At 32.8% G+C, this 56,179-nt stretch carries 44 protein-coding genes, 1 other RNA gene and 9 pseudogenes; 14 read left to right on the forward strand and 40 right to left on the reverse strand.

Going from position 1 to position 56,179, the window contains the following annotated elements:
- The first annotated feature begins 98 nt into the window (after positions 1–98).
- Both JCM6256_RS03745 and xerS read left to right on the forward strand, forming a co-directional pair.
- Positions 99–488 (forward strand): VOC family protein, encoded by a 390-nt coding sequence (locus JCM6256_RS03745; protein WP_025080467.1) that lies wholly within the window; start codon positions 99–101, stop codon positions 486–488.
- Between the two features lie 343 nt (positions 489–831).
- Positions 832–1,907 (forward strand): annotated as a pseudogene (gene xerS, locus JCM6256_RS09625) (tyrosine recombinase XerS).
- 40 nt (positions 1,908–1,947) lie between these two features.
- Here xerS and JCM6256_RS03755 read toward each other — a convergent pair.
- Positions 1,948–2,826 (reverse strand): DegV family protein, encoded by an 879-nt coding sequence (locus JCM6256_RS03755; protein WP_025080468.1) that lies wholly within the window; start codon positions 2,824–2,826, stop codon positions 1,948–1,950.
- 71 nt (positions 2,827–2,897) lie between these two features.
- Positions 2,898–3,314, reverse strand: coding sequence for a MarR family winged helix-turn-helix transcriptional regulator (locus JCM6256_RS03760; protein ID WP_025080469.1), 417 nt, complete (start codon positions 3,312–3,314; stop codon positions 2,898–2,900).
- Positions 3,315–3,501: 187 nt separating this feature from the next.
- On the opposite strand from JCM6256_RS03760, the gene JCM6256_RS03765 reads away from it, so the two are divergent.
- Positions 3,502–5,193, forward strand: a complete 1,692-nt coding sequence (locus tag JCM6256_RS03765) for an Rqc2 family fibronectin-binding protein (protein WP_025080470.1) — start codon at positions 3,502–3,504, stop codon at positions 5,191–5,193.
- 68 nt (positions 5,194–5,261) lie between these two features.
- Here JCM6256_RS03765 and carB read toward each other — a convergent pair.
- From carB to JCM6256_RS03790, 5 genes and pseudogenes are all read right to left on the reverse strand, one after another.
- A pseudogene (gene carB / locus JCM6256_RS09630) lies at positions 5,262–8,446 on the reverse strand (carbamoyl-phosphate synthase large subunit).
- 6 nt (positions 8,447–8,452) lie between these two features.
- Entirely contained in the window at positions 8,453–9,508 is a 1,056-nt protein-coding gene (locus JCM6256_RS03775) for a carbamoyl phosphate synthase small subunit (RefSeq protein WP_025080471.1), read from the reverse strand.
- Between the two features lie 4 nt (positions 9,509–9,512).
- Positions 9,513–10,421 (reverse strand): RluA family pseudouridine synthase, encoded by a 909-nt coding sequence (locus JCM6256_RS03780; RefSeq protein ID WP_025080472.1) that lies wholly within the window; start codon positions 10,419–10,421, stop codon positions 9,513–9,515.
- Positions 10,411–10,878, reverse strand: coding sequence for a signal peptidase II (lspA, locus tag JCM6256_RS03785; protein WP_025080473.1), 468 nt, complete (start codon positions 10,876–10,878; stop codon positions 10,411–10,413). Before lspA ends, JCM6256_RS03780 begins: the two co-directional genes overlap by 11 nt.
- Positions 10,879–10,882: 4 nt before the next feature.
- Entirely contained in the window at positions 10,883–12,559 is a 1,677-nt protein-coding gene (locus JCM6256_RS03790) for a formate--tetrahydrofolate ligase (protein ID WP_025080474.1), read from the reverse strand.
- A gap of 202 nt (positions 12,560–12,761) precedes the next feature.
- Between JCM6256_RS03790 and JCM6256_RS03795 the strand changes: the two genes are divergently transcribed.
- Complete coding sequence (locus JCM6256_RS03795) at positions 12,762–13,685, forward strand: DegV family protein (protein WP_025080475.1); 924 nt, start codon at positions 12,762–12,764, stop codon at positions 13,683–13,685.
- A 116-nt stretch (positions 13,686–13,801) separates the two neighbouring features.
- Here the strand turns inward: JCM6256_RS03795 and JCM6256_RS03800 are convergent, their stop codons facing one another.
- The 6 genes from JCM6256_RS03800 to JCM6256_RS03820 form a co-directional block, all read right to left on the reverse strand.
- Positions 13,802–14,155 carry a hypothetical protein gene (locus tag JCM6256_RS03800; RefSeq protein ID WP_025080476.1) on the reverse strand — a complete coding sequence of 118 codons (354 nt, stop codon included), beginning with the start codon at positions 14,153–14,155 and terminating at the stop codon, positions 13,802–13,804.
- 26 nt (positions 14,156–14,181) lie between these two features.
- Complete coding sequence (locus JCM6256_RS03805) at positions 14,182–15,414, reverse strand: metallophosphoesterase family protein (RefSeq protein ID WP_025080477.1); 1,233 nt, start codon at positions 15,412–15,414, stop codon at positions 14,182–14,184.
- Positions 15,411–16,535: a THUMP domain-containing class I SAM-dependent RNA methyltransferase gene (locus tag JCM6256_RS03810; RefSeq protein ID WP_025080478.1), complete on the reverse strand. Its 1,125-nt coding sequence runs from the start codon at positions 16,533–16,535 to the stop codon at positions 15,411–15,413. Before JCM6256_RS03810 ends, JCM6256_RS03805 begins: the two co-directional genes overlap by 4 nt.
- Positions 16,536–16,608: 73 nt before the next feature.
- Positions 16,609–16,973, reverse strand: an RNA gene (gene rnpB / locus JCM6256_RS10480) — RNase P RNA component class B.
- A 43-nt stretch (positions 16,974–17,016) separates the two neighbouring features.
- The gene (locus tag JCM6256_RS03815; protein WP_025080479.1) at positions 17,017–17,439 is read right to left on the reverse strand and encodes a cell division regulator GpsB; all 423 of its coding nucleotides are present in this window, start codon (positions 17,437–17,439) and stop codon (positions 17,017–17,019) included.
- 86 nt (positions 17,440–17,525) lie between these two features.
- On the reverse strand, positions 17,526–18,095 hold the full coding sequence (locus JCM6256_RS03820) for an SLOG family protein (RefSeq protein WP_025080480.1): 570 nt from the start codon (positions 18,093–18,095) through the stop codon (positions 17,526–17,528).
- 68 nt (positions 18,096–18,163) lie between these two features.
- On the opposite strand from JCM6256_RS03820, the gene recU reads away from it, so the two are divergent.
- Together recU and JCM6256_RS09635 are read left to right on the forward strand one after the other, a co-directional pair.
- The gene (gene recU, locus JCM6256_RS03825; protein WP_025080481.1) at positions 18,164–18,796 is read left to right on the forward strand and encodes a Holliday junction resolvase RecU; all 633 of its coding nucleotides are present in this window, start codon (positions 18,164–18,166) and stop codon (positions 18,794–18,796) included.
- The gene (locus JCM6256_RS09635; protein WP_155833150.1) at positions 18,786–21,140 is read left to right on the forward strand and encodes a PBP1A family penicillin-binding protein; all 2,355 of its coding nucleotides are present in this window, start codon (positions 18,786–18,788) and stop codon (positions 21,138–21,140) included. The genes recU and JCM6256_RS09635 overlap by 11 nt, the downstream gene beginning before the upstream one ends.
- 56 nt (positions 21,141–21,196) lie before the next feature.
- Here the strand turns inward: JCM6256_RS09635 and nth are convergent, their stop codons facing one another.
- From nth to JCM6256_RS03865, 7 genes and pseudogenes are all read right to left on the reverse strand, one after another.
- On the reverse strand, positions 21,197–21,832 hold the full coding sequence (nth, locus tag JCM6256_RS03835; RefSeq protein ID WP_025080482.1) for an endonuclease III: 636 nt from the start codon (positions 21,830–21,832) through the stop codon (positions 21,197–21,199).
- Positions 21,832–22,478, reverse strand: a pseudogene (locus JCM6256_RS09640) (DnaD domain protein). Before JCM6256_RS09640 ends, nth begins: the two are co-directional and overlap by 1 nt.
- A 68-nt stretch (positions 22,479–22,546) precedes the next feature.
- Entirely contained in the window at positions 22,547–23,845 is a 1,299-nt protein-coding gene (gene asnS / locus JCM6256_RS03845; protein ID WP_025080483.1) for an asparagine--tRNA ligase, read from the reverse strand.
- Between the two features lie 53 nt (positions 23,846–23,898).
- On the reverse strand, positions 23,899–24,396 hold the full coding sequence (locus JCM6256_RS03850; RefSeq protein WP_025080484.1) for a hypothetical protein: 498 nt from the start codon (positions 24,394–24,396) through the stop codon (positions 23,899–23,901).
- Positions 24,383–27,174: pseudogene (locus tag JCM6256_RS09645) on the reverse strand (helicase C-terminal domain-containing protein). The gene JCM6256_RS03850 and the pseudogene JCM6256_RS09645 overlap by 14 nt, the downstream one beginning before the upstream one ends.
- Positions 27,175–27,208: 34 nt before the next feature.
- Complete coding sequence (gene addA / locus JCM6256_RS03860) at positions 27,209–30,829, reverse strand: helicase-exonuclease AddAB subunit AddA (RefSeq protein ID WP_025080485.1); 3,621 nt, start codon at positions 30,827–30,829, stop codon at positions 27,209–27,211.
- Positions 30,829–34,308 carry a PD-(D/E)XK nuclease family protein gene (locus JCM6256_RS03865; RefSeq protein WP_025080486.1) on the reverse strand — a complete coding sequence of 1,160 codons (3,480 nt, stop codon included), beginning with the start codon at positions 34,306–34,308 and terminating at the stop codon, positions 30,829–30,831. Before JCM6256_RS03865 ends, addA begins: the two co-directional genes overlap by 1 nt.
- Positions 34,309–34,390: 82 nt before the next feature.
- Here JCM6256_RS03865 and mvk point away from each other — a divergent pair, with 82 nt between their 5' ends.
- The 4 genes and pseudogenes from mvk (at position 34,391) to fni (ending at position 38,430) form a co-directional block, all read left to right on the forward strand.
- Positions 34,391–35,299 carry a mevalonate kinase gene (gene mvk / locus JCM6256_RS03870; protein ID WP_025080487.1) on the forward strand — a complete coding sequence of 303 codons (909 nt, stop codon included), beginning with the start codon at positions 34,391–34,393 and terminating at the stop codon, positions 35,297–35,299.
- Between the two features lie 12 nt (positions 35,300–35,311).
- The gene (mvaD, locus tag JCM6256_RS03875) at positions 35,312–36,271 is read left to right on the forward strand and encodes a diphosphomevalonate decarboxylase (RefSeq protein WP_025080488.1); all 960 of its coding nucleotides are present in this window, start codon (positions 35,312–35,314) and stop codon (positions 36,269–36,271) included.
- A 48-nt stretch (positions 36,272–36,319) separates the two neighbouring features.
- The gene (locus JCM6256_RS03880) at positions 36,320–37,402 is read left to right on the forward strand and encodes a phosphomevalonate kinase (RefSeq protein WP_025080489.1); all 1,083 of its coding nucleotides are present in this window, start codon (positions 36,320–36,322) and stop codon (positions 37,400–37,402) included.
- Positions 37,403–37,412: 10 nt separating this feature from the next.
- Positions 37,413–38,430: pseudogene (fni, locus tag JCM6256_RS09650) on the forward strand (type 2 isopentenyl-diphosphate Delta-isomerase).
- A gap of 77 nt (positions 38,431–38,507) precedes the next feature.
- On the opposite strand, the gene JCM6256_RS03890 reads toward fni, so the two are convergent.
- The 4 genes from JCM6256_RS03890 to JCM6256_RS03905 are packed head-to-tail and all read right to left on the reverse strand — an operon-like array spanning position 38,508 to position 42,422.
- The gene (locus JCM6256_RS03890; protein WP_025080490.1) at positions 38,508–39,299 is read right to left on the reverse strand and encodes a Cof-type HAD-IIB family hydrolase; all 792 of its coding nucleotides are present in this window, start codon (positions 39,297–39,299) and stop codon (positions 38,508–38,510) included.
- A gap of 9 nt (positions 39,300–39,308) precedes the next feature.
- A complete protein-coding gene (locus JCM6256_RS03895; protein ID WP_025080491.1) occupies positions 39,309–40,706 on the reverse strand; it encodes an RsmB/NOP family class I SAM-dependent RNA methyltransferase in 1,398 nt (465 codons plus the stop codon).
- Positions 40,699–41,676 (reverse strand): hypothetical protein, encoded by a 978-nt coding sequence (locus JCM6256_RS03900; RefSeq protein WP_025080492.1) that lies wholly within the window; start codon positions 41,674–41,676, stop codon positions 40,699–40,701. Before JCM6256_RS03900 ends, JCM6256_RS03895 begins: the two co-directional genes overlap by 8 nt.
- Complete coding sequence (locus JCM6256_RS03905) at positions 41,673–42,422, reverse strand: hypothetical protein (protein ID WP_025080493.1); 750 nt, start codon at positions 42,420–42,422, stop codon at positions 41,673–41,675. The genes JCM6256_RS03900 and JCM6256_RS03905 overlap by 4 nt, the downstream gene beginning before the upstream one ends.
- An 87-nt stretch (positions 42,423–42,509) precedes the next feature.
- Here JCM6256_RS03905 and lepB point away from each other — a divergent pair, with 87 nt between their 5' ends.
- Together lepB and JCM6256_RS03915 are read left to right on the forward strand one after the other, a co-directional pair.
- A complete protein-coding gene (lepB, locus tag JCM6256_RS03910; RefSeq protein ID WP_025080494.1) occupies positions 42,510–43,079 on the forward strand; it encodes a signal peptidase I in 570 nt (189 codons plus the stop codon).
- A 60-nt stretch (positions 43,080–43,139) separates the two neighbouring features.
- A complete protein-coding gene (locus JCM6256_RS03915) occupies positions 43,140–43,328 on the forward strand; it encodes an LBP_cg2779 family protein (RefSeq protein ID WP_025080495.1) in 189 nt (62 codons plus the stop codon).
- A 93-nt stretch (positions 43,329–43,421) separates the two neighbouring features.
- Here JCM6256_RS03915 and JCM6256_RS10840 read toward each other — a convergent pair.
- The 16 genes and pseudogenes from JCM6256_RS10840 to JCM6256_RS03990 all read right to left on the reverse strand — a co-directional run.
- A pseudogene (locus tag JCM6256_RS10840) lies at positions 43,422–43,791 on the reverse strand (transposase); the annotation flags it as partial.
- Positions 43,792–43,824: 33 nt separating this feature from the next.
- A pseudogene (locus tag JCM6256_RS10845) lies at positions 43,825–44,022 on the reverse strand (transposase); the annotation flags it as partial.
- A 152-nt stretch (positions 44,023–44,174) separates the two neighbouring features.
- Positions 44,175–44,504, reverse strand: a complete 330-nt coding sequence (locus JCM6256_RS03930; RefSeq protein ID WP_025080497.1) for a YxeA family protein — start codon at positions 44,502–44,504, stop codon at positions 44,175–44,177.
- Positions 44,505–44,516: 12 nt separating this feature from the next.
- The gene (locus JCM6256_RS03935; RefSeq protein ID WP_025080498.1) at positions 44,517–45,176 is read right to left on the reverse strand and encodes an ATP-binding cassette domain-containing protein; all 660 of its coding nucleotides are present in this window, start codon (positions 45,174–45,176) and stop codon (positions 44,517–44,519) included.
- A 12-nt stretch (positions 45,177–45,188) separates the two neighbouring features.
- A complete protein-coding gene (locus JCM6256_RS03940; protein WP_025080499.1) occupies positions 45,189–47,171 on the reverse strand; it encodes a bacteriocin-associated integral membrane family protein in 1,983 nt (660 codons plus the stop codon).
- A 51-nt stretch (positions 47,172–47,222) separates the two neighbouring features.
- Complete coding sequence (locus tag JCM6256_RS03945; protein ID WP_025080500.1) at positions 47,223–47,513, reverse strand: lactococcin 972 family bacteriocin; 291 nt, start codon at positions 47,511–47,513, stop codon at positions 47,223–47,225.
- Between the two features lie 146 nt (positions 47,514–47,659).
- The gene (locus JCM6256_RS09655) at positions 47,660–48,481 is read right to left on the reverse strand and encodes a helix-turn-helix domain-containing protein (RefSeq protein ID WP_025080501.1); all 822 of its coding nucleotides are present in this window, start codon (positions 48,479–48,481) and stop codon (positions 47,660–47,662) included.
- Between the two features lie 150 nt (positions 48,482–48,631).
- Positions 48,632–48,787 (reverse strand): annotated as a pseudogene (locus JCM6256_RS10555) (tRNA (adenosine(37)-N6)-threonylcarbamoyltransferase complex transferase subunit TsaD); the annotation flags it as partial.
- A gap of 107 nt (positions 48,788–48,894) precedes the next feature.
- Positions 48,895–49,074, reverse strand: a complete 180-nt coding sequence (locus JCM6256_RS10490; RefSeq protein ID WP_081778537.1) for a YaaL family protein — start codon at positions 49,072–49,074, stop codon at positions 48,895–48,897.
- Positions 49,075–49,099: 25 nt separating this feature from the next.
- On the reverse strand, positions 49,100–49,768 hold the full coding sequence (locus JCM6256_RS03960) for a hypothetical protein (protein WP_155833151.1): 669 nt from the start codon (positions 49,766–49,768) through the stop codon (positions 49,100–49,102).
- Between the two features lie 165 nt (positions 49,769–49,933).
- Positions 49,934–50,779: a hypothetical protein gene (locus JCM6256_RS03965; RefSeq protein WP_025080503.1), complete on the reverse strand. Its 846-nt coding sequence runs from the start codon at positions 50,777–50,779 to the stop codon at positions 49,934–49,936.
- 26 nt (positions 50,780–50,805) lie between these two features.
- The gene (locus tag JCM6256_RS03970; protein ID WP_025080504.1) at positions 50,806–51,513 is read right to left on the reverse strand and encodes an ABC transporter ATP-binding protein; all 708 of its coding nucleotides are present in this window, start codon (positions 51,511–51,513) and stop codon (positions 50,806–50,808) included.
- Positions 51,506–51,880: a GntR family transcriptional regulator gene (locus tag JCM6256_RS03975; RefSeq protein ID WP_025080505.1), complete on the reverse strand. Its 375-nt coding sequence runs from the start codon at positions 51,878–51,880 to the stop codon at positions 51,506–51,508. The genes JCM6256_RS03970 and JCM6256_RS03975 overlap by 8 nt, the downstream gene beginning before the upstream one ends.
- Positions 51,881–52,182: 302 nt before the next feature.
- Positions 52,183–53,430 carry a peptidase T gene (pepT, locus tag JCM6256_RS03980; RefSeq protein WP_025080506.1) on the reverse strand — a complete coding sequence of 416 codons (1,248 nt, stop codon included), beginning with the start codon at positions 53,428–53,430 and terminating at the stop codon, positions 52,183–52,185.
- An 18-nt stretch (positions 53,431–53,448) separates the two neighbouring features.
- Positions 53,449–54,246, reverse strand: coding sequence for a Nif3-like dinuclear metal center hexameric protein (locus JCM6256_RS03985; RefSeq protein ID WP_025080507.1), 798 nt, complete (start codon positions 54,244–54,246; stop codon positions 53,449–53,451).
- Positions 54,239–54,922: a tRNA (adenine(22)-N(1))-methyltransferase gene (locus JCM6256_RS03990; protein WP_025080508.1), complete on the reverse strand. Its 684-nt coding sequence runs from the start codon at positions 54,920–54,922 to the stop codon at positions 54,239–54,241. Before JCM6256_RS03990 ends, JCM6256_RS03985 begins: the two co-directional genes overlap by 8 nt.
- A 114-nt stretch (positions 54,923–55,036) precedes the next feature.
- Between JCM6256_RS03990 and JCM6256_RS10495 the strand changes: the two are divergent.
- Positions 55,037–55,477 (forward strand): annotated as a pseudogene (locus JCM6256_RS10495) (8-oxo-dGTP diphosphatase).
- Complete coding sequence (locus tag JCM6256_RS04000; RefSeq protein WP_025080510.1) at positions 55,477–56,148, forward strand: M23 family metallopeptidase; 672 nt, start codon at positions 55,477–55,479, stop codon at positions 56,146–56,148. The pseudogene JCM6256_RS10495 and the gene JCM6256_RS04000 overlap by 1 nt, the downstream one beginning before the upstream one ends.
- The last annotated feature ends 31 nt before the right edge of the window (positions 56,149–56,179 follow it).

Below are 56,179 nucleotides of genomic sequence, written 5' to 3' on the forward strand. Positions count from 1 at the left end.
AGTTAAAAGATAATGGGAGATAGTCACATGATTTCCATTATACGGCTTCGTATAATATATATTATGTAAAGCTAAAATCAAAAAATAGAGGTAGCAAATTGAATATAGTTAATTTAGATCATTTTGTACTTATAGTTAAGGATTTAAAACAATCTGTGGATTTTTATCATAACGTTATTGGATTACCAATTATTAGCGATCAAACTAATGATAATTTTGCTTCATTAAAGTGTGGCAACTCGCTTTTACGTTTTAGAAAATTGTCTAACGATGTTGGCGCGATTGTGGCCAATAATTTATCAACTGGTAATTTTGATTTTTGTTTGGAATCTTCAGATTCAGTTGCTAATATTATTAATAATTTTAAACAACATAATATTTCAATTGAATTAGGACCAGTTACCAAACATGGTGCTAAAGGAAAAATGACATCAGTTTATGTTAGAGATCCAGATGGTAATTTAGTTGAAATTTCATCATATAATTAATGCTGAGATTAAGCTTCTAGAGTCTTTAAAATTTAGTAGATCAATAATTTACCATAAATCTAGATTTGAATTTCATATTTTATCCAAGTCATAAATATAAAAATATTAAGCTAAACAAAATAAGTGAATTTAATAGTATTGGTTAAACTCATGATTTATGTTTAGCTTTTTAGTTTGTATTCAAATTCAAATATTTAATAAATTGCTAAAAAGCTTATGCTATAATATTTTTATACATCGTTATCATTAAAACTATAATTTTAATGATAGGTAGATAGACTTTCCTATTGAAATAAATTATTGTATAGCTTATATTAAAATTAATTTTTAGAAAGATTTTATTATGGAGACACAAAAATATTTAGATTTAATTCAAATTGAACTAGAAAAAATGCCAGATTTTGTTAAACAATATAATCTTGGTACAACGCATTCACTTACTACATCCTATCAATATTTAACTGAAATTCGCAGATTCTTTGATTGGCTTAGACATGAAGGATTATCTCCAGCAATTGATAATAAACATATTTCTACAGATACTCTTGAAAATTTACGTCGTAATGACATCATGCTTTATATTGATTATTTGCAACATACTAAGAATCAACAAGGACGTTTAAATTCACCAACTACCGTTAATCGTTCAATCAATGCTTTAAGATCTTTGTATAAATTTTTAACAATAACTGCTGATAATAATAATGGTCAACCCTACTTTGATAGAAATGTTATGTTGAAAATTGAATCTCTTAATAGTACTAAAACTCTAAATTATCGTGCTCATATTTTAGAGTCCCATATGTATACTGGTCAACTTAAGTATGATTTTTTAGAATTTATTGATCATAAGTACATTGATCATTGTAATAAACAAGCCCTTCCCTCCTTTAAAAAGAACAGGGAGCGCGATATGGCGATTGTTGCACTGATTTTAGGTACAGGAATTCGAGTTTCCGAATGTGCAGGCGTAAATCTAAACGATTTAAATTTAAAAGATGCCATACTTGATGTTACTCGTAAAGGCGGTCAAAGGATAGTGTTCCAATTGCTGAATGGACATTAGATTATATTATTCAATATAAAAAAATACGGAAACAACGATATTATGCAGATAATCATGAGCAAGCGTTCTTTTTAACACGATGGCATGATCAAACACGTAGAATGACTACTAATGCAATTGAAAAAATGGTAAATAAATATTCTGCTGCATTTGGTCACCCGCTTACTCCCCATAAATTAAGACATACTTTAGCATCAGAATTATATGATGTTACGAAAGATCAAGTTCTTGTTGCACAACAATTAGGACAAAAAGGAACATCGGCTACTGATTTGTATACTCATGTTGATCAAAAAAAGCAACGTGCGGCCCTTAATGAAATATCTGATATTGATAATAAAAATTACAGGTAAAAAATACGTATAAAAAAGCCGGTCTTTTAACCGGCTTTTATTATTTAGTTAAATCTATTTTATCAATGTCAACCATCCAAGCAATGGCAACTGATTTTTCACCTAAGTGAGTAGCAATTACTGGACTAAATTCTGCTATATCTACAGGCATACCAGGGAAATTATTATTAATAAATTCCTTAATACCTTCTGCTTGCTTTAAGTCATTTGAGTGAAATACAAATAGTCTTAGTTTATCCTTATATGATAAATCGCTTGTCCGATCAAGAGCTAAGCTTTCAATCTTAGTGACTGCTCTCTTCATTGAACGGATTTTATCAAAGGCTACAATCTTTCCATCTTTAAATGTTAAAAGTGGCTTAATATGAAGCATTGTCCCAATGAACGCACTTGCATTACTTAATCTTCCACCTCGACTAAGGTTTTTAAGATCATCTACAACAAAAATTTCATCAATAGTTTGACGAATTTCATCTAATTTTTCTATAATTCTTTCAGGTGTAAGACCATTTTTAATCATTTTGGCTGCAGCTAAAACTAAATATCCCTGAAGACGAACCGTCATTTTAGAATCATATGGATATAAGTTATATTCTGGATTATTTCTTGCAATATTTTGTAATGTTGCGTTATATCCGGAAATACCGCCAGACAATGTAATATCAATGATAGCTTCATAACCTTCTGCGTGAAGTTTATTATAAAGTTCTATCATTTTTCCCATACTTGGTTGAGAAGTCTTAGGAAAAGCTGCTCCCTGCTTTTGAGTTTCGAATAATTCTTTAGAAGTAATATTAACGCCTTCTAAATATTCTTTATCACCAATAATTACAGGAATAGGCATTACGATTACATTGTTGTCTTTAACTTCTTGTTCAGTTAAGACGCTAGTACTATCTGTTACTAATGCAATCTTCATATATAAACCCCTTCATTTATGAATTTGTATAGGCAAATTATAGCATAAAAAATAACTTTGTTCGAATTACATTAATTGCTAGTTTGAGCATAATTAGATTGATTGGCCAGAAGATTTAGATTGGTTACAAAGATATTAATTTCATCTTCGGCTATATTAGAAAATAACTTTTGCTGAATACTGTTTAATGTTTTTTTCAAATCATTCACTTTACTTAATCCTGATGTATTTAGTGCAACAGTTTTGCTAGAATCCGTAGATGATTTAGTTACTTCAATAAGCAATCTAGTCTTCTTTTGTTGTAGTTGACGGCTTAAAGTAGAAAGTGAAATATTTAAACCTTTTGCAAGCTTTCCCATTGTTAAGGGTTGGTTGTGGCTTTTATCAAAGAACAGTAGAATTCTAGTTTGTGAGATGTTAAGTCCACACTTATGATTTATTTCCTTTTTAATGTACTCTGCAATAGTACTGAAAGATAAAATATTCATATAATTAACCTTTTTTCTTTTGAGCTAGAGCATACGGTAATTATATCACTAAAGTATGACACTTACTAAGTAGTATAAGAACCATAAAAGTTAGATAATGATTTAATAGTATATAGAAAAGTATTAATCATTTAAGAATATACCAATTTATTGGTATAATATTAAGCGTGTTTTGAGGTGATAAAAGATGGCATTTGATGGTTTATTTATCCATAGCCTATTAAAAGATCTGTCCCCTACTCTTATTGGAGGACGTTTATCAAAAATATACCAACCATTTGAACAAGATTTGGTTTTGGTATTCAGAAAAGACAGAAAAAATTATCCATTGCTGATTTCTGCTAATGCGCAATACCCAAGGATGTATTTAACAGATCAATCTATTTCTAATCCAGATAAAGCTCCAACTTTTGTAATGGTACTTCGTAAATATCTAGAAGGATCAGTTTTACAATCAATTGAGCAAGTAGGATTAGATAGAATCATTAACTTTCATTTCAGTAATCGTAACGAATTAGGAGATCAAGTTAAATTAGTTCTTTCCGTAGAGTTAATGGGCAGACATAGTAATGTTATACTCTACAATCAACAAGATAATCATATTATTGATTTGCTTAAACGAATTAATCCTGATGAAAACAGAGCAAGAATTCTTTTACCTAAAGCAAAATATGAATTACCACCATTAAAGCCAGGACTTAATGGCTTAACGATGACTGAGGATGAATTTAATGAAGAAAAAGCCCAAAATTCTGACGCGGCATCATTAGTTAAGAAAATGAGTGGTTTAGATCGTGATGATCGCCAAGAATTAATTGGTTATTTAGAAGATGAATATTCTTATGATACTTTTTCAACTTTCTTTAAACAATTTGAAAATCCTAAAGGTTTTGTATTAAAGACTCCAAGAAATAAGCGAAAGATTTTCCCATATCTTCCCTACCATCTTGAATTGGAAAAAGAAAGTTCAGATCCTGATCTTAATCATGCACTTGATGAGTTTTATCAATATCAGGCTACGCGTGATTGGGTAAAACAACGAGCTGGTCGGGTTGAACGGGTAGTTAAGAATGAACAAAAGAAGCTTTCAAAGAAAATTGTTAAATTGAAGAAACAATTAGATTTGGCAGAAAATTCTGAAGGCTATCGTATTCGTGGAGAAATTTTAAACGCACATTTAAATGAAGTAAAACCAGGAATGAGTAAGATTTCGCTTCCTAATTATTATGAAAACAATGCTCCAATTGAAATTAAGTTAGATCCAGCTCTTTCTCCTGCTCGTAATGCACAAAAATATTTTACTCGTTATAAAAAATTGCGAGATTCAATAAAACACGTCAATGAGCAAATTAAAATTGCTGAAGAAAATTTAGCCTATTTTGACTCAATTCAAACAGCAATCGATAATGCAGATCCACAAGATATTGATCAAATTAACGATGAACTTGAAAATCAGGGCTATATTCGTAAACCTAAGAAAAATGTTCGTCGCAAAAAGATTACTGAACGTAATTTAAATAAGTTTAAGTTATCCTCTGGCAAAACTGTTTTAGTTGGTAAGAATAATTATCAAAATGATTGGCTTACTTTAAAAAAGGCTAACAAAACTGATTATTGGTTCCACGTTAAAAATATGCCAGGCTCTCACGTGATTTTACGTGACGATAATCCATCTGATGATGATATTCGTGAAGCAGCAGAAATCGCAGCTTTCTTCTCAAAAGGAAAATTATCCGCTCACGTTCAAGTTGATTATGTTCAAGATAAACGTGTTAAAAAGCCTAATGGAGCAAAACCTGGTTTTGTAATCTATACTGGACAAAATTCTATTGAAGTAACTCCAGAAGAAAAAGAAGTTCTTTCTAAAAAGATTGATTAAATTATATACAAATACAAAAAAGACTAAGATGAATTAACATCTTAGCCTTTTTTGTATGATTAGCTATTTTAAATAGGTTGTGTAGTTAAAGCTAACGCTTCAAGAACATCTAAAATTAATTCCGTTGTTTCGATACTTGAAAATACTGGAATATGTGTATATAATGCCTGATCTCGAATTACGATCGCATCAGCGCTAGCTGAATCAGATAAGTTAGTAATATTAACTACCATTACAATCTTATGTTGGCGTATTTTTTCAATTAAATTACGGGGAGATTCATGAATTTTGTCAACAACTCCAGTAGTAATACCTGCTTCCGCAAACATATTAGCAGTACCTTCTGTTGCGATTAATTTAAATCCCAAACGATCAAAACGACGTGCAGCTTAGTTGCTTCTTCTTTATCTTCATCACGAACAGAAATAAAAATTGTACCATAACTCGGAATATGAAGATCACTTGCTTCATAACCTTTATAAAGTGCTTTGGCTAACTCTGTATCTCGTCCCATAACTGAACCAGAGGATTTCATCTTAGAGTCGAAAGTATTATCACTTTGATAATTGATATATGAAAATACGGGCATCTTTACATGAATGAAGTTGTCATTTTCCCAAAGCTCATCTTTAAAGCCTAGTTCTTGCAAATTTTTGCCAGCGATCACTTCTGTAGCAATCGCTGTAATATCCTTACCAACAGATTTTGAAAGAAATGCAACATTATGTCCGGCATAAGGTTTTATTTGAAGCAAATAAATAGAATCTTCAACTTTTAAGAAATGTAAACTAAAAATCCCACGTACATTTATTTGCTTTATTAATTTTATAGAGTATTCAGCTAATTTTTGCTGGCCAACTTCGTCTAGATTTTGTGGCTGAAATACTGAAATTGAATCAGATGCATGCGATCCACTTTGTTCTAAGTGCTCAATAATACCTGGAATAGTGACATTTTTACCGTCAGAAATTGCAGTTACTTCATATTTATTTCCTTCGATAAAACTAGAAATACTAATTTGATCAAGTTGATTTTCAGTTAAATATTTTTCAATTGCCGGTATATCATACACAACAGCAGATTTTTGCTTGGTATCTTTGCTAAAACCACCAATAAGAACTGGAAAACCATAAGTTTGAACGAATTTTTTAACAGCCGCACGATCAGTGGTAGTTAATGACGGTACATGCTTTAATTCTCTAAAAGGTTCATTTAAAACTTGATTAATCTTATCACGAGGATTTATGTCCTCTCTTCCCATAATATGAAGCCCGTTATCGATTAACTTTTGACTTAAAGCACTAACCTTTTTGCCAGAAAATTGTAGTAATACATCTTTAACTTTTTCTTTATTAGCAACAGCCAGAATGTTTTCAACTGTTATTGGTTCAAAGTAAGCACGATCTAAATTTTCATAGTTAGCGGCAACAGACTCATCATTATTTGATAATAGAATGGTTCTATATCCATTTTTATGTAAAGTATGAATTGCATGAGCAATCATATAGTCAAATTCACTAGTAACTGAAACTTGTAAAGGTGGCATACCGATTATCAAAACTTTTTTATCTGAAGCTAAAGGCTGGACTTCATTTTGAACATTATAAGCACTATAAAAAGATTGTACTTGAGGTTTGTATACACCAGCTGAACCATCAATTTGTAAATAAGACGGTTGTAAATTAATTTCTTTAAGTCTTTTTACAATTTGATCTACAGTTGTATCTTGCAATTTAGCAATTAGTTCATTTGGAAACCCATACTTTTTAGCCTTAATTAAAATCTCTTTTGATAGATTTTCGGACTCATGAATCTCATGAGCAATTTTAATTAAATGCCGTAGTTTTTGGAAATATACGGGATGCAAATATATTATATTTTGTAAGTCAGAATAAGTTAATCCTTGTGCTAGCGCTGCCAGAAGAGTTATTAAATGCATTTCATCGGGATGTGCTAAGTCATTTAATAAATCATCTTTGCTCTTCTTATATTCGGAAATAAATACTTGCCAGCATAATTCAAAATTAGTTGTAGAAGCTAACCCTTTAAGAAAGGCCGTTTCAAAGTTGCGACCAATACCAATGGCTTCCCCACTAGCTTGCATACGGTTACTTAAACAATAGTGATTATAACCTGATTCAGCTAATGACCAATAAGGCATTTTTACGGAAACTGTATCTAAAGTTGGCTCAATCGTTGCATTTAAACCAGATCTAGGATCAATAATCTCATTTAAACTATAGCCAATTGCAACTTTAGCTACAATATAACCCACACTGTATAAGCCAACTTTTTGTGCCCAAACTGAGCTACGTGTCAATCTTGGCTTAATTGTTAAAACTTTAGTCTGAATTTGAGTACCATGATGACGAATTGCAAAATGAATGCTTAAGATACCTAGGACATTTAACTTTTCCGCAATTTCTTTACTAATAAATCGTAATTCTTGAACTTGATCATTATTCAAAGTCAAAACCGGCATTACAGTTGCTGAATCACCGGAATTGATACCTACAGGTTCCATAGCACCTGCATAATTAATAAAGACAATATTGCCATCACGATCGCGAATTAAATTAAAGATAACTTCTTCCCAAGTAGATAAATCTTCGGTTAAACGATAATGCGCCCAAGAAAATGTTTCGTTTTTACTTTCAGTTTTAAAATAAGCAAACAATTCATCAGGAGTTTTAAAACCTAAGTGTTCATTACGAACAAAACGATTATATTTAGTTACTAAAACCGGGAAAGAAACCATTTCCTTTAAGGCCGTTAAGTTTTCAGTTATGTTTGTTTGCGCAATATTAGCTAATTGCCATGATCGATTAACCCCCACATGGAGCTTGGATAAAAAGTCCGTTCTCTTTTGTTGATTTCCCATTGCCAAGGTACGTGGATTAATCGTTAATAGCTTAATTCCCATTTGTTGCAAGATACCATCTTGAATAAGTTTATGAGCAACCTTTAATCCAGTTGTTGAGCCATACGCAGTCATAATTGCATCAGGCTCTTCCATACGTAAGATTCTCTTTAAAAAATCCAAAGTCATGGGTTCAAGATAAACAGTAACATCAGGATGTTTGTCAGTAGAAATTGTAGCAGGATTTGGATTTACTAAAACAACTTGAATGCCTTCTTCAGTTAAAGCAGTAATTGCATCGTTAGCAAACAAATCCATTTCTGCTACACTACCAATTAAAGTAGGTCCTGAACCAATAATTAGTATTTTATCTAAGTCATTTTCTAAAGGCATTATAAATTACTCCATCATATTTAAAAATTGATCAAAAATTGCAATTGCATCTAAGCTTCCAGGTGCTCCCTCAGGATTAAATGCTGTAGCAATGACTTTGTCTTCATTTATAGCAAAACCAGCCAATAATTCAGTATGTAAATCAAAATATTCTTGATTCATATTAATTTGTACGCTATCTGGTAAGACTAATTGATCAATATCCATTGATGTTTGCCAAATTTTATTAGAATTTTGTTCAATCACTGGATAGTTAATACCGTTAAATTCTTGTGGCAAATCTACTAATTCGAAATTTAAGTAATCACTTAAGACTAAAAAGCCTAAGCCAATTCCTAAAATTGGATATTTACCATAAAAATGATCCAACGTGTCATTGACGTATTTTAGTGCTTCTTTTGGTTTACCCGGACCATTTGAAATAATTATTCCATCTGGACGTAAATTTTCAATATCAATTGGAGTCGCATCATAGGGTAAAACGGTAACATTTACTTGACGCAAAGAAAGCTCACGTAACATTGAATGTTTTAAGCCCAAATCTATTACAGCGACACTTTTACCTACATTAGGTGCTGCATAAGCATTTTTTGTAGATACCGTAGCAGATTTATTTTTAGGTAAAACTAATGCTTTAATTTGATCAAAAGCATGTTCATCATCTGTATCCATGATAGATGCTTTAATCGTACCTTCGTTCATCAAGCGATGTACTAATGCACGAGTATCAACATCAAAGATTGCAGGAATATTCTTTTCCTTTAAAAAAGAATCTAATTCTTCAAAATTCTCATTATCCGAAACATTAAACCCAACATCATTGGCAATAATTCCTTTTACAGTTGGATTGATACTTTCATAATCGATTGCGTTAATCCCACTATTACCAATAATTGGTGTTGTAAAAACTAAAATTTTTCCTGCATTTGTTGGATCAGTCAAAGCTTCTTGATAACCAAAGTTAGAAGTTTGAATTGCCAGTTCACCAGTTGAGATAATAGTTGCTCCTAAACCTTTTCCTGGAAATGAACTTCCATCTTCAAGAATTAAATACCGTTTCATTTGATCACTTACTTCTTCTAAGTTCACTTAATCTTTCTTCGAAAATCTTTGGAGGATCGACTTTAAATTCTAACCATTCACCTGTTCTGGGATGTTTAAATCCTAAAACTTGAGCATGCAAGAATTGTCCGTTTCCTTTTAATGTTTTTCTTGGTCCATATAATGGATCGCCTGCAACTGGATGTCCAATATAGGATAAATGAACTCTAATCTGATGAGTTCGACCTGTTTCAAGTCGACATTGAATAAGGCTATAGCCCTTAAACTGTTCCAAAACTTTGAAATGCGTAACCGCATTTTTACCATTTTCGACAACACCCATCTTTTTACGGTCAAAGTGGTTGCGCCCTATTGGTGCATCAATTGTGCCAGCTTTTTCTCCGAAATTCCCATGAACAATTGCTAAATATAAACGTTTATTAGTTTTATGAGCTAATTGATCTTCTAAAGATTCACGAGCTGTAGAATTTTTGGCAATCATTAATAAGCCTGAAGTATCCTTATCGATTCGATGAACAATTCCAGGTCTAAAACCTTCAGGACTATCAGCTAAATCCTTAGTATGATAAAGAAGTGCATTGACCAAAGTATGATCAGGATGGCCAGCCGCGGGATGCACTACCATACCTTGAGGCTTATTAACGACAATGACATCATCATCTTCATAAACTATGTCCAAAGGAATATTTTCTGGAATAACATCTAACGGTTTAACTGCAGGAATTTCAACAGAAATCAGATCCCCTTTTTGAACCTTATAAGAAACCTTCTCAGCTTTTCCATTTACTAAAATATGTTTATCTTTAACTAATTCTTTTACACGTGTTCTTGATAATTCTGAAATTTGATCAGCTAAAAATTTATCTAATCGACCAGCATTATCTTCAGCATTTAATTCATATTTATTTGGCATCGTCTTGTTCTTTTTCATCAAAAAATACTAAATATGCAAATACTAAGATTACTCCAATAGTAATTGCAGAGTCGGCAATATTGAAAATATTAAATTGGACAAAATCAAGTTGGAACATGTCAATAACGTATTTCAAATGAATTCTATCTACAAAATTCCCAATGATTCCGCCTAAAATAAGCGCAAGTCCTACATCAAATAAGGGATGCTTGTATTTTTTATTAAAAAGGAAGTACAAGCAAACAATAATCGCTACTATACTGATGGCATAAAATAGCCACATTTGCCCTGATAAGATATTCCAAGCCGCACCGTTGTTTTGTAGATAATTGAATGACAAAATACCTGGTATTACTTGGTGAACTTCGCCAACTTGATAATTGTTAACAATAAAAGTTTTTAAGCCTTGATCGGCCAAAACTATAACTAATGAAATAATTAAATATAGAAATTGCATAATTTTAGAATAACCCGCTAATTTTTCCGTTATCATCAACATCAATATCCAAAGCTGCAGGATGTTTTGGCAAACCTGGCATGTCTAAAACATGACCAGTTGTTACAACTATAAATCCGGCACCGTTTTTTAGATTGATTCCTTTCACATGCAAAGTGAAATCATTAGGTGCACCTAAAAGTTTCTTATCATCAGTAAATGAATATTGTGTTTTTGCAATAATAACTGGTAATTTATCTTTGTTTAATTTTTCAAGCTCTTGAATTTGCTCTTCAGCCTTATCGCTATATTCAACATTAGAAGCATGATAAATATTTTTAGCTACTTTTTCGATCTTAGTTTTAACATTATCATTTTCTTCATAAGTTGATTTTAAACTAGCCTTTTCAGAATTAGCCAGATCAATTACGGCTTGTGCAGCCTGAATTCCGCCTTTAGAACCAGCATCATGATAATTTACAATTTCAGCTTTAATACCTTGTTCTTCAACTAATTGTTTTAATAATTCGAGTTCATTTTCACTATCAGTTGCAAAACGATTGATTAAAACAATTACAGGCACATTATATGAACGCATATTATTCATGTGACGTTCTAAATTCTTAAAACCATTACGAAGAGCATCCAAGTTCTCTTCATCTAAATGCTCAGTTGAGCCTTCAGCTTGATATTTTAAAGCACGGACCGTTGCAACAACAACACTGGCATCAGGTTTTTTATCCAAATGTTTAGAAACAAAATCCATAAATTTTTGGCCACCTAAGTCACTACCAAAACCTGCTTCAGTAAGTGTGTAATCACTTAAATGTAAAGCTAAATTAGTTGCCATAACTGAATTGGCTCCGTGAGCGATATTAGCAAAAGGTCCACCATGAACTAATGCTGGAGTATGTTCCAAAGTTTGAACTAAGTTTGGTTTCAAAGCATTTGATAAAAGCGCTGCAATTGCACCTTGAAATCCTAATTGCTTAACAAATACTGGTTGATCATCTGTTGTATAGCCAACTAGCATATTACCAATTCTCTTCTTTAAATCGTTAATATCGTTGGCTAAACATAAAATTGCCATTAGCTCGTTAGCAACGGTAATTGCAAAGCTAGATTGATGTTCAATACCGTTAAATTTTGATCCTTCTCCGATGGTTACTTTTCTTAAAGAACGATCATTAACATCAATTCCTCGTTTTAATAAAATACGGTTAGGATCTAAGTTTAAACTATTATCTTGATATAAATAATTATCAACCAAAGCAGCTAAAGTATTGATAGCAGAAGTTAAAGCATGCATGTCACCTGTAAAGTGAAGATTAATATCTTCCATAGGGATGATCTGCGCCATACCACCGCCTGTTGCTCCACCCTTAAGACCAAAAACCGGTCCCATTGATGGTTCACGCAAAGCAATAATTGTCTTTTTGTGAAGTTGGTTATTGATAGCATCACCTAAGCCAATTGTAATTGTAGATTTTCCCTCTCCTGCTGGAGTGGGTGAAATTGAAGTAACTAAGATAAGCTTTCCTAAATGATTATTTTCTTTAGATCTTTGAATTGCTTTCCAATTAATCTTAGCTTTATCGTAACCGTAGGGTTCTAAATCGTTATCAGCTAAATCAATTTTTGCTGCAATTTCGTTAATTGGTAATTCTTGAGTTTCTTGTGCAATTTGAATGTCTGATTTCATTGGCAAACCTCGTTTTTCTATAAAATAATTTAATAATTAACTAAAATTGGTCGAAATTGATTAGCGTTTTAGAATTTAGGTCCCTCATTTCCAAATATCTAAATATGTATTAATTTACGATCTTTATTATAACAAAATTTTCTTTATCATTCCTTTTACCTTACAATATATATTAAGAAATATACATGGAGGAAAAATATATATGAAAATTGGCGTTTTAACTGATAGTTCTTCCTATCTTACTAAAGAACAACAAGAAAAATATCATATTGATGTGATCCCTATTCCAATTATTTGGGGCGATAAAGTCTACAAAGATTTAGTAGATATTAAATATGAGGAATTTTACCAAAAACTCGCTTCTTGTGATACTTTGCCTACTACCTCCCAGCCATCTGTTGGTGAATTTAAGAGGTATGTAGATCGATATGTAGAAAACGGCTATACTGATTTAATTGTTATTCCATTATCAAGCGGTTTATCAAGCTTCTATAGCTCTATAGCAAGTGTTGCAAACGAAGAAACTAGAATAAATATACATTTATTTGATTGTCGCATTACCTGTGCTGGTGAAGCTGATGCAGCAATGCTCGCTGCTAAGTTAGTACAAGCTGGTGCCGATGTTGATTTAATCATGCATGATTTAGAAGATTTACGTAAAACTATGGATGTTCGTTTTATGGTTGATGATTTAAATCACTTAAAGAGAACAGGTAGGTTATCAAACGCTGCTAGTTTTGTTGGTGGTTTACTTAAGATTAAGCCAATTTTATCAATGGATGTTCAAGGTGAAGGAAAAATTTCAGCAATTGCCAAAGAACGTCAATATAAACGTGCGTACAAACATGTTAAAAATGATTTTGCAACACTGACAGAAAATATGCCATATCCTATTCAATGTACAATTTTTGATTCTTTAGATCCTAAACGTGGTCAAGAATGGCTTGAAGATTATGAAGCAAGTTTTCCTAAAGTTAGATTTGATCGTAGCATTATTGGACCTGTAGTTGGTGTTCACGTTGGTCAACATACCGTTTCAATGATTTGGTGTCGTGATATTAATTCTTATTTTGATGAAAATGGTAAGCCAATTGAAAATATATCTTCTAAAGAAGTTAAAGATTAACAAGTGTCTGGAAAAAACTCTAAAATAAAGAAAACACTGATAATCATCGTTAGATAAACGTTGATATGTCAGTGTTTTTACTTTCTAAAGAATCATGATATAAATCAAATTAAGACTTATTTCCCAGACTCTACTTTATTTTTTTCAATTCTGAATAAGAAATATTGGTGAAGATTATCAATTCTTACTTGATATATGTTAAATACGCGCCATGCCCATACCTTGTTAGGAGCCTGCTTAAGTGGCATTTTAATTTTATAGGGTAATTTTAGATAACTTTCAGTATAGTAAGAAGATAAAAGTGAATAAATAAGAATAATAAAGAAAATTACTATAAAAATAATTGCTGGCCAATTTATCTTACTCGTGCCCTCATATCCTAAAATTAAACCAATAAAAAGGACAACAAATAACCAACTATAATATATTAGGCCATTTTTTCCTAAAAATATGAAATAATTCTTTTTCAATATCATTCACCTATTATTTATTTAAATTAATACCGAATTTTCACATTTAAATTACTATGATCCGAGGTATCATATAAAGTTTTTAAATATAAACGATATTCTGGATGTTGCTTAATTAAAGTTTTATAAGCTTCAGTGTCATGAACTTCATCCAATTTAGATTGCTTCAAATAATTATGACCAGTATAAAAGTTATAATTCATACTTGCAAATAATCTTCCCATGCCACGAATCAAATCAATATTATTATGAAATTTTTTCATATCGCTTTGCATCAAATGGGCTGCAATTGATCCTAATTGTAAATCTTCTAGATATTCATGAAAATGTGATAAAGTATAATTTTTCTTTTCTTCATCTGTAAGATATGGCGTCATATCAAAAACTTTTCGTACATAACTGATATGATGATTATGAAATCTAACTACTCCATATCCCTGATCATTAGAACAAAAGCTGGAAGTTACAATTTCGGTAGTTGGCGTCATATCTTGTGGACCAAGAATATTTTGCGCATGAATATGACCAGAAAAAGCCATCTTCACATTATAACGTGAACATAACCTTCTTAAATCATCTGCGTTGTCTAAGACATAACCACGATCAACAGCCGGATTATGTGCATATAAGTTATGATGCATAAAAAGAATAGGACGTAAATTATCTTGACTAGCCTTTTTTAACTGTGATTCAATCCACTTTAACTCATCTTTACTAATACCACCATTAGTATGAGGAGCTTCAGTTGTTTCTTCCTTGCCATAATAATTTGAATCAAGCATTAATAATAAATAATTAGGGTTCAATTGAACACTATAAGCTAATGAACTTGAATCTTCATCCTCAGAAGCACGGTAGCATTTTGAAAAAATAGATTTCCAAAACATTGGACTAATCTCACCAGCATAAAACTGCTTTTTACCACGAAATTCACGAGCCCAACCATCAAAAATATCATGATTACCGGGAATAACTAAAAGTTTTGTATCTTTTAACGATCTAAATATCTTAGCAAAACGTTCAGCAGATTCGCGTTCACCATTAAAAGTTACATCACCTGTTACAACAATTGCAGCAGGCTTTTTTTCATTAGCCATCCGGCAAAATGCACTTAAAGCTGTTTCTTGATAATATAAATCTTTGCCTTGACTAGTTTTTTGCATTTGAGAAAAGGCTTGACCATTATCATGTAAATTATCAGCAATTAAGTGCGTATCAGAAATAACCCATATTTCTGTATTCAGATCATTCGTAATCATTTTCTATTTGCCCAGTATTGATAGAAATCAACACGCAAATTACCATTAAATAATTTACGTTTCTTTGTTGCCTTTTTACCAAAACATTCTTCAAATTTTGGATCAGCGGTTAAGTAATATTGACTAAAGCTTTCCATTGGACGGAATACGTCACCCATTTGTCTATAAAGTTCTTCGGCCGACTCTCTATCCTTTAATCTTTTACCGTATGGTGGATTGGCAATAATAATGCCATTTTCCAAATCACTTGCAAAGTCTTTAACAGCGACTTGTTTAAAACGAATATCTTGCAATACGCCAGCATTATGAGCGTTAAGTTTAGCTATTTCTAAAATTGATTGATCAATATCACTTGCCCAAATCGGTGCTTCGATAGATTTGACTTGAGTTTTAGCTTCTTCTAAAGCATCTTTGTGTAATTTAGAATCAAACCAATCAAAGTTATCATATGCAAAATCACGCCAAGATCCGGGAGCTACATTTTTAGCAATTAAAGCTGCTTCGATTGCTAAGGTTCCAGATCCTGTCATTGGATCAATGATTGGGTGTGTACCGTTATAAGGTGTTAATTTTAATAAGCCTGCTGCGAAGTTTTCTTTAAGAGGTGCACCACCGTGTTCAACACGATATCCGCGCTTAAATAAACTTGCGCCAGTCGTATCAAGAGAAATTCTGGCTTTATTTTTATAAATATGAACATCTAATGGATATTCACTACCACTTTCAGGCAAAAAGCCACGACGATGGTATTGATCCATCATCTTGTCAACAATTGCCTTTTTAACAATTGACTGAACATCTGGTTCAGAGTGTAATTTTGATCTTACTGCTCGACCTTGAACAGGAAATTTAGCATCAACTGGTAATAACTGTGCCCAATCAAATTCATATACTTCATTGTATAAAGTATCAAAGTCCATAGCTGTGAATTCTTTAAGTAAAATCTTAATTCTGTCAGCAGTTCTTGACCATAAATTTGTCTTTACAATGTCAGCTTGTGTGCCTTCAAAAAATACTCTACCGTTTTCATTTGTAGTTTTATAACCTAGGCTTTGAAGTTCCTTTGCGACAACACTTTCAAACCCGGCTCCCATAGTTGCGTATAATTGATATTTTTTCATTAAATTCTCTTTCATTCGTTAAATTAAAAAAAGAGTTGAACTCCCTAAGAAGTTCAACTCTGCCAGTGTAAATCTCTATAAGCCACGTTCTGTTCCAGTGATTATTGGCAAAATCACCTTTAGCAGCCATCTATCTTTATTGCAAAAGCAATAACCCGATCTTTAGTTCAATTTCTTAGATCGAAACGCCCCCACCAAATTTGGGTTGCACGCTCGCAGGGTTTACCTCGTTCCACCAAAATCGTTTTCGATTTTGCTTCGTCACTGTGGCACTTTTCAGGATATTAACGCATATCCGAAGACTTAGCGCTTTTTCCGCCGTGATCTTAAAAAGATCCTCCAGCTTATTAGGCTGAATACGAACACTACAGACATCGCAGCCTGTGCGTGCGTGGACTTTCCTCAGCTAGCAAAAGCTAACCGCGACCGCTCAAAATTCACACTATAAAGTATTATAGCAAAACTTACCAAATTTGTAAGCCTATTTTTGCAAGCCATATACTCGTTGTTCAAGATTGTAAACTTTTCTTTCAAGAGTAGAAATTCTTTGAATGATTGCCATATTAGTTGAAATTTCACCTTGACCATCATTTTCATTATCTTCAATTGAAGTAACAGGCATACGTCTCTTTCTAGGTGTATATGTTTTAACCTCTTCGTGTTCTTTGTTAACTGGAGCAGCCGCCACAGTTTTACTTTTAGCTTTTGCTTCCATTAATTCGCGTTGAAGTTTACCAAGTTGACCGTATAAATCTTCAATAATTTGATGAAAAGTTTCGTAATCTGAAATCACTTGATCAAGATATGCATCCACTTCATCGGGATCATATCCTTTTACTTTATTTCTAAATTGTTTTTTTAAAATATCTTGTGATGATAATTTAATATCGTTTAAATCTGCCATTAATAAACAGCTCCTTTTACATTCAAGCCTATTTTAGCAAAAACGCTGACAGTATGAAACAAGTTAACAAAAGTTTAAACATTTAATTATTCGTAATAATTATTGGGGCGATGATTCTCTGAATATTCCTCTGCTATATCTTGCAAATCATAAAAATCAATTAAATCTAACGGATAATCATTAGTTTCTTGATATTGTTTGATTAAATTATAATCAAACTTGGGTTTACCAGGATGTTCTTCATCATAAATCATTAAAGCACGATCGGTGTGAAGAAGCATAAAGTTTTGATAATTTCTTAACTGTACAGGGCTTTTATAAGTAGTATTTGAAGTAGAAGCATAAAAATCAACTTTTTCTTTTAAATTGATAAACTTAGCTTGATTATTTTCATTCCAACGACTTGAAAATTCCTCATATGGTGTCATCATTGAAACTTGAACTGGGTAATCATTTCTGAGTTCAACGCCAACTTCTGCGGCCCATTGTTCAACGCCCAGATTTGCGCCAGTAATAATCCAATCCATTTCACCATTTTCAAGTAAATTTGTAAAATAACTTTTGAGTGCATACTTTATAATAGTAATTTTAGGATCTTTATCGCTAAAAGTATTTAATTCATAACTGCGATATCCGGTAACCCATAGACGTTGCATTATGCAAAAGCTCCCTTTTATTCAAAAAACGTTTCTTTATTGCTATAATGCTAACAGGAGTGAAGTTGATGGTCAAATATCCGAGCGGCAGCTTGGCCGCTTTTAGAAAAACAGCAAAAAAGCCAAAAGTTCGAAAATCATATCAACACCGGAAAGGTGTAAACTTTTCAGATCGTGGTATGACCCTTGAACAGCAAATTAATGAGTCAAATAAATATTATCTACAAGAAGAAATTGCAGTTGTTCACAAAAAGCCAACTCCAATTCAAATAGTAAAAGTTGATTATCCTAAAAGATCAAAAGCTGTTATTCGTGAAGCTTATTTTAGACAAGCCTCTACTACTGACTATAATGGCGTATACAAAGGTTACTATTTGGATTTTGAAGCTAAGGAAACAAAAAACAAAACTAATTTTCCTTTAAAGAACTTTCATGAACACCAAATTTTTCATTTAGATGAATGTTTAAAACAACAAGGTATCTGTTTTACTATAATTGGTTTTACAAGTTTAGAACGATACTTTGTGACTCCTGCCAGTTTTGTTATTCATGCATGGAATACAAAAGACAAGAGTTCAATGACTTTACAAGAAATAGAGGATCACTCTATTGAGATTAAAAGTGGGTTTCACCCTACTCTACCTTACTTAATAGCAGTTGATCATTTTATTGCAGATAGGAAAGTAAATAATGGCAAATAGAGAAAATAATTCTGGACGTAGAATGAGGCAAAGAGAAGCACAACGAGCCTCAAAGCATTTATGGACTCGAATAATTAAATGGTTTTTCTTAATCGTTTTGTTAGTTGTTGTTTCTGGAATAGGTTTATTTGCATTCTATGCAAAAGATGCACCTAATGTTAGTCAGGATCAACTTCAAAGCGGTGGAACTTCTGCTCTTTATACGAATAATGGAAAATTTTTATTATCATTAGGCTCAGAAAAAAGAATTTATGTTAAAAATGATAAAATTCCTCAACAATTAAAAGATGCAATTGTTTCTGTAGAAGATAAGCGTTTTTATAATGATCGATTAGGAATCGATCCAGTCAGAATTATAGGTTCTATGCTTACTAATGCAAAAAGCAATAGCATTGCAGCCGGTGGTTCAACAATTACTCAACAATTGGTAAAATTAACAGCCTTTTCAACTGCAGCTTCGCAACGTACCTTAAAGAGAAAAGCTCAAGAAGCTTGGATTGCCATGAAAGTTCAAAGAGAATTCAGCAAAGATCAAATCTTGGAATTCTATATTAATAAAGTATTTATGAACTATGGTAATTATGGCATGGGTACAGCAGCCAATTATTACTATAACAAGAGCTTGAAAAAGCTAGATTTAGCTCAAACAGCTTTAATTGCTGGGATGCCAAATGCTCCCGTTGCTTATGATCCTTACTTATATCCAGAAAAGGCAAGATATCGTCGTAATATTGTTTTGAAGACAATGCTTGAAAACAAAAAAATTACGCAAGCCCAATATGATCAAGCTGTAAACGAAAGTATCAAAAAAGGATTAGTTCACCATAGAGGAAATTCTGAATCTAAGATTCGCCAAATTGATGACCCATATATCAAAGAAGTAATTGCAGAAGTTAAGGCAAAAGGTTTTGACCCATATAATGATAATTTAAAAATTACTGTTAATATCGATCAAAAAGCCCAAAATAAACTTTATCAGTTAGCAAATGATGGTAGTGTTCCATTTACAAATGACAAAATGCAAATTGGGGCAACTGTTGTTGATCCAAATAATGGTCATGTTGTAGCAATTCTTGGTGGACGTCACTTACCTTCTGTTCAATTAGGTCTTGACCGTGCAGTTCAAACTGGCCGTTCAACCGGATCATCAATCAAACCTGTTTTAGACTATGCTCCCGCCATTCAGTACTTAAATTGGTCAACAGCAAAGATATTGGATGATAGTAAATACGTTTACCCAGGTACAAATATTCAGCTTTATGACTGGGATAATAAATATGAAGGGGCAATGACAATGCGTTATGCATTGGAACAATCTCGTAATGTCCCTGCTGTTAAAACTTTACAAGATGTTGGCGTCAAAAAGGCTTCAAAATTTGCTCGTCGAATGGGTATTAATGTTCCTTCTAATTCTGGTTTATCTGTAGCTATTGGTGCTAATGCTTCAAGTTTACAAATGTCTGGTGCATATAGTGCTTTTGCTGCAAATGGTATCTATCATAAGCCACAATTCGTTTCTAAGATTGAAACTCCAGATGGTTTAACTAGAAATTATGATTCTAGTGGCATTAGAGTTATGAAGAAATCTACAGCATATATGATTACAGATATGCTTAAGGGCGTAATTAAATCTGGCTCAGGTAAAAATGCTAAAATTGATGATTTGTATCAAGCTGGTAAAACAGGTACTGTTAAGTATTCAGACGAAGATTTAGCAAAATACCCTGCTTATAATTCAACTCCTAAAGATTCATGGTTTGTAGGTTACACTAGAAGCTACGTTATGGGGGTTTGGACAGGTTACGATAATTTGAAAGATGGAACTATTTCTGGCGTAGGTCAAAATTCTGCTCAATTAATGTACAAGAGTATGATGACTTATTTGATGCAAAATAAGCCTAATATTAATTGGAAAAAACCCTCATCTGTAATTAGAGCTAAAATCGTTAAGAACTCAAATCCACCTGAAGTTGCCTCTGCTGGTCAAAGTGGTCAATGGCAATTATTTGTTCGTGGACATGCTCCTGCTGGAATAACTGATGATAATTCAGCAAGCTATGACGAAGATGATGAGGAAACAGATTCTAATACGAACCGCTCTAATAATACACAAAATAATGACAATGACTCTGTTACAACTAATACTCAAAATGGTTCAACATCACAGTCAAATTCATCATCAAGAACTAGTGAACCAACCAGAGAAAATAGTCATCAATCATCTACCGTCAGTCATCAGCTCAAAGTTCTTCTTCCGCTCCAGCCACAACCCAATCTAGCCGGAAAGAAGAGAAGACTAATGCTGATAGTGGAAAAAAAGATGATGATTAAAGTTTTATTATAAATATAAAAAGCATCTCAATGTTGTAGTGAGATGCTTTTTTGATACCGATTATTATTTTATTTTTCAGGTGGCAAATATGAATATGGATCTGGATTTTTTGCTCTAGCTGGCATTGTATAACGCCCAAACATGATCATAGCATGGTGTGTATGAATCCATTCATCTTTCGGCAACAATTCTTCTAGTCTTTTTTCAATTTCATGAGGAGTAGCATTTTGGTTTACAATTTTAAATTTTTTAGAAATTCTAGAAACATGCGTATCAACGGCTATGGCTGGTACTCCAAATCCTTCCGCTAATACAACATTTGCCGTTTTTTCTCCTACTCCCGGCAAGGTCATCAAAGTCTTTTTATCTTCAGGAATTTTACTATTATATTTTTCAACTAGGATTTTAGCCGTTGCGCTTAAATGTTTTGCTTTTGAGCGATAAAGTCCAATTTGTTTAATATGATCTTCAATTTCAGCAATTGAAGCATTTGCTAAAGATTCTGGAGTTGGAAAATCCTCCATAAATTTCGGCATAACACGATTTACCATTTTATCAGTAGTTTGAGCGCTCATTAAAACAGCACACAGCAAATGAAAATTATTATCCCAATGCAATTCACTTTTTGCATCTGGATACATCTCATCAATTCTTTGAAGTACATGACGTGCTTCTTCATCGTTTAATAATTCTTCTTTTGACATTATCTATTCCTTTGTAAGAATTGTCTTACTTCAGCAGGCGTTTTTAAATTATGGCGTTGCAATTTAACAAAATTCGATCCACATATTTAAGACTATATGCTTGTGAAAGTACAGCTTCACGTAAAGCCATTTCAATTATTTCTGGCATATAATGATCCAAATTTAACCATGATGCAATTTCTTCACGCTCAATTGGGCTTAAATAGCGTCCAAATTCAATTTCAAATTGTCTGGATAATTTATTCAAAGGATTATTTTCTAAGCTGTCAGAAACAACTGGGGCGCTTTTAGAGTTAGTCTGATTCCTCACCATAATATTTTTTTGAATAAAATCATCCAATTTACTATAAAGACCATTTAAATTGTAACGGTTGCCAATTCTACCTTGCGGATCTGTAGTTTGATCAATTGCTAAATATTTATGGTCAATGAGATTTTGAATCAAGGTCGCAACATCATTAACAGATAGATTAGTATTAGCCGCTATTTTTTCATTAGTTGGAAATTGCTCGCCTCGTTGAAAAAATGCTTCTAATTGAATGATTAAAATCAATTCTGCATCAGTAATTTGAAGTTGTGGATAATAAGCTATTAGGCCATTTTGCAATGTCGTAAAACCTAAAGCTCGATAATCATTAAAATGCATAAACATTTCCCTTCAAAAAAGAGATTGGAAAATATCCAATCTCTTTTTCATTATATTAATTATTTTTATTAAGGTTGCATTCTGTTAATCAATCTTGGGAATGGAATTGCTTCACGAATGTGGTCAAGGTGACAAATCCAAGCAATTGTTCTTTCAAAGCCCATACCAAAGCCTGAGTGAGGAACACCACCGAATTGACGCAAGTCAAGGTACCATTGGTAATCTTCAAGATTAAGACCTGCATCAAGGATTTGTTGCTTCAAAACTTCGTAGTTACCTTCACGTTCAGAACCACCAAAGATTTCACCATAGCCTTCTGGTGCAATAACATCAGCACATAAGTATTCCTTAGGATTATCAGGATTCTTCTTCATGTAGAATGGTTTGATTGAGGTTGGATAGTTCATGATAAATACTGGACGATCATATTGTTCAGAAATGTAACCTTCATCAGGAGCACCAAAGTCATCGCCCCACTTAAAGTCACGACCAGCTTCTTGAAGCATCTTTACAGCATCATCGTAAGAAAGACGAACAAAGTTACCTTCAGTAGTTGGACGAAGCTTTTCAGGATCACGACCTAAAATCTTAAGTTCGTATTCATTGTTTTCCAAAACTTGCTTAACCATGTAAGCCAAGTATCTTTCTTGGAGATCCAATGATTCATCTTGGTGCATCCAAGCCATTTCTGGTTCCATCATCCAGAATTCAGTCATATGACGACGACCCTTTGATTCTTCAGCTCTGAAAGTAGGACCAAAAGTAAAGATCTTGCCAAAAGCCATAGCACCAGCTTCTCCATAAAGTTGACCTGATTGTGATAAGTAAGCATCGTGATCGAAGTAGTCAACGTGGAATAATTGTGTAGTACCTTCTGGAGCTGAGTGCATGAAGATAGGTGCATCAAATTTTACGAAGCCTTCTTTTTCAAAGAAGTCAACAGTTGCTCTAAACATAGTGTTTCTAATTTGCATAATTGCAAATGGCCGCTTAGATCTTAACCATAAGTGACGGTGATCAAGAAGGAAGTCAACACCGTGTTCCTTATTACCAATTGGGTAACCTTCGTTGTTGCTTACAACCTTTAAATCTGAAATTTGAATTTCGTAGCCGAAGTGTGAACGTTCATCCTTGTGAACAGTACCAGTAATGTAGAAACTAGCTTCTTGACGTAAAGTCTTAGCAGCTTCAAAAACTTCTTCTGAAACATCATTCTTACGAATAACACCTTGGAAAAATGCAGTACCATCACGTAATTGTAAGAAGATGATCTTACCACTTGAACGTTTATCTGTTAACCAAACATGCATCTTGACTTCTTCGTCAACGTGTTTGGAAGAATCTTTAATTGAAATCAATTCTGTCATAAATCCTATCCACCTTTTTATCTTTCAATACAGCATATATGATACCAAAAAATCTATAAATTGGCGACTGAGTTTATTTCATTTCCATCTTTAAAGTCATATAAAACATAATTATAGTTGCCAGACTTAGTTTTAGCAGAAACTTCCCAAACCGCTTTTCCTTGATACCAGCCTAAGTTCACATTGCTAATTTGAGAATTTGAATGAGAGGATTTATATGCATCCCTCACCCTTTTTTCACTCACACCTTTATTTGAAGGATAAATATACGCCTTTTTTGACTTAGGTAAATAAATAAAGTAATAGTTCTTGCCCTTAGCATTAGTTCCCTTAAGAGCATAACTATTAACCCCTCTATCCAAGTGATAATAAGTATCTACATTTTTAATCGGCGTCTTTTTTAAAGCAATTTGTGAAATCTGTCGCTCATTATTACGACTTGGAGTACCTGCTCGATAGAAAATCACCACGCTGGCAATATATGCAACAATAGCTATTACAACTACCCAAACTATAAATTTAATTGTTTGTCTTGTGTCATCTTGGATCATAATTATCTAACTTATCTTTTAAACCTTTTTGACTTACCTTTTGTACTTTTACTGGGATAGCTTGTAAAAAGATCTTCCCGTAATCTTTTGTCCATAAACGTGAATCTAAAATTACAAACTGACCATGATCTTGTTCTCCACGAATCAGTCTACCCATCCCCTGACGGAAACGAATCAATGCTCGTGGAATACTGTCATTTTCAAAAACATTTATATTTTTATCTTCTAAACGTTTTTGTCGTAATTTAACTTCTGGTTGATCTGGAGATTCAAATGGAAGTTTACTTGCTATAACCAAATCAATTCCTTGATCATGGAAATCGATCCCTTCCCAGAAACTATCTGCTCCAATAATAATTGCTTTAGGAGCAATTGAAAAACGTTTGGCAATCCGGTTATTGGATCCTGATAAACCCTGAGCTAAAATTTCAAAATCTTTTAGCTTAGGATTATTCACTATCTCTACAAATACATCATGAATTTTATCTAAGTTAGTCATCAGCAAAAGCACATGATTTTTATTCTCAAGATCATTAATTAAGATATCGTCTAAGGATTCAAGATATTCATCGCTATCTGGTTTAGGCATATCCTCTACAGCTAAGACTTCTAAATGCTTATTTAAATCAAAACTGCTCTTTCCAATATAAGTAATTGGGTCCATATCTTCTAAGGCCAATTGCTTTATTGCATAGTCAAAATTCTCATTGCTAGTAAGCGTAGCACTAACAAAAAGCAAATGATCAAAACGAGAATAGATTTGCCTTAATTCTCTAGAAGCATCGAGCATCATCCAGTGCAAATTAGTACTTAATGGATCATCTGGATTGGTTGCAATAAGTACAAAGCCGCCTTGATCAAGATTATCTTCACTAGAAATAAGATCCGTTAATTGATAGCTCTTTTCTGTATAGTAATCTAATTGATCAATCTCCTCTGTAATATCACTTAACAAAGAATCATCCCCAGATGGAATAGAACTATGGTCTTGATATAAGTTAAATAAGATCTGATTTGTCTTTTGACGTACATTCTCTAATTTTTGTACGAAGCTGGACATTTTATCAAGAAATTCACTATCTTTAGGAAATAACACTTTTCCAGGAAAACTTAGCTCTAGATTACCATTAGGTAAAATAATTTTATTAATAGCTTCTTCTTTTCGCGAATAAAGAATCTTCTGCAAATCATTAATTGTATAAATTAAATCAAGGATCTCAGGATCAAGATTCTTCAATAAGAAATTAATTTCTACATTTTCAGAAAACTGATTTTGCACACTATCTTCTGAAAAGTACAATAGATTTCTCAAACGACTTAAACTTCCCCAGAGTGATTCAAAACGCAGTGCATCATTACGAGAAGTAATAACGTTATCTGTAAATCGATGTGCCTCATCAATTACTAAATATGGATTTTGTCCCCAGATAGTATCCATATAGTGATTTGCTAAATATGCATGATTAGTGACCAAGATATCGGCCGCCTCTTGTCGTTCTCTTGCTAAATTCCAAAAGTCGACTTCCGCAAATTTGCTGCTGACTCTGGCATCCCCTGGATGAGATATCTGCGTAAAAATTGGATTACTATAGCTAGTAAGCTGAAGCTCATCATATCCCCAGTTTTAGTTTCTGTCAGCCAAACCAAAATTTGCATTTGCAATACAAGTGTTGGTTTATTAGGACTATTGCTAAAAATGGTTTGTACGAAACCGTCAAGATCAATAAAATGACTACTTGCTTTAACTACTTCAGCAGTAAGATCAAGCTTAGTAATTTTCAGCATTTGTGGGATTTCTTGTTCGATGATTTGATCCTGCAAAACTTTAGTCGGAGCTGCTACTACCAATTTTCTGCTTGAATAAAGCTGGTAAGCATAACTAAATAAATATGAAAATGTCTTTCCTGTTCCATTTGGAGCTTCAACAAGCATTGCTCTTTCCAAAGGATTATTAATAAATTGATGAATATGATTAATTAAATCAACTTGAGCCTTACGATAATTTATTTTATTCGCAAAAAGCTTACGTTTAGTTTGATCATTAATAGGAAAATGATTATCTTCTCCTGAATTATTATTAGCCAGATTGTGAGTCTGCTTTTGTAAGACAATGTTTCTTACTTGCATGTATTCCTTTGCAAGGGGATGCTTTTGCTTACGATATTCATTAGCAATTGACGTAAATACCCATGAAGTATCTCTGATCAGTCCTTGAGAAAGCGAGCTAAGCGTATTTAAAGTAGCTTGAGGCAATCTTTCTAATCGCTTGATAATTTTAATTAATAAAACTGCCGTACCGTAAGCATCTGAATCAGCCTTATGCGGATTTAAATGCTTGATTTTTAACTGTGCTGTTAAATCGCTCAACTTATAAGAAGGCAAAGTTGGAAAAGCAATTTTAGCAAGTTCAACTGTGTCAATAGCTTTGATAGTTAATGGTTCATAACCATGTTCAACTAATTCATAATTTAAAAACGGAAAATCAAAGTTCACGTTGTGCGCTACAAATACAGTATCTTTTAAAATATCAATAATTTGTGGAGCGTAATATGAAAAATCTTTAGCATCTTGAACATCTTCATCATGAATTCCTGTCAAGTTTTGAACTGACAAGGGAATTTCACGATGTGGGTTAATCATAAATGAATAAGTCTTAACTACTTTCATGTGCTTAATAATTGCACAGCCAAATTGAATAATGTGATTATTGTTTTCTCTTTGCGTTCCTGTGGTTTCTAGATCGACTACTGCGAAAGTATCCTTATCAAAAACAGTCATTCTCTAGCCTCCTTTCTGTATTACCTTATATATTTTAATCTACTTGGACAATTTTTTTAGCATCTAACAAAATTAAATACTTACTCTTAACATTTACTGGTGCAAATTCGTTTAATGCCTGTTCATATAAACGAAGCTGACCAGTATATTTGTCTTTTATCTTTTGAATAGCGACATCTAAATGATTCTGATCAACATAATCTGTCTTGTAGTCAAACAAAATGATACCATCATCTGCTATATAATAACCATCAATTGTACCGTGGACCAGGATTTTAGCATGAGGATCACTAAAATCTTTAAACAATTTTTTAGCAGAAGCGATGCTTGAAAAATCCACTTCACGCTTTAAGTTATCAGGATGATTCCAAAACTCTTTAGCAAAGTCGCTATGAGTGAACCAAAGAATTTCATCTTTATGGAGGCTTGGTACAATATCAGGATTTAGCTTTTTCTTGACAATTAAATCTTGAATCTCATTATCAAGATCAGCTTCATCGCCTGTTCCTTCATAATTGTAGTATTGCAAAATTAAGTGCGTAGCCGTTCCGATTTCTGCACCAGTAAATTTAGTTTCAAATAAGAAATTAGGCTTAGTATCAATCGGCTGCAAATAACGATTAGTTGAAGTGATTAAATGAGCATTCTCAAGTTCACTATCAATTGGATCATTAAATGCGCTTTTAATTTCAGAAACAGCTTGATAAGCCGTTGTTTGACTAGCATCCCTAAATGGATACTTAAAATCATAAAGTCGCTTAGCCGTCTTAGTAAGCAAATTGTACTCATCATTTTGCTCGTTGCTTTTTTCATCAGCTTCAACCACGTCACTAATTGGCTCATCGTACTTAACATACAAGATATCTTGACTTTGATCAATTGCTTCGCTGATATCTGTTAACTTTTGTGGAACCTGACGATCAAATGCTAAAGCTGGCCCCACAAAGCTTAATGGACTGTTAGCTGATAATTTGTCACTTAATGATAACTGCTCGCCAACGCTTAATTCTTGGCGCCATTTTTGAACATTCTTTTCAAAGCTTGGAATTTCTGTTACTAGAATCAGTTTTTGCTTGGCGCGTGTCAATGCAACATATAAAATACGTGATTCTTCTTCAAGAATCTGACGTTTCTTTTCCACATTTCCAATTGCTTTAACTAAAGTATCAATTCGATATTGGGGCTGCTTAATAGTTAGGCCAATTCCATCATTATTTATTACATAATTGCCACGTAAATCTCTCATTTGGTAGCGATGTTCCATCCCTACGTAAAAGACAATTGGAAATTCCAAACCTTTTGACCCGTGAATTGTCATTAATCTAATTGCATTACCGGCTTCCTTAGTTAAAAGTGGCTGAGCAAGGTCTTTTTGACTACGACGCATACGATCAATAAAATTAATAAATTGATAAAGTCCCTTAAAACCGGCACTTTCATACGAAGTTGCTCGTTCATAAAGAGCTTCTAAATTAACGCGACGCTGTTCTCCATTAGGCAAAGCAGTCATAATTTCCAGCAAACTAGTTCGCTCATAAATGCTCCAAATCAACTCGGAAATTCGATGATTAGTAGCAAAATCTCTTAAATCAGATAATTGATTTAAAAAGTTTTTAATTTTATCACTAAGATCATTATTCATTGAAACATACGACAAAAGCGCACTATAAAAGCTTGCTTGTTTATTGTTAATACGAATTTTAGCGAGCTCTTCTTCGTTAAAGTTAAATAAAGGTGATCTTAAAACCGTTACTAAAGGAATATCTTGATCAGGATTATCAATAATCTTGAGGTAATCCATCATAATTGTTAATTCAAAAGTTTGGAAGTAATTTTCCGCATCAGTAATGAACAAAGGAATATTATTTTTAGCAAATTCCTGCATGATTTCTAGGTTATTGCTACGACTACGTGTCAAGATAGCAATGTCGCTATAGCGGAAATCACGTTTTTTATTTTCACGTGCATCATAGACCTGTAATTTTTCCTGTTTGAATTGCTTAATGCGGTCAATTACCATTTGGATTTCTGAATAATCAATTTCACCGTTATCATCAGAATCAAAATTGCTACTTTGTTTTTTCTCATGAAAAATAATTTCGCTAGCTTGACTTAAATGCTCAGGATAATATTTTGCACCAAAAAGCAACTGTCCTTCTTTTCGATAATCAATGCCGCCAAAATTATCGCTCATTACTGTCTTAAAAACTTTATTAACGATTTTAGTAACTGGTTCAGTTGAACGGAAGTTATCGGCAAGTACGATACGTTTTTCATTAGTATTTTCTTCCTTACCGAATTTATGATATTTCTCTAAGAATAAAGTTGGCTCAGCTTGACGGAAACCATAAATAGACTGCTTAACATCCCCTACCATAAAGAGATTATTAGTTTTGCCATTCTTGATAGTTTGGATAATTCCTTCTTGCAAAGCATTAATATCCTGATACTCATCAACCAAAATTTCTTTAAATTTATTTTGATAAAAGTCACGTGCCATTTGTGAGTTAGAAATGTCTTGACTAAGAATTTGATAAGCAAGTTGTTCCATATCGCTATAATCAAGAAGATTTTCTTCTCTTTTTAGCTTATTAAACCGCTCAATTAAGGAAAGTTCAGCTCTGCTAATAGCAGACATGATTTTCTGTCCCTTATCCATTACTTTAAGTTGCTCTTTTTCATCACTTGCCAAAAATGACGCATAAGTATCAAAAATTTGTGTTTTAGCTTCATCTTTTAAAGCTTGTGCCTCTTCATAGAAGTCGAGCAAATCTTCATCCCATTTCTTAGATTTGCGATATTTGCCTGTAAAAACACAACCTCTTAATAAGGAGCGCAATTCATCATATGACTTGTCTTCAGTAAGCCCAGTAATAAAAGTAGTCAAATTTTGATCAAAAATAGCAAAATCTTCTTTAACTTTAGCTAACTCTTTAGTATCCATTTGCGTAGCAACTAAAAGTTGATCTATTTTTTTCTTTAGACCACTAAAAGTGTCAATTAAATGCTTTTTTATATTATCTTGCCATAACTTGCTTTTAACTAGTTCTTGATTATTAATCACATATTTTCGAGGTAAATCTTTTAGCCATTCTTTATAATCCGGCTTAGCCATAGCAAAATTATACAAATCTAGTAATAAATCTCGGGCTGAATCTGCATCCCTGTCCCCCGAGAAATTATCATAAAAACTAATAAAATCTTTATCCTGGTCTTCTAAATATTCACTTTCGATTTCTTTTAAGGCACGTTCTTTTAACAATGCTGCCTGAGTCTCATCAGTTAAAATACTAAAACTTGGATCGAGATCAACAGCATAGTAAAAGCGATGAATGACGTCTAAACAGAAAGCATCAATCGTAGAAATATTAGCTGTATCAATTAAATTAAGTTGTCTGCGTAAATAATTTCGATTGCCGTTTGCATTGCGCAAAGCTTGTGTCAATTCCAACTTAATTCTTGCCTTCATTTCTTCGGCTGCAGCCTTGGTAAACGTAACTATCAGCAATTGATCAACGCTAATGCCTGACATAATTTCTTTTAACACACGCTGAACAAGGACAGTAGTTTTACCCGAACCCGCTGAAGCAGAGACTAAAATGTCTTTGCCACGCTCATCAATAGCTTCTTGTTGTTTTTCAGTAAATGACGGCATTAATCTTCCTCCTTGTTCAATTTTTCTTTGATTTTTTCCAACAATTCTTTCTTATTCATACTATTAATATCATGATATTGATCTTGTCTAAGCATTGCATCAAAGAAGAAAATATCGCGATAATCTGAATAAGTTAAAGCATTGCGAGTTTTACCATAACGGTATGGATTGAGTTTTATTTTTCCTGATAAAATTTCGGTTGAAGCCTCTTTAATTAGAAATTCGTCATAGTCAAGCAACATCTTAATTTCATCTTCGCTAAAGTTAGTATTGCTTGGTAAAGTAAAGCCACCATTTTTCTTTGTTTTAATTCCAGAATATATTTGGGAGTTTACTTGCTTATCATCTAAAAGCGGTTCAGCTTCTGTTAACAAAATTGGATCATTTGAAATTAAACCTGTATACATTAGCTTAGGCTTTCCATCTAATGCATTATTTTTCACTTGTAAATTAGCGCCTATTAAATCTTTGCCGTTTAAACGATCAAGCTGTCGGGTAATTGTTTGATAGAATGCGCCTAAAAGTGATAAGTCATTATTTCCAGCAAAGAATTGATTATTTTTGCTTAAAACATCTAAATAAGAAACCATCTGTAAAGCAATACCGTTATAGAACATCCCCAAATCGAATTTTTTAGCCGAAGACTTATAGTCGATTACTTGTGCCAAAATTTGATTCTTTCCAGATATTGGTGCTAGGTCAACACGATCCATTTTTCCGCGCAAATTTACATGGTGATTTCCTGCTAAATCTGGCAAAGCTAATTTTAATCCTTTAACTTTTTCACCTGAGCCAAAACTTAGCTCTGAATATTTAGCCCGAAGTGGGGTTTGCTTAAGTGAGCGACGCCAATTGTTTGCGACTTTTGAAGTGGTGTGATCCAAACATTTAAATAAATATTGATTAAATGGATCGTCCATTAATTGTGAATATTTCTTTTCATCTTTCATAGCCTCACGTGCAAGACTAAGCAATTTTTCCATTTCTACTTGGTCAATATCAGCTAAGTTAAGATGCTTATTGTTTAATTCTTTTACTAAACGATCGAAAGTTTCATGGAAATAGTTACCTGCTTGGATAACGTCAAATTCGTTTTCAAAACGTTTGCGTAAACGCAATCCATAATTTAAAAAATACTCATAAGAGTTTTCGTAGTAAGTTTCAAGCTGGGAAACTGATGAATTAAGATTTTGACCATATAGTTCTTGTGCAAGGGATGCATCAATATCTTCAGGATTATTGTCAAACTCGCTGGCTTCTATAACGGTTTTAGTCTTTTCAGGGATGCTTTCTTTAGATAAACTAAGCAAATTGCTAATAGTTTTATTTGGTGCAATCGAATTTAAATATGCCAAATAACCCAAACTGGCGTCTGGATTGGTGATAAATGATAAAACATCTTGTAACTTCTCTGGCAAGTCATGTTGAGCCATTTCGGGAGCATTGTTTTGCTTTAAGCGCTCATAAAAAATTGATGGTTCTAGTTCTTCATTAGCAGCATTTAGAACAGGATAAGACAAGTAAACTTTGTCCTGTGCTAAAGCCAAAGCTAAACCAAATTGATAATTTTGATCCAAGTTATTCACTTGCTGACGATCTTCAAGATAAGCATCATCTGCAAAGCCCGGTTTCATATTTTCAATATTTTCCGAACTCAAGAATCCCGGTGTTTTTTGAATACTTGGTAAATTGCCAGCTGTCGCTCCAATAATAAAGACCTGTTTATAGCCTGTATTTTGTACCATACCAATTTCTGAAATATTGACAGCATCAAGTGTTGATGGAATTTGTGAGAAATTTGCTTGACGAAAACTGCTAATCAGCATTTCAAAAAAGCTATTAGTTTCAAATTCATCAGGATTAATTAAAAGATAATCCTTTAAAAGCGTTATTAACAAATCCCATAATTGTTCAGGCTGTTGTGCTTGTTGCAAATCGCCTGCTTCATTAGCTGTATCGCGCCATTTTTCTAATTGACTAGCAACACCATTATCGGCTAAAAAATTAAAGAAAATCGTAATTGCTTTTTGGCTACTTTTTTCATCCCCTAAAGACGTAAAAAGCGAGTTAATTTTATCAACTATGTAAGCACGCAATTTGTCAATTTTCGCTACTTCATCGGGCATCTTATCCAGTCTAATAACGTCTGCTGCCACATATTCAGAAAAGTTACGTTTCCAAGAATTATGATTAATCCCATGAGCTAAAACAAAATTTTCTAGCTCATCAATATCATGAATAAATGCGGCCTCATCTTGATACCATGAAGGAATAAGCAATCTTGTCTTTAAAATCGCTAAAATATTTGTACTTTGCCATGGTCTCTTGAGAAGTGCAGCCAAATTTTCAATTAAAACAACTAAAGGGTGATACTTCATTTCCTGTTGCAAATCGTTGAAAAATGGGATCTTATTTTGACGTAAAATTGGAATTAAATAAGTTTCATACTCATGTAAATTCGGCGCTAAAATCAAGAAATCTTGATAACGATAATTGCTCAATGCTACTTGTTGATAAATTGTTCGGGCAACAAAGTATGCTTCCGCATATCGAGAATCTGCCTTAACCAATTGGACATTTTTAAGTTCATCAATTTTAGGAAGCGTTTCTGTCCAGATGCCATTTAAAATTTCTCGTTTATTTTGTTTAGGACTAAGCGGATAAATTTCTTGTTCAAAATCAATGCTTCTTTTGGTAAGAAAATCAGTTAAATGTTTGATAGTTTGCTGAATAATGTAATCATAATCTCCCGGTTCAGCTGCAGAATTAATTTCACCAATTCGAGTCTTGAAAGCTAACGTAACATTTTTCGCTTTCATCATAAGCAACCGGATAGTCAATGATTCTTGCAATGAAAAATGTGAAAAATCTGTAAAGTAAAAACTTGCATTCGAAAGATCAACTTTTGAAGCTAATAATTCATTCATTTGTAACTGAACTTCATTTTTAGTTGAAAATTTTCCTGCAATTTCTTTTAGAAAATCATTATATATTATCTTTAAATCATGTATTTTCCCTTCAGTTTCACGATCTAAATTCTCAGTATTTAAAGTTTCTAAATCAAGATTACCATCATATACTTGCAATATTGTATCGTAAAGCTGTTTCACTAAACCAGAATTGACATTTACATTCTTAAACAGATCTAGTTCTGGACGATGCTTATCAATTATCTTAGATAAAAGCATTGCTGCAGCCGCATCATCAAGCTGCGTTGGCAAGCCCATTTCTGCATCTTTTAAGAAATACCACGCTAATCTTGAAAAAGATAAAACTTGCAAATTCTTTACAGAAGTTTCTTCTTTGTCTTGACTAAGAGCCAGTCTATTTATTGCCTTAATTTCTGTGGTAAACTTAATATGATTTGGAACGATGATGAAAGTTTCATATTCTGGATGTTGTCTGTAATTTTCTACTGCTTGTTCCAGAATTTTTTCTTGTAATGGGTCAGTTTGACGGCCTGTAATAATTTTGATCATTTGTTCGTTAACTCCTTGTATTTTATTTTAGCATAGGAGCTTTTTTATTCATTAAAAATAAAACTTAGGAATGGAAAAATTAATGAAAAGTAGTTATTTAACACATGGAAAAGTAATTCTTATTGGTGAACACTCTGTTGTTTATGGTTATGATGCGCTTTGCATGCCCATTAAATCATTGCATATTAAAACAACTGTTGAGCCTAATGACGAAGACTGGATGGACACAGAACGCTATCATGGCCCATTATTTGATGCACCTAATGAATATGACGGTTTAAAATACGTTGTTAAAACTATGCTTGAAAAAGCCAATAGCAATGAAAAGCTTAAAATTACCTATACTGGCGAGATTCCAATGGAGCGTGGCTTTGGGTCAAGTGCAACTGTAGCTTTAGGAACTACCAAAGCTATGAATGATTACTTTAAGCTTAATATGTCTCATGATGAAATTATGGCTGTAACCAATCACGCAGAAATGATTAATCATGGTAAAGCATCGGGACTAGATGCTGCAACTGTAAATTCTGACTATCTTGTTTTCTTTAATACGCAAGATGGTCCTAAAAGACTTGAAACAAAGCTCGGTGCTACTCTCTTGATTATGGATACAGGGCAACTTGGAAATACACGCGAGGCTGTAACCAAAGTCCGCTCTCAACTTGATAAATCAGTTGATGCTAATAAGCGTATTGAAAGATTGGGCGAATTAGCAGATAAAACTAAAGCAGCTTGGATGATTCAAGATAAGGAAGCAGTTGGTACTTGTTTCAACGAAGCTCAAGAGATTTTGGCTTCGTTTGGTCTTTCTACTCATAAAATTGATCAGTTGAAGCAAATTGCTCATGAAAATGGCGCACTTGGCTTTAAGTTTTCCGGTGGCGGACTTGGTGGCATTGTCATTGCACTATGCGACAATGACGAAATGGCAAAAGAAATTGCTGAAAAAAGCAAAGATTTAATTAGTGATTTTTGGATCGAAAAAATATAAAGGAAATATTAAATGAAAAAAACTGCGCGCGCACACACTAACATTGCTCTTATTAAATATTGGGGCAAGGCCGATGCTAAACTGCGATTACCACTTATGTCTAGCCTTTCCATGACTCTAGATGCTTTTTATACAGATACTTCTATTGAAGAATCTGAAAATATGGAATTTTACTTGAACGATAAAAAGCAAGATGAAGTGGCAACAAAACGTGTATTTAAATACATCGATACACTCCAACATAAATTTGGAGTCTCAGGCAACTTAACCATTCATTCAACCAATCACGTTCCTACCGCAGCTGGACTTGCATCATCAAGTTCAGCTTTTGCCGCACTTGCTGGTGCTTTTACAAGATTTTATGACCTTAATGTAGATAATCAAGAATTATCAAGGTTAGCTCGAATTGGTTCAGGATCTGCCAGTCGTTCAATTTTTGGTGGCTTTGCTATTTGGCAAAAAGGTCATGATGATGAAAGCTCATATGCTTATGCTCTTGATGAACATCCCAACATGGATCTTTATCTTTTAGCCGTTGAGCTAAACAGTCATAAAAAGAAGATTTCCTCGACTATGGGGATGAAAGATGCTCAGTCTTCCCCATTCTTTGAGTCTTGGCTTAAACGCAATGATTTTGAATTAAGTGAAATGATTGACGCTATTAAAAATAATAACTTTACTAAACTCGGCGAAATAGCTGAATTAAATGCTAGCGAAATGCATGCAATCAATTTAACTGCTCAACCTGGTTTTACTTATTTCGAGCCCGATACAATTCATGCTATTAAATTAGTTGAAGATTTACGTAAACGTGGAATTGAATGCTATTACACTATTGATGCCGGACCCAATATTAAGATTTTGACTCAATTAAGAAATATAAAAGAAATCAAAAAAATCTTTGAGTCAGAATTTAATAATGTTAATATAATTAAGGCAAGTTTTGGCCCAGGAATTTCTTACTTGGACTGAAATCACTTATGTGATAAAGCTTAATATAGATTAGAGGATTAAAATCTTTTGATAACAGAAAAAGCACCCGGAAAGTTATATATTGCTGGTGAGTATGCTGTTTTAGAGCAAAATTGTCCTGCAATTTTAGTTGCAGTAAATCAATTTGTACGTGTTTCTATTTCTAAAAGCAAAACTACCACTGGTTTAATTCATTCAAAACAATATTCACAAAGTTCAATTCATTGGGTTCGTCAAGGCTCAAGGATGGTAATTGACAATCGTGATAATCCTTTTGAATACATCCTTTCAGCAATTTCATTTACTGAACAATATTGTATTGAACAAAATATCAAAATGACCGTCTATGATTTACATGTTAATTCAGATCTAGACTCTGCAGATGGTAAAAAGTACGGCTTAGGCTCAAGTGCAGCCGTTACTGTTGCTACTGTTAAGGCGATTTTGCGTTTTTACGGTGTTGATTTTAGTAATGAATTAGTATACAAATTATCTGCTATCTCTCACTACTCCGTACAAGGCAACGGTTCGGCCGGTGATATTGCGGCAAGCGTATATGGTGGTTGGCTAGCATATCAAACTTTTAATAAGAATTGGCTTAAGCAAGAATTGGCCACTAAGTCTTTAACAGACGTTATCAATGAGGCTTGGCCAGGACTTAATATTGAATTGTTAACCCCTCCTGAAGGGATGAAATTAATGATTGGATGGAGTCAAAAGCCTGCATCCACTTCTCGCTTGGTCGATGAAACTAATGCTAACAAGGCTGCACTTGATAATGAATATCAACAATTCTTAAACGCATCACGCCAATGCGTACTTAAAATGGTTAAAGGCTTTGAAGAAGACGACATTGCTTTAATTCAAAAGCAAATACGTGTTAACCGTGAAATTTTACAACACTTTGCAAAAATCAATCACATTGCAATCGAAATTCCACGCTTGACTCATTTGATCGATATTGCTGAAAAATTTGGTGGTGCTGCTAAGACTTCTGGTGCCGGTAATGGTGACTGCGGAATCGTTATTACCGATGAAAGTACTGATATTGATGCTTTAGAACAAGAATGGCGTAAAAATAATATTTTGCCATTAAACTTCCGCGTACATCAAATTACCTTTACTAAATAACGAGGTTTTTATGTCAAAAAGATCTGAAAGAAAAGAAGAACATCTGGCATTAGCAGATGTTTTTTAATGAGAAAAAACAAAATAATTTTGATCAAATGCACTTGTTGCGCCCTGCTCTTCCTGAAACAAGAGTTAATTTGCATTCTATTGAAACAAACATGTTCGGTAAAAAAGTGTCCGCTCCATTTTTTATTAATGCAATGACAGGCGGCTCAAAAAAATCATACAAAGTTAATAAGGCATTAGGGCAAATTGCGTGTCAAACTAATATAGCTATGGCATTAGGCTCAGCTAGCATTTTAATAAAAGAAAAGAAGGAACAATTCGAAAGCTTTTATACTGCTCGAGAAGAAAATCCAGATGGCGTATTAATTGCTAACGTGAACCCTGCCACTCCAGCACAAGATGCTCAAAGAATTGTAAATGACTTACAAGCGGATGCTCTTCAAATTCACATTAATTCTGTTCAAGAAATCGCTATGCCTGAAGGAGAACGTAATTTTCTCTGGCTAGACAATATGAGAGAAATTCGTAATACGGTTGACGTGCCAATTATTGTTAAAGAAGTAGGTTTTGGCATGGATAGCCATACTATCAAAACCTTAAAAAGTGATGGTTTTGATCTTCTTGATATTGCGGGCAGTGGTGGGACTAATTTTGCTGAAATTGAAAATGGCAGAAATAGTTTTGATGTTTCTTACTTAGAAGATTTAGGGTTACCTACTGTAGTGACCGCCCTCATGGCAAAAAAAGCCGGTGCTAACTTCATCGTATCTGGCGGTGTACGTAATCCTCTTGATGTATTAAAAGGATTAGTTTTAGGTGGAAAATATGTTGGTATTGCTAATGTATTTTTACAAGAATATATGCAAGATGGCCAAGAAGGACTTCTCTCTTTAATTCAAAATTGGAAACAAGAATTAGTTGGGTTACTCGCTATTTATGGTCAAAATGATTTAAAATATTTAACGCAAATTAAAACCTATTATGATCTTCCGCTTAAAAATACAATTGACCAATTAATTTAACATAATTTTTGATATTTATATAAAAATAAGCATTCAGCCCAAAAAGCTGAATGCTTATTTTATTTTTCTTGAATAAATTAATTAATATTAAGTAACTTCAAAATTTCTTTTTGAACGGCACTTTCGTTGCAAGTCCCGATTACTTCATCAGCAGCTTCTTTAGCTTCTGGCATTGCCGTGCCTGTAGCAAAGCTTTTACCTGTATATTTAAGCATCCCTACGTCATTGCCACTATCTCCAAAGCTTACCATTTCATCAGCTGAAATGTTGAATTTCTTACCTAGGTATTCTAAACCTACAGCTTTGTTCATGCCTTTAGTTTGCATATCAATTGAATCAGCACTTCCAGCTACGAAGCCCATTTCTGGATATTTTTTTCTTAATTCATCAATAGTTGGCAACGTCTTTTCAATAGGCAACGTCATATTAACCTTAAAAATTTTATCTTTAACTTCTGAAAAATCATCGACCAAAGTAATTTCAGCAAAATATTTATGCATTTCTTGGTAATAATCTTCACCATCACTGCGACGAATATATGCTGATTTTAGGCCCTCAACCACGGCTGGATATGGATAATCATGTACTACTTCTTGCGTAATTTGGTAGTCTTTTTGAGATAAAGCATCCGTATGGAGTAATTCTTTTCCTTTAGCAATTAAGGCACCGTTTTCTGCTACAAAATAGATTCTATCTGCATTTTCAGGGAAACGTTTAATCAAATTTTCAAATTGATTTCCACTAGCGACCACAAATTTAATATCACGTTCTTGCATCACTTTAAACTCACGTGAGAACATCTCATGATCATAAGTCTTATCATCTCTCAACCAAGTACCATCCATATCTGAAGCAATTAATTTGATCATATTTTCTCCCTAATCCTTTTTTAAAATTCTCAATCCCTTTGGATAAAAGTTCTTAAGTACACCATTACCAGCAATTTTTCCAAAACTAAAAATCATCTTATTAAAAGCTACTAATACAAATCCACGTAAATCTGTATCAACTTTTACGGTTTCGCCATGAAGATAACTCATATAATCTTCCTCAGAAGATAGATTAATTACATTTTTCTGTTCTACTTGGCCTAAAGCTTCGGCAAGATGATGTCCGGGTTCAAAGCGTTTCTTTTTCAAAATTCCTAATTCTAAACCATCATTTACAATGTTCAATCCCTTTAGATTTTGTTCACTAATAGCTGGAATGAAGACATGATCTTTTCTCACTAAGGCTCGCTTTTGCCAATCAGAGATTTCCTTTGGTAAGTTAAATTTATCAAGGACTTTGGCAATGTATTCTTTCTCGTCTTTAGTTAGAGATAAATTATTACGTTTATCTTTCTTCTTTTTCTTACTCTTTTTCGAATTTTCCTTGCCTAATTCACCAGGCATTTTTAAAATTGCTGCGAATTGTCCTTCACCTAAGTTGTCTTGTGGCCAAAAACGTAAGGTTCTTTCGAGATGATCAACACTACCCCATTCAGGCCGGCCATGACTTACCTTATCTGAATTAATCATGGTAATTGGTTGAATTTCCATCTTGTAATTTTTTACTAGCCAACTAACGATTTCTTCATCTTCTTCTGGTGAAAATGTACAAGTTGAATAAATTAATTTTCCACCAGGCTTAAGCATTTTAACGGCTTGCTCAAGAATTTCCTGTTGGCGATCTTGACAGGTTTGAACATATTCGGGCGACCAATATTCAATAGCCTCCGGATTTTTTCTAAACATGCCTTCTCCGCTACATGGAGCATCAACTAAGATCTTGTCAAAAAATTGTGGGAAAACTTTGGCTAGAGCAAAAGAATCATTATTCGTTATGAGCGCATTACTAATGCCCCATCGTTCGATGTTTTCACGAAGAGCCTTAACGCGGCTAGCAGAAATTTCGTTGGCAACAAGCAAGCCTTCTCCTTTTAAAGCTTGTCCTAAGGCCGTACTTTTACCGCCGGGAGCTGCACACAAATCTAAAACTTTCTCACCCGCTTGAACGTTAGCAATCCATGCTGGAAACATTGCTGAAGGATCTTGGGAATAAACAGTGCCACTAACCCATTCTGGATCTTGTCCAGAAACTTCGCCATAAAAAGCATTAGGAATATCTGGAACTTCTTCGGTTTTATCATAAGAAACATTATTTTCAAATTTAAGCGGATTAATACGATAAGCCTTTTTGCTTTCTTGATCCATTGCCGAAAACATTTTCTCAGCTTCATCATTCCCAAGCAACTTTTGATATTTATCTTTAAATTCAATTGGCAAATTAAGCATTAATTTTCTCTCCCTTTTCTTCTCTTTTATCTAAAAATACCCATGTTGCCAAATAAGCAATGATACTGGTTAATAAATTACCAATTAATAATAAAATTAGATGATCCATTCCTTTAAAGAAGGAAAACCAACTTAAACAGAAATATGCAATTGCACAAAGCAAAATTTCAATCAAAGCTAATCTTAACGAGCGATTAATGAACCAATTGCCTAATAAGTTTCCTTTTAGATGGGTTAACTTAATTTGACGCCAATGCAAAAGTGCAATTAAACTATTACAAATCATTGCAATTAGCCAAAGAGTCATAATAATCAAAATTTCTTTGACTACAGAAAAACTATGGATTTGGTGATCACGTACAAACTCTGGTGTATGAAGTTTAGCATGATAATGACGTGCAATTTTTTTAATAACGCGAGTAGATGAATCAACGATAATGCGATAATTCTTTAATTGTCCTTGAGCAGTCGGTTGATCTATGCCGGTACTTAAATAATATTTGCTTTGTTCAATCTGTGGGAAATTTTTCAAATCACCAATTACCGAGAAATATTGGTTGTGATTATGAATATATTTATTACCTTGAGTTTCCATGACTTTTATTTGTGCATTAGGTCCTAAAACTGCAAAGGAAACTTTTCCAGAAAAATCATCTAATGAAAAGAAACGCCCACTATCTGTAGGTAAAGAAATCATATTGCGATTAGCCCACACTAATACTTGATTTTGCTCAATTTCATTATCGAAATGTAATTGAATCTTCTCTTTACGATAATGGTTGTTTATATATTTTAAAAAATCACTAATTGTTTCTTCTTTATTGGTTTTAAAATAGCGAGTATTATTGCTGAGACCGTGAGCTTCAAGAAGTTGATCGGCCTCTCGAGATTGCACGTCAGAAAGAATCAATCCAGTTCCAATAAATGTTAAAAATACGATAAAAATTAAAGTTATTTTTTTCCAAGTCATATTTTTTCTATTTCATATACCTTTTCATCAATAAAATCATAGCTTTCAAAAGAATGATTGATTTTTTTCATTTCTTTTGAAGATACAAAATTCATTTGTTGCCAAAATTCTGGTGAATTAGTTGCGCCCTCTTTTTCACCAATAAAAAGCAATTTGCTGTGATGGCTATAGTCCTTCCAAGCATTAACGACATCTAGGTCACTATGGCCAAAGTTTGGCGACCAGGAACAAATAATGAGATCAATATCTCGATACCGTTTTATAGCACTAACTGCATCTAGATCCTCTACCTTTGTAAAATAGTCTCGACCGGTTGTTGAAGTTTTAGCCCATTCTAATGAATCGGTAGCAATTGCCTCAACTCCTACTTCTTGAAAAGTCTTTGACCAATAAGCATTACCTGCCATAATTTCTAAAACTGATTTAACGTTAAATGTTTCAGAAATTAGTTTAGCCGTTTTTAAATTTGGTAATGACCAAATACCATACTTTAACGATAAAAACTGTCTAACGCTATTTAACAAATGATTCATAGCGTTGATTTGTGCCTTTTTATCTACTCCAATTGAATAGATTAATTCTTCCACTTCATCTGGATAAAAACCTAAATGCTCTGGTGCTTCTTCAATCGGCACTTTTTTATCGACATAAGCAACAATATTATTAATTTCACTTACTTGTTTATGAATTCTATCATTGTTTAATTCTTTATCTAATTGATTTAATCTTTGCAAAAATTTCGTCATAGTAATGTAATTCCTTAATAATGATTTTACCATTCAATGCCATTTAAATCAGTTATAATAAGTACAGCATTAAAAAGGAGCGATTTTATGGCAGAAAATTCTAAAAATAAAAGCGAAGAAGATGAAAGCCTAGGTAGATTTATCCTTGATATTATCATTATTATGGCAATTATCATAGGAATTTATTATCTGCTGTTCAGCTTTGTTTTTTCAAATGAAACTGTATCAGGTCCATCCATGCAGCCTACCTTTCAAGATAAGGATCGAATCATTGCATTACGATATTTTAATCTTAAACGCAATGATATTGTCATTTTAAAAGCGCCTGATGAAAAGAATGCATTATATATCAAACGGGTTATTGGGCTTCCTGGTGATATGGTTACTTCAAAAAATGACACGCTTTACATTAATGGTAAAAAAGTCGCTGAACCATATTTGCATAATTCTTTAGAAACCCAAGCTCATAAGCAAGGTGAATTATATACTAACAACTTTACTTTGCGTCGACGTGTACCTAAAGACTCCTACTTTGTAATGGGCGATCACCGTAATGTTTCTAAAGATTCACGTTATTTCGGTTTTGTAAAACGTAAAGCAATTGTTGGCGAAGTTAAATGGCGTTACTGGCCTCTTAACCAGTGGCAAATATTCTAATTGATTTCAGTCTTGACGATTAAGAATTTATGGTAAAATTAATTGTAAGGAGAGATAATTATGAATCAACAAGAAGAATTATCAGACGCAATTATTGATTATCAAGTTAAGCATCATGTTAATGATACTGATTTAGCATTTGCTAGTCACCTTTCAGTTGAAAAGGTTCATGCAATGAAGACTGGCGATGGTGCATTTACTGATGAGGAAGTAAATCAACTTTATGATTACATGTCTGCAAATGCTTAATTGCTGATGGCTTGCCACTGAAGCGGATAGCTTCGGTGGCCTTTTTGTTTTATTTTTTAATTTAAGATTTAGTAACAATCTTTTATTATATTTTTACATAAAAAATGTATCTGGGAAATAACTAACCCTTAGATACTGAAAAACGATCAATTCAACTCTTAATTTGAGTTTGATTGATCGTTTTTTCTCTCTATTTTTATTTTTGAACACAGAAAATTAGTCTTTTGACCATCTTCTATTCCAATATTTGCTTAAATTCATCATCACGAAGGCTATTCCAACATCTGTTTCGACCTTCTTTTTGCCTCTTAAATGAGTTCGGCGCATGCCAAAAACGTTCTTCAAATGTCCAAAAATTGGCTCCACATCATACTTTCTCATGCTGTAGATGTGTCTGCCTTCAGGACTTTGGAGAACTTTCTTTTGTTTTTTCTTTTAAATACTGCCAGTTAGGATTATAGCGATTGGCATCAGCTTCGATCTTAGTACCATCGATAAAAGCAAAAAGCAAAATTTTAAGCATCATGGCTGGATGATAAGCAGGTCGTCCAGTTTTAGCGGTATCACCCAGCAAGACATCTTCTGGAATAGAATCAACGAAGCAGCTGATCGTGTTGGCTAAATGATTATTAGATATAGTAAAGTCCAGATTAAGTGTTAAAACAGTTTGGCCTGTGGTATAATTTTGATACATTGAGATTGCCTTCTTTCAATTTTGTTTTGTGGTGATTCAATAATATCAAGGAAGGCGCTTAAAGTATAGAAAAGAACGATGAAATCCATTAGGAAATCATCGTTCTTTTTTTCATGTCCGAGAATTAGTTATTTCCCAGACACATTAAAAAATTATTTTTTTACAGCTTTATTAAACATTTTTTCGGAAATGTATCTAATTTCTTGTACATATTGACCTTTGTGTTTGATTAAAATATATTGTCCATCCGGATCATATCCTCCAACGGTTTTAAGCTTATAATTACTTTTCTTTCCGTTTTTAGGGTCTATTAACGTAACATTATGATAAGTTTGTGTACCTTTATTAACCTTAGCATAACTAATAGTTTTTGGAATGAAGGGATTAACCCTATCAGTATAGGAATTATGAATTAATAATAAGCCCATTAACAATGCTACTATAATCACCAATACAATAATAATTTTTTTAGCCTTTAACATAAGTATATTCTCCTAATTTACATTTTCTGTGATTTTAATTCCTTGATTTTTAATTTGAATGAGATAATCACACTTTTCCCATACATTTTGATCATGAGTTGCAATTAAAATAGTACTGTCCTTGTTAAAGTCATTTAACAAATGTTTCAAAATTACTTGTGAATTTTCAGGATCTAATGACCCAGTTGGTTCATCTGCAAATATTATGTTTGGTTTTTTTAAAATAATTCTTGCTAAAGCAATTCTTTGTTGTTCTCCACCACTTAAGGTATAAACTTTTTGATTAAGTGAAAGTCGATTGAGTCCAAGATTATTTAAGACTTTTTGTATAGCTTTATCTATTTGATCTTTATTTAGGTTCTGATTTGTTAATCCTATCAAAAGATTATCTCTAACTGAATCAGTATCTATCAAACCAAAATTCTGAAAAACAAATCCGAAACTATTACGACGTAAAACTGGTAAGTTTTTTGGCGTCATTTTATGATCATTTATGAATATTTCTCCAGAGTCTGCAGTTTCCAAACCACCTAAAATATTCAAGAATGTTGTCTTACCTGCTCCACTTTTGCCAATAACGGCATAACTAGTACCATTTTTTAATTCACAAGAGACATTTTTTAAAATAATTCTCTGTCCCCAACATTTGTTTATTTTTTTTACTTTAATCATAAAAACTCATCCTCAATTACCATGATTTAAAGTTACTAATAGATCTTTTTGTGCATAATGAGTTAACAACATAATGACAATAGATTCTACTATTAAGTAAGGAATCATATATACACAAAGCATCAAATCGTTCATTTGAGTTAAAGCTAATACAAGAACAACAATTAAATCAATTAAAACATTAAATAAAAGCAATTTTAAAATAATATACTTATTTGATTCTCCAAAAATTTTATTAATTGCCATTCTTTGTCGTTGATTTTGAAGAAATGCAAGACTAATAAAAAAAATAATAAATATTAATTGGCTAATAGATAATAGTATTGTCAATATCATCGTCATTAATTGACGTGAAAGCTTAATATTAAAATTTGATAATCTAGTCTTAGCATCAGTAATTCCATAAATGTAGGACGTTAATTTAAGTTCCGATATATTTCGTTCTAACTCATATAGATTTGAAAACTGAATCATTCCTCGACTGACAGCTGCAAAATAAAAGTTTGGAGATAAAAATTTATTGTCTACAACAATAATAGGATTCATAGAAATAGAATCTTTAATTTCCGATCCAATAGTATAATTAAAAATTTTTTGATTATCTTTATAAGTAATAAAATTAAACTTCGGCGTTTTTACATGGTTTTTTCTTGACATAAGACTATGTTGAAAAACAACAAACGAAGCTAATTGCTTTTTAAAAGCGCCTTTTTGATCTATACGATTATTAGGAATTAAGATGCTAATAACATTGGGATTTAAATCAGGCTCAATAATATTTCCGGTTACTGTTTTTAAACGGTTATATTTTAAGTAATTCCTATTTACAATCATCACATTACCATTTGTAGGTGAAATATCACGTGGTTTTGGATTATATTGCTGATTATTACTTGAAATAATAACACCTTCACTTTTATTTAATAAGTGCTTCGTGAGCTGCTCCACTTTTTTCTCTTCAGAAGGAATATTATCATCAATTGCTGAATACTGAACAACATAACCACTATGATGGTCAATCCACATTTTCATAATCTTTTGATCTTGAATATAGTCTGTAACTTTTTTTTGAAAAGCAAATATATTTATTGCTACTAATGCTATTAAGATTATTTTTAAAATATAGCCAACTGTTATTATTTCTTTAGTATACGTTTGCCCTTTGATTGCTGTAGGAATATTAATTAATACTAAAACAGGATAAGAAATTAAGTCTAATAAACCTAGAATTAAACCAATTAGTACTATTAATCCCCAACTATAAATAATTACTTCTAATATATTTATAGGATTTACCTTAATTAAGGCATAGCATATACAAATAATAAATAGTGATACACATGAGATAGAAAAAGACACAAATGACTGCTTTAAATCTTTAAATATAATTTGTCGAAATGACCAACCGTTTAGTTTTAGTACCGCATAATTTTTAAAATGTGAAACCTTTTCAATTACCATAATAATAAAGACTATGCTTAGCATACTTAAAATGATTGGTAAGTATTCTTCAATAATTTCACTATTTTCTAAAATAGTTAGTTTAGAAATTTTAGCGACACTATAGTTAACTTTAGCTTTATCTAATATCAGCTTTAACTTAGTAAGTTGAGTAGAACTGGCGGTAGTATAATAAGTACCTCTAAGATCTTGTAACTGTAGCGTTTTATATTTTAATGTTTGAACATACTCGTCTCTAAATATTGATAAAGAATTAGACAATTTAGAATTAAAATTATAAACAGCTTTACTAATTTTATTATTAATTCTCCTCACTTTAACTAAAGTTAATTGATAGTTTCCGTGAGTTGCTGCTTGCTGTAATTTTGAAAATACTTGTTTTTTAGATTGGTTGGGACTATCTGTTGTAATAGTAATTTCTGTGTTTGCATTAGGAATAGATTCTTGATCATATTCTTTAAATACCGATAAGATTGAGATTAAGCATATACCTGAAATGATTATGAATAGAACAGATTTACAAACTCGATACATTTTTCACCACCATATAAAACAGCGCGCACTATTAAAAGTGTGCGCCTGTTTTTACTCTACATCGAAATAACTTTTATTACCGTGCTGTGCTTTTTCAGCAGAAGCTCTTGCTTCAGTTCCTGGACTTACCCAGCCACTACTTGAATAGTATTTGCCTTCTACTGATGATTTGTGAGTTAAGCGATGATGTGAGTAATAAGACCAAACATATTTTTTACCTACACCATAATTCCAGACGCCACCATGTTCATATACTGTTGCAGCCAAAACTGGTGAAGTAGATAACATTACGGCTGCACAGGTAGCAGTTAAACTTGCAATTAATTTCTTTGATTTTTTCATAATATACTCCTTCTTTCTCTTTTCTAACCTTTTTACTTTTTATAATGGAAACCAAGGGCCCATTGAACTTCACCTCTCTTATCAAATTTTATGTGGTTATTATATAAACTTAAATCTCATGTTATTGTAAAAGTGTCATATATGACTCATTTTTTATTTTTATGCATTTTAGCAACAAAATCATTCATTCCTATTTGGTGCAAGAAATCTATTATTTTTTGTGCGTTCCTATAATCCTTATTCCATAGGCTTTCATAATATTTTCCCATTATTAATGTAAAACAATTTTGAGGGATGGTTTCTGCTCGTTTTAATTGATCTATTGCCTGTCTAATAATTTTAGTATCTTCATTACCAGAACCAAACGAATAATCTAAAAAATTGACCAAGATTGCAGGAACAAATTTTGAAAAATTATCGTCTTTACTTCTTTTGTACTTATCTAAAATTGACTGAACTATTGTATTCATTTCATTGATTTCAAACAAATTCATAGCCATTGAAAATAAGCGTAAACTATATTTATCCCAGTTATCAACATCAAAAATTAATTTCTTAATAAAGTTCTTTTGCGATGTTGATATTTGATATATATTTCCTTCTAAATTAGTTTTTAATAGTATTGCATGTGCTAATAGACTTTTAGTTTTTCTATCCTGTTTTTCTTCTTTCAAGTTGTTTATTATTCTTTGTATTGTATTTAAATCGTTTCTATAATAGCTCTTTCGCAAAATATCTATATAATAATCATATTTAGACTGTTTCATTTTCTTTTCCATCATTGAAAAAAATTCGGAAGGCTTTATGTCATGTAATTTTAAAATTGCTACCAAGTCACAAGCCTTGATTTCAAATTCTCTTCGTTCAATTTTGGAATAATATGATTTAGTTAGTACATTGCCAGCCATTTTTTCTTGACTAAGACCCAACATTTTTCTTATTTGTTTTAATCCTTCTGCAATTTCCATAATTTATCCCTTAACTATTAAAAACGTTACTTACTTTGTTCAATGAACATGATTTAAAATATTCGAGTTAAAAACTTAATAAAAAATAAAGAGTGACCAGATATCCATATCTGCTCACTCTTATTTTTATTATAAAACAAACTTAATTTTTTAATTCAACATGCTCTTAGCATATGGCAATTCAAGTGATGGATCAGCATTTAAGGTCAAATCCGCAAATTGACCATCATTATAAAGATTATATGCGGCGGCACCAATCATCGCAGCATTATCACCACACAACTTAATATCTGGCAAAATAACCTTTCATAAAATCCTCCATAGGTCTATTTTACAGAAGTTTCATAGAGATTAACAGCCCTAGCAATTTTTAATTTATAAAATAAAAAAAGTCCCATAAAGGGACTTAAATTTTACTGCGTGATCGCATTAGTGATACCACTAAATCTTGTGCCTCGATGACGGGCCTCATTATATAAAAAAGTATATTTTACCTTTAAAATTCTACCTTGAATATAGTTATCATCTGATAAATCCAAAGTATTTTGATCTAGATCTTGCTCTAAAGCTAATTGATTCTGCAATTTTTCAATTTCAGTTACATTTTATCGTAGATCTTTAGTTGTTTTGCTTAGCTTCAACGAACTTATCAATTAACCATAGGTCCATCCCACCAAAGATAATTGATCCAATTAGCATTTCTAATGGTAATAGATATGTTGACAACATTGAAATTGTATAATCTTCTAAATAATTTTTCTTCCCTACTAAATTAGATGCAACAGAATTATTAATGACTTTATCTAAATATAACGCCATGCTATCAGTAATTTTTATTGCTAAGTATGCTCCTACTATTACAAAAGTTACCATTAAAAACCATCTAATTACCCTAGAGTTTTTTATAGAAACAAACTCTGCTATTATGTTCGACATAAAATTTACTAAGCTAATGAATGTTTGGATTACTAATACTATTGCTATTAAAGTTACGAGAATAAAAAATATTTTATTGTCATAAAGCGGTGTTATCAAAACTTCTCCAAACAATTCCGTGAAATTATTTGGAGAACTCAAACTCCAGAATATTGAAACTACAATCACCTGCGGAATAAATATCAAAATGCAGTTATAAAATGTACTCAATAAATTAGCTAAAAAGAACTTTTTGTTTGAAATAGGAATTAAGCGCCATGTTTGGCTAAAATTAATCTTTTCATTTTTATAGCAAGCCAAAATCATAAAAACAATATCTAAAAATACTGTCGAATAAACGGCTACTTCCATAAAAAGCATCCATGGCTCATTTTTGGAGTATTTATTAAAAAGAAAAAAGACTGGGAGAAAGATGATGACGAACGCTGGATAATTAAAAGCCATTTGACATACTTATTTTTCTGACGAAACATTTGTCCGCATACTTTATTAAAGTTAGTCATTTATAATCATCCCCTAGTTGTTTTGCTTAGCTTCAACGAATTTATCGATTAAAATATAATTTAATGCTCCCAAAACAACATTCATAATTAATAAAGTAATTACCCCTACTCCAATATCAGATGCAAATGAATCGTCAGTTAAGAATAATGGATTATTACCAATTTCACTAATAAAGCCCATTCCCTTACTCAAAACGTAAACTACCGCAACCAAGACCACAACTCTAATAACAAAAATCACAAATTTGTTTGAAATAAATGGTAAGAAATCAATAACTGCACGAGTTGTAAAATGCAAGAATGAAATTACAACATACCATAACAATCCAAGCAACACCATAAACAAGAGAAGCAAGAATAAATCGCCAAAATTAACATCTTGCCAATGATCAACAGTAGCTTCATGATGAATAGCTTTTGCTAACTCTTCTCTAAGGTCACTGCTTGACGCATACATAACCAAGCCACCTACTAAACCAACAATAGCTTGCATAACTGCCAAATAAACTAAACTTACAAATGAGCTTAATGTATTACAAATATACATTTTTCCATTACTCATTGGTACTAAGCGCCAAGTTTGACTACGATTAATCTTTTCATTGCTTCTTGAAGTAATAATTAAATATGCAAAATCTGCAAAGAAACTATAACCTAAGAAAGTAACAACAAAAGCTAAAAACCATGCAACTGCTACATTGATTTTTGCTCCAAACATCTGTGGATTCTGCATCTCACTAGAAAACATTGTCATTATTACTGTTACAAGCGCAGCCGCAGCTTGAATAACAAAAATTAAATATGCAGGTTTACTCTTTTGCTTAAAAAACTCCTTGAATAAAGTCCAAAATGATGTCATATGTATCTCCTCCCTCTTCTGCTGTTTTATTCATCATCATCTTCGTACAAACCTTCATAGTATTCTTCGATACTCTTATGGTTTTCACGAATTTCATCAGCTGTTTTATGTTCTAAAATAGTGTCATTTTTTACAACAACTACTTCATCAAGCAAAGTAGAAATTTCATTAACAAAGTGATCAGAAATCAAAATTGTAGCCTTTTCATCTTTCCACATGATAATTGAGTTAATGATTTTTTTACGAGCCATTGCATCAATACCACCAAATGGTTCATCAAGAAGATACAAATCCGCTTTTCTAGAAAAAGTTAATGCAATAATTAATTTTTCACGCATCCCACGTGATAATTGCGAAAGCTTCATTTCAGGATCAAGCTTCATGAATTTACGTAATTCTTCAAATTCATTTTCATCAAAATCATTAAAAATATTTATATAAAAATCAACTACTTCTTGAATTTTAATTGAATCACTAAAGCCACTTAATCCATCTGTAAAGGACAATTTAGCCTTTCTGTCGGCTTCTTTAGTGGTGCCGTCTACTTCTACCTCACCTTTATAATTTTTTGCTACACCAGCAATAATTCGCATAAGCGTAGTTTTACCAGCACCGTTTTCACCTAAAAGAGCAACGATTTTGCCTTGGTCCAAATTTAAGTTAACATCATGCAGAATTGTTTTTTGATTCTTTTTATAACTCAAATCTTTAATTGCTAATACATTATCACTCATCTTCTTTACCCCTCCGTCTTAAATAATCGTCTAAAATCGAAACCAAACTATCCCCTTCGGCTCCAAGTTTCTCCATACTTTGAACAAAATTTTCTAATTCATTGTCAATCAAATCTTGTTTGGTTTGATTAATCAATTCTGTATCTTCAGTAACAAAATTACCTTCACCGCGCTTAGTATAAAGAATCCCTCGATCATTCATCTGTTGAAGAGCCCGTTGTACTGTATTAACATTAACAGTCAATTCAAGTGCCAATTTCCGAACAGAAGGAATCTTCTCCCCTGCTTTAAGCTCGCCTAAAGCAATTTTTCGATAAAGATACTGTTCAATTTGAAGATAAATTGGAATGTTATCTTTAAATTCCATTTAATCACCTTCTGATTACTGTATTATTTATCTATTACACTATTATCGTACTATATTTTGTTCTAATGAGCAAGAAAATATTGTTTTTGTTTCACAATTTTATAAATCTATTTTTTGAAAAATAAAAAAGCCAATATTTCCTAATATTACAAGGAATATCGACTTTATTTTAGAGCACAATAATATAAGTGCATAACTTTTTGTGCTTTTCCAAAAGTCCTAGAAAAGCTATTATTTCAGCATCATCCAGACTTATATTTTTAACGCAAATTATGCATTTTTATCAATTTTTGTTTCACTTATTAATTGTTTTTTGCACGTTCAGCATTCAATTCTGCCATCTTAATCATGACGTCAACCGTCTTATACATTGATTCCAAAACAGTGTATTCATAACGGCCGTGCATGTTTTCTTCACCTGCAAAAATATTAGGGCAAGGAAGACCCATGTAAGTTAATTGTGAACCATCTGTACCACCACGAACGGGATCTTCGTTAACTTCTAATCCTTCCGCCTTATAAGCATCACGAGCTAAATCCACAATATCCATGTGTTTCTTAAGTTCATCAGCCATGTTGTAGTATTGATCCCACATTTTAAGGGTGATACGTTCAGTACCGAATTCATCATTCATTTTCTTAACGATAGATCTTACTAAGTCCTTACGTTCTTCAAGACCATCACGTTCAAAGTCACGAATAATGTAATCCATATGAGCATGATCAACTGTACCATCTAACTTCATCAAGTGGAAGAACCCTTCTCTACCATCAGTATGTTCTGGACGATCATGTTCAGGAAGTTGGTTTTGGAAGTCAATAGCTACTTGAACGGCATTAATCATTTGGCCCTTAGCTACAGCTGGGTGCACATTAACCCCTTGAATATCTAAGCTAAATTGTGCTGCTGAGAAAGTTCCCCAGTCAAGCTTACCTGGTGCTTCACCATCAACAGTAAAGGCAAAATCCGCGCCAAAATCTTCAACATCAAAGTGTTCGGCACCTGTACCGATTTCTTCATCAGGTGTAAAGGCTAAGCGAATCTTACCGTGCTTAACCTCTGGATGATTCATTAAGTATTCTGCAAATGTCATTAATTCTGAAATACCACACTTGTCATCCCCACCAAGAAGCGTATCACCAGATGCAGTAATAATAGTTTGTCCCTTATAATTCTTCAAATGTGGGAAAACTTCTGGATCAAGATAAAATTCTGAATCGCCAAGCTGAATCTTGCTTTCACCATCATAATTTTCATGAATTTGTGGTTTAACATTTTCTGATTCAAAGTCCGCAGTATCACAGTGTGCTAAAAAGCCCATTACAGGAACTTCATAATCAACATTAGAAGGAATTTCTGCAATCACGCAACCTGCTTTTTGATTATAGTGAATATCGCTTAAGCCTAATTCTTCGAGGTCTTTCATTACAACATTCTTTTGGAAGTTTTCTTCTCCTTCAGTTGAAGGAAAACGATCTGAATGTTCATCAGAACGTGAATTCACTTGAACATACTTTAAAAATCTTGGTAATAAATTTGGATATTCCATGTTTTACTCCTTTATTTTTTAAAACAAATCTTGGAAAGGATTGGTTGATACTTCAGAAAGCTCAACACCAACATTCCAATTATTTTCTTCATTCCACTTCTTTAAACGGTCATAAACCTTGTATTTAAAAAGTTTTTCAGTATAGTGACCTGGATCAACCACTGTTAAACCGGAAGAAATCATATCATGACCAACATGGTAGTAAACATCACCTGTAATAAATGCATCCAAGCCTTCATCAACAGCACGATGCCAGAACTTGCCACCATCGCCACAGATAAAAGCAACGGTCTTAATCTTCTTATCATTGCTTGCGGTAATTAAACGAGCCATCTTGATGCCCATCTTCTCTTTGACATAGTACGCAAAATCATAAGCAGACATTTCTTTTGGAAGTTCACCCTTGCGGCCAATAGCAATGCCATCATCATCCGGCGCAAATGGTTGAACATTCTTCAAACCTAATTCTTCGGCTTGCCAATCTGCAGAACCATCTTGTGCTTTATCAGAATTAGTATGAATTGAATAAACAGTAATTCCATTCTTGATAAGATTGCCATACATAGCATTTTGTGGATCTGCAAAATCTAAATTGCGTGCTGGACGGAACATTACGGGGTGGTGGCTAACAATAAAGTTTACGCCCCTTTCAACGGCTTCTTCAACCACTTGTGGACGAACATCCAAAGTAGTCATCACCTTATTCACTTCTGCATCCATTGAACCGATCTGCATCCCTACCGGATCACCTTGACTAGCGATTTCTTCAGGAAAATCTTGTCTCAATCGTTCAACAATATCTCTAACTTTAGTCATCTAATTCCTCCTTAATCATTTTATTTTCAAATTCAATATGATGAATTCTCTCAATATCCTTTTTCTTAGCCTTATTCAGATTTTTCAATAGCTTTTCATGATATACAAGCTGACCGGCCCACTTCTCTTTAAAAACTTGATTCTTTTCCTTTAAAATAAATGGACCAAAGAAAAGCTGCTTTTCAGTTAAAGGCAAAACCTTATTAACCAATTTGGCTTTGATCAATTCATAAGTGTGTCCTGCTTCAGCTATAAGATGCTCTTCTACAATTTCATAGCCATGAATCATTAACCAGCTTCTAACACCGGCTTCACCAACATTGGGCTCTAAAACCAAAGTATCAAAGTGAAATCCTTTTAGCCAATCATCATTAAGAATATCACTCATGAGCTTACCACCCATTCCGGCAATTACAACAGTGTCAACATTGTCTTCTTTTTTAACAGTTACTAAGCCAGCACCAAGGCGGGTATCGATTTTTTCTTCTAAGCCTGCTTCCTTAATATCTGCCTTAGCATTTTCTAAAGGTCCTTTTCCAATATCACTAGCAATTGCGTAATTAATTTTATTATTTTTCACTAATAAAATTGGCAAATAAGCATGATCCGTACCAATATCAGCAATTCTCGCACCAGGATCAACCATTTCTGCTAAAGTATTTAAACGTAAATTCATTTTTTCCTCACTTATCCGTATTTATATAGAATTTTAGCATATTAAAAGTAAGAATTATAATTAAAAAATAAAGAATCTTTGTTACAATTAAAACTAAGAAAGCAGTGAATAATATTGAGTCGTACAGAATCCGTAACTTTAACAAATATGTGTATGATTACTAAGAATAATAAAGTCTTAGTTTTAAATCGTAATGATCCGGTTTAGCCTGGGCTTACCTTCCCTGGCGGACACGTTGAAAAGCATGAATCTTTTCATGATTCAGTCGTTAGAGAAATAAAAGAAGAAACGGGTTTAACCATCTATGATCCACATTTAACTGGTGTTAAGCAGTTTTATGATCATGATGGCAATCGCTATCTTGTCTTCTTTTACATAGCAACTAAATTTTCTGGTCAAGTTAAAGCTTCTAATGAGGGAACTCTAACTTGGATGGATAAAGAGCAATTGAAACATGAAAAGCTCGCTTATAATTTTGATCATGATTTACCAGTATTTTTTGATGAAAATATTGACGAGCATATGTTAGATGGAGAGCGAGATGAATTGTTCTAATGACTAAAAGAAAGAAAAAAGGCGGTTGCCTATTATTAATTACTATTCTTATTATCGTAGGAATCGCCTGCGTCCCATTGGTAAAACACACTTACAACTTTACTCACGAACAAGGAAAAGTTACTCGTGTTAAAAAGAAAGTACATAAAGCAAAAAAGAAGCATATTGCTACATGGGGCTATCCGTTTAAACGGCTCTATGAGAAAAAAATCGCCTTTAAATCCGGCCAAGAATATGGCGAAACTGATGTCATGAGAAGAACAAAACCAAAAAGTTATTTCCACGATGGATTCGACTTTGGCTTCTCTGAAGTTGGTCACTCTCCTGTGTTAGCTATTCATGATGGTATAGTACATAAAGTTCATTATCGTCCAGGTATGGGGCTTTATGTGTGGATTATCAGTAAAGACGGTTACGTTGAAATTTATCAAGAAGGCTTTTTAAATGATTACGATATTTATGTAAAGAAAGGCCAACATGTTAAATTAGGTCAAAAGATCGGAAAATTAACTGGATCTCATATTCACTTAGGCGTAACTAAAACTGATAAGCATTATATTGATAAACATGGTGATCCATGTGGCAATTGGTGGAAAAATAATGGCACTTGGCTTAATCCAATGAAAATTATCAATAATGATTTAAAAGAAGCAGGTCAATACCATCAATAAAACATTAAGTATCAAAAAAGCACTGAGAAAA

It is taken from the genome of Lactobacillus hamsteri DSM 5661 = JCM 6256 (assembly GCF_000615445.1).
GTDB lineage: Bacteria > Bacillota > Bacilli > Lactobacillales > Lactobacillaceae > Lactobacillus > Lactobacillus hamsteri.

Coding starts and splice junctions, on each gene's coding strand:
- JCM6256_RS03850 (WP_025080484.1), bottom strand. CDS start 24,396: ATGATCCAAGATGACACAAGACAAACAATTAAATTTATAGTTTGGGTA.
- JCM6256_RS03780 (WP_025080472.1), bottom strand. CDS start 10,421: ATGCCAAATAAATATGAATTAAATGCTGAAGATAATGCTGGTCGATTA.
- JCM6256_RS03890 (WP_025080490.1), bottom strand. CDS start 39,299: ATGATCAAATTAATTGCTTCAGATATGGATGGTACTTGGTTGAGAGAT.
- JCM6256_RS03990 (WP_025080508.1), bottom strand. CDS start 54,922: ATGAATTTACGTTTAAATACTTTAGCAGAAATGGTTGATCCTGGTGCG.
- JCM6256_RS03865 (WP_025080486.1), bottom strand. CDS start 34,308: ATGATCAAAATTATTACAGGCCGTCAAACTGACCCATTACAAGAAAAA.
- JCM6256_RS03985 (WP_025080507.1), bottom strand. CDS start 54,246: ATGACTAAAGTTAGAGATATTGTTGAACGATTGAGACAAGATTTTCCT.
- JCM6256_RS03970 (WP_025080504.1), bottom strand. CDS start 51,513: ATGAGTGATAATGTATTAGCAATTAAAGATTTGAGTTATAAAAAGAAT.
- JCM6256_RS03905 (WP_025080493.1), bottom strand. CDS start 42,422: ATGACGAAATTTTTGCAAAGATTAAATCAATTAGATAAAGAATTAAAC.
- pepT (WP_025080506.1), bottom strand. CDS start 53,430: ATGGAATATCCAAATTTATTACCAAGATTTTTAAAGTATGTTCAAGTG.
- JCM6256_RS03775 (WP_025080471.1), bottom strand. CDS start 9,508: ATGAAACGGTATTTAATTCTTGAAGATGGAAGTTCATTTCCAGGAAAA.
- JCM6256_RS03820 (WP_025080480.1), bottom strand. CDS start 18,095: ATGCAACGTCTATGGGTTACCGGATATCGCAGTTATGAATTAAATACT.
- JCM6256_RS03930 (WP_025080497.1), bottom strand. CDS start 44,504: ATGTTAAAGGCTAAAAAAATTATTATTGTATTGGTGATTATAGTAGCA.
- JCM6256_RS03810 (WP_025080478.1), bottom strand. CDS start 16,535: ATGAAAAAATATCAATTATACGCAACTATGGGAGCCGGGTTTGAAAGT.
- JCM6256_RS09635 (WP_155833150.1), top strand. CDS start 18,786: ATGGCAAATAGAGAAAATAATTCTGGACGTAGAATGAGGCAAAGAGAA.
- JCM6256_RS03935 (WP_025080498.1), bottom strand. CDS start 45,176: ATGATTAAAGTAAAAAAAATAAACAAATGTTGGGGACAGAGAATTATT.
- JCM6256_RS09655 (WP_025080501.1), bottom strand. CDS start 48,481: ATGGAAATTGCAGAAGGATTAAAACAAATAAGAAAAATGTTGGGTCTT.
- JCM6256_RS03965 (WP_025080503.1), bottom strand. CDS start 50,779: ATGACATCATTTTGGACTTTATTCAAGGAGTTTTTTAAGCAAAAGAGT.
- JCM6256_RS03940 (WP_025080499.1), bottom strand. CDS start 47,171: ATGTATCGAGTTTGTAAATCTGTTCTATTCATAATCATTTCAGGTATA.
- mvk (WP_025080487.1), top strand. CDS start 34,391: ATGAAAAGTAGTTATTTAACACATGGAAAAGTAATTCTTATTGGTGAA.
- JCM6256_RS03895 (WP_025080491.1), bottom strand. CDS start 40,706: ATGCTTAATTTGCCAATTGAATTTAAAGATAAATATCAAAAGTTGCTT.
- JCM6256_RS03975 (WP_025080505.1), bottom strand. CDS start 51,880: ATGGAATTTAAAGATAACATTCCAATTTATCTTCAAATTGAACAGTAT.
- JCM6256_RS03795 (WP_025080475.1), top strand. CDS start 12,762: ATGAAAATTGGCGTTTTAACTGATAGTTCTTCCTATCTTACTAAAGAA.
- JCM6256_RS04000 (WP_025080510.1), top strand. CDS start 55,477: ATGACTAAAAGAAAGAAAAAAGGCGGTTGCCTATTATTAATTACTATT.
- lspA (WP_025080473.1), bottom strand. CDS start 10,878: ATGCAATTTCTATATTTAATTATTTCATTAGTTATAGTTTTGGCCGAT.
- addA (WP_025080485.1), bottom strand. CDS start 30,829: ATGCCGTCATTTACTGAAAAACAACAAGAAGCTATTGATGAGCGTGGC.
- JCM6256_RS03765 (WP_025080470.1), top strand. CDS start 3,502: ATGGCATTTGATGGTTTATTTATCCATAGCCTATTAAAAGATCTGTCC.
- JCM6256_RS03790 (WP_025080474.1), bottom strand. CDS start 12,559: ATGAAATCAGACATTCAAATTGCACAAGAAACTCAAGAATTACCAATT.
- JCM6256_RS03760 (WP_025080469.1), bottom strand. CDS start 3,314: ATGAATATTTTATCTTTCAGTACTATTGCAGAGTACATTAAAAAGGAA.
- JCM6256_RS03900 (WP_025080492.1), bottom strand. CDS start 41,676: ATGACTTGGAAAAAAATAACTTTAATTTTTATCGTATTTTTAACATTT.
- mvaD (WP_025080488.1), top strand. CDS start 35,312: ATGAAAAAAACTGCGCGCGCACACACTAACATTGCTCTTATTAAATAT.
- JCM6256_RS03945 (WP_025080500.1), bottom strand. CDS start 47,513: ATGAAAAAATCAAAGAAATTAATTGCAAGTTTAACTGCTACCTGTGCA.
- JCM6256_RS03915 (WP_025080495.1), top strand. CDS start 43,140: ATGAATCAACAAGAAGAATTATCAGACGCAATTATTGATTATCAAGTT.
- recU (WP_025080481.1), top strand. CDS start 18,164: ATGGTCAAATATCCGAGCGGCAGCTTGGCCGCTTTTAGAAAAACAGCA.
- JCM6256_RS03755 (WP_025080468.1), bottom strand. CDS start 2,826: ATGAAGATTGCATTAGTAACAGATAGTACTAGCGTCTTAACTGAACAA.
- JCM6256_RS03815 (WP_025080479.1), bottom strand. CDS start 17,439: ATGGCAGATTTAAACGATATTAAATTATCATCACAAGATATTTTAAAA.
- JCM6256_RS03960 (WP_155833151.1), bottom strand. CDS start 49,768: ATGGAAGTAGCCGTTTATTCGACAGTATTTTTAGATATTGTTTTTATG.
- asnS (WP_025080483.1), bottom strand. CDS start 23,845: ATGACAGAATTGATTTCAATTAAAGATTCTTCCAAACACGTTGACGAA.
- lepB (WP_025080494.1), top strand. CDS start 42,510: ATGGCAGAAAATTCTAAAAATAAAAGCGAAGAAGATGAAAGCCTAGGT.
- nth (WP_025080482.1), bottom strand. CDS start 21,832: ATGTCAAAAGAAGAATTATTAAACGATGAAGAAGCACGTCATGTACTT.
- JCM6256_RS03805 (WP_025080477.1), bottom strand. CDS start 15,414: ATGATTACGAATGATCTGAATACAGAAATATGGGTTATTTCTGATACG.